This window comes from Rheinheimera lutimaris (genome assembly GCF_013283795.1).
Lineage (GTDB): Bacteria > Pseudomonadota > Gammaproteobacteria > Enterobacterales > Alteromonadaceae > Alishewanella > Alishewanella lutimaris.
The window spans coordinates 1-57671 of record NZ_JABSOD010000013.1; the positions used below are offsets into that span (position 1 = coordinate 1).

Sequence of the window (57671 nt, forward strand, 5' to 3'; positions counted from 1 at the left end):
TATAGGGCGTTTTGAAATACCTGCAAGCGGTTATTTAGTAAAAATGAGGTTTTACGTGTCGTTTGCTTACTAAATGCGCTTTTTGCATGTTTTAGCTGCAAATTGACTGCAAACAAGCTGTTGTTTATGGTTGCGGTTTATTACTTAACCGCTAAGATAAGGCTGCTTTATCTTATTAAAGCATTCCGATAAATAGAACTAAGTGCTTAGGATATGATTATGTTACCCACTTTACGTGCTTCTTTGCCGTATACACTGGCATTAGCGGTGTTGGCTTATCTTGGCTTTGCCTTTCTTCCTGTGCAGGGGTTTGCTCAGGAAATTTTCGTGGTGATTGGTATTATGTTGGCCGGTATATTGGTGCCGGTGCTGGTTGATGTGAAAGGCCGTGCTGCTGTGACTTCTTCTGCAGTACCTTTGGCAGCAAGTGACTATAAAGGTGATACGACTACCTTATATGTAGGTAACTTGCCTTATCGTGCAAACGAAGATGCCGTGAAAGAGTTATTTCAACGTTTTGGTGTTGTTATTAATGTACGTCTGATGAAAGATCGTCAAACAGGTCGCCGCCGTGGCTTTGGTTTTGTTGAGGTGGCCGCTAAAGACGGCAATAAAATGATCCAGAAGTTAAACGACTTTAATTTTCAGGAGCGGACATTAAAAGTACGGGAAGCTAAAGAGCGTCAGGATAGCGACGACGCAGAGGAGTAACACACCTGCACTGTATATAAGGGAAGCTCCGGCTTCCCTTTTTTATTGCTAACTGTAAACCCGGCAATATTCGAGGTTGGCTCAAACTGTTCTCTGCCTTAAAATGATCGTTTTGGTTAAGCAGAGTAACAGATGAGCGTAGGTCAGGTTTTCCCCGAACAGTATTCGCAGCAACTTGAAGCCAAGGTTGCAACTGTGCAGCAACAGCTGTCAGATTTTAATGCACCACCAGCAGAAGTGTTTTGCTCGGAGCCTGCTCACTATCGTCTGCGCGCCGAGTTTCGCATCTGGCACGACGGGAATGACATTTATCACGCGATGTTTGATCCACAAACACGTGATAAAGTACGAATTGACCACTTCCCGGTAGCCTGTCGTACGATCGCAGACTTTATGCCAGTGTTGCTTAAGCAGATTCAATTTAATCATGAGCTACGCTATAAACTGTACCAGGTCGATTACCTGGCCACCTTGTCCGGCGAACTGCTGGTATCTCTTATTTATAAACGCCCGCTTACTAACAGCTGGCTGGAGCAGGCCAAACAGTTAACCGATAATCTGGCGGGGCACTATAAGGTGAAGCTTATCGGTCGCTCACGCAAGCAAAAGCTGATGGTGAGCACGGATTATGTCACCGAACAATTTGAGCTGGATGGCAGTACATTGCAATATCAGCAAATAGAAGGCAGCTTTACCCAGCCTAATGGTGAAGTAAACCGCCATATGTTGGGCTGGGCGAAGCAGATTGCACAGCAACTGTCCGGGGATTTATTGGAACTGTACTGTGGTAACGGTAATTTCTCGGTGGCACTGTCTCCTTGCTTTAATAAAGTGGTCGCAACGGAAATATCCCGCACGTCAATCAAATCAGCACAATATAACATTGCACTGAACAAGGTCGACAACCTGCAGGTATTGCAGATGTCTGCCGAAGATGTCACGGCGGCTTTGCAGCAAGGCAGCACACTTAAGCAACTGGATTTGGCCGGTATGCAGCTGAATACCGTGTTAGTTGATCCACCCCGCGCCGGATTGGACAGTGGCACAGAGCAATTAGTCAGCCGCTTTAATGATATTATTTATATATCCTGCAATCCGGAGACACTGGCAGAAAACCTAAAGGTGTTAAGCAAAACACATGATGTGCTGCAACTGGCGGTATTTGACCAATTTCCTTACACTCATCATATTGAAAGCGGCGTTTGGCTGAGAAAACGCGCAACCCCGTAACCGCCACCTGGCACCCGGCACCATCAGACTTTAGCTTTGCGGCCATAACCGGCCGCACCATGGGCTAACCAACGTAGTTGTGTAATGGTACGGCTGGTTAAATAACTATATTGCTCCGGTGGCGCATCAAGCGCATCAGCACCGGTATGAAATACCAGTATTACCATCGCTTCAGCCTGAGCGCGGGCCAATTCATCCGGGCAAATGGTTTCTTTGCGCAGATACTCGGCAAGCTCGGCAACAAAATGCTGGATCTCCCTTGCCACAGCACTTCTGAAAGCCGCCGACGTGCCCGAGCGCTCACGCAACAGTAAGCGAAACACATTACTGTTACCGGTAACAAATTCCATAAAGGTTTCAATTGAGGTGCGGATCACGCTGCCGTTTTTCTCAATACGCTGCCGCGCCTGACGCATCAGTTGGCGTAGCATTAAGCCGGCCTCATCCACTAACGTCAGGCCTAACTCGTCCATATCAGCAAAGTGGCGATAAAACGAGGTGGGCGCAATACCGGCTTCACGGGCTACTTCACGCAAGCTTAAACTGGCAAAGCTTTTATCTGCGCTTAACTGAGAGAAAGCGGCATTGATAATCGCGCGACGGGTACGCTCCTTTTGCTCGGCTCTTGACACAAATTCCCCCTTTATTCGGCAAAAATCGTTATGTTATACCTTGACCCCGGGGTTATCACCAGTAGAATGAGCGAACAGTTGTAAGCTAAGCGGCCCTTTATGAAACAAGCACCGATTATCTGGACCAACGTCCTGCTATTCTCTATCACAACTCTGGTGGCCGCTATCGGCGTACCATGGTATGCGTTAACCGTAGGTTTTGGTTGGTCAGAAATATTGGCCACTATTATATGCTTAGGTTACTGCGGTATGTCTATCACAGCAGGTTACCACCGGTTGTGGGCACATAAAACCTATGACGCACATCCATTTTTGCAATGGGCTTACGCTATCGGTGGCGCCTTTGCCCTGCAAAACAGCGCGTTGCATTGGTCTGCGGATCATCGCGCACATCACCGCCATGTCGATAACAATGATAAAGACCCGTACTCTGCCGGACGGGGCTTTTGGTACAGCCATATGGGCTGGATGCTGCGTGACTACCCTGGCGTTGAAAAACCTGGTTATAACAATTGCCGCGATCTGCAAAAGAACAATATTGTAATGTGGCAGCATCGCAACTATTTGTTGCTTACCATTGCTACCAACTTTGGTATCCCGCTACTGTTAGGTATTATCAGCGGCAATATTATCGGTATGTTACTGTCTGCCGGTGTACTGCGCCTGGTGCTGAGCCATCATTTCACTTTCTTTATTAACTCACTGGCCCATATTTGGGGCAAGCAACCTTACACTGACCAGAATTCAGCGCGCGACAACGGTGTACTGGCTTTTCTGACCTACGGTGAGGGCTACCATAATTTTCATCATATCTTTGAATCTGATTATCGTAACGGTATTAAATGGTATCAGTTTGATCCCACTAAATGGTTTATTAAAACAGCGTCCTGGTTGGGTTTAACCCGCAACCTGCGTGTAGTACCGGAAGAGCGTATTGCTCAGGCAAAGGCAAAAATGCAGTTGCAACGCGCTATTGCCAGCGTTAAGCAACGGCCTAATGCCGAGCAGTTATTGCAGCTGTTAGAGCATGAATACGAGTTGTTGCTGGCAAGAATGCAAGATTACTATCAGCTGAAAAAGCAGTTGCTGTTGCAACGCAAGCACCAGCTGGTTGCCCAATATCAGGCAGTAGACTTTAAACAGCGCTATGGCGAGTTTAAGCAGCATCTGCAGCTGCAGCAACAACACTGGCAAAGGCTGGTAACAGCATTCAGCTGACAAAAAAGAGACTTCGGTCTCTTTTTTTGTGTCTGATACCTGATATGCTCAAACTTACATTTAGTAAATCAGTGAGATAAAGCCGTGAGTGCAAAAAAAGCTACTACAAAAAAAGCCAGCTTTGATTTTGACGCCATTGTTATAGGCACCGGCCCCGGCGGTGAAGGTGCCGCCATGTATCTGGCTAAAAGCGGGCTGAAGGTTGCCGCGATAGAGCGCTATCAATCTGTTGGTGGTGGCTGTACTCATTGGGGCACCATACCGTCAAAAGCATTGCGGCACTCTGTCAGCCGGCTGATTGAATTTAAAGAGAACCCGTTATTTCAATTAGACGATCAGCATACCAAACTAACATTCTCGCAAATTCTGAAACATGCTGCCGGCGTGATCCGCAAACAAGTGCAGTTGAGAACCGGTTTCTACGACCGTAATCAGGTAAAGATATATCAGGGTGAAGCCCGCTTTATCGACAACCACCATTTAAATATCAACAGTGATGACGGCAGTAGTTTTGAGCTCAGTGCCAAAACTATCGTCATTGCTACCGGTTCAAGACCTTACCGGCCGGCCGAAGTCGATTTTAACCACAGCCGTATCTATGACTCAGACACCATTTTGTCTCTGGCGCATGATCCCAAGCATATTATCATTTATGGCGCCGGCGTTATTGGTTGTGAATATGCCTCTATTTTCCGCGGCTTGGGTGTACGGGTTGACTTGGTCAATACCCGTGACCGCCTGCTGTCTTTTATGGATGCCGAAATTTCTGATTCGTTAAGTTATCACTTTTGGAATTCCGGTATGACTATCCGCCACGGCGAAGAGTTTGACCGCATCGAAGGTAAAGAAGACGGCGTCGTGTTGCATCTTAAATCCGGCAAAAAAATGAAAGCCGATTGCTTTTTATTTGCTAATGGCCGCACCGGTAATACCGACATGCTTAACCTTGCCGGTATCGGTTTAGATGCTGACAGCCGCGGTCTGGTAAAGGTAAACAAACAATACCAAACCAGTATCGACAATATATATGCTGTGGGCGACGTTATTGGCTACCCCAGTTTAGCCAGCGCTGCATACGACCAGGGCAGATTGGCAGGCGAAGCCATTATTAAAGGCAACCTCGACGGACATTTGATTGCCGACATTCCGGCGGGGATCTATACCATCCCGGAAATGAGCTCGGTCGGCAAAACCGAACAAGAACTCACAGCAGCAAAGATCCCCTATGAGGTAGGCAGAGCCCAGTTTAAACATTTGGCCCGCGCACAAATTGCTAATACCAGTGTTGGCAGCTTAAAGTTACTGTTTCACCGCGATACACTGGAATTATTGGGCATTCATTGTTTCGGTGAGCGTGCGGCGGAAATTGTACATATCGGTCAGGCCATTATGATGCAGAAGAATGGCGGCAATACACTGGAATATTTTGTGCATACTACCTTTAACTATCCTACGATGGCCGAAGCGTACCGCGTGGCGGCCCTAAATGGCCTAAACCGGCTATTCTAGTGGTAAGCCTTTGATATTAATCAATATACTTACATTACGTTTATACTGATATTTAATTTTGTTTTGCCTGATAAATCGTTGTAAACTCAAATGCATAATAACTAAATAAACAGTGTGGTGGGGTTTTATGATACAGCTTCGGTATGGTTTGGGGTTGCTGTTTTTTGCGCTGTCATGGCAAGCGCTGGCTGACTTTCCAACGGCTAAAGCCTTATTTGATAAGCAGGAATATGCGCTGGCCAAACCCCAGTTGGAAACCCTGGCAGAGCTCGGTCATCTGGAAGCACAGTTTTTATTATCCCGCATGTACGCTGAAGGCTTGGGTGTTGACCCGGATATGAACCTTGCTTATGCATGGACATTAATTAGCCGTGAGCGTGAGCATCCGCTGGCAGAAAAGCAATATCGCATGCTGCGCACTAAACTGGAGTCAAGACGGGAAGGTAAAGAAGTCTACACTGCATTAAGCAATCAATTTGGCAAAGATGCTCTTGCTGCTAACCTCTACCCCAGCGCCAACCGCTACGTTAGTAACGATATAAGAGCCAAACCACTAAATACGCCGGAGCCTGAATATCCGGCGTACTTTGAACGTTCCGGTGTATCTGCCTGGGCGGTAGTACATTACGACATAACCGAAGATGGTAGTGTAGAAAATGCCAACATAATCGCGTCTTTTCCCATCGACGGTATTAATGAATTTGTTTTAAAAGCAGTTAACAGCTGGCGATTTGAACCGCCGAAAAATCTTTATGGCGAGCCTACGCGTTTGGAAATGCAGTCACGCACTTTCCAGATTAAGTCGTCTGCAGGTACTCAAACCAGAAAGTTTCAGCGCGATAACCAGGAATACCTTGATGCAATCCTTGCTGCTGCTGAAGCTGAATCGGCTAAGTATCAGTACCTCTATGCAGTATTGGCAGAAAATAATATTGTTAAAGACCCTGCACCGTTGAACTGGTATTTGCAAGCTGCGATAAACAGCTACCAACCGGCGCAGTACCGTCTGGCACAGTGTTTGGTTACCGGTAATGGTTGTGATCGCGACCCGAGCAAAGCAATAAATTGGCTGGGTATATCTGCCGATGGCGGCGATCCCAAAGCCGCGTACTTACTGGCGCAGGAATTGTTGGATAGTAATAATGTTAATTATGACCCGCATAAAGCCGCAGCTTATTTGGAAGTAGCCGCATTAAAAGAATATATGCCGGCTATTACGGAATACGCCGCCTTATTGGCATTATCTGACGACCCGACACTGCATGACCCGCAAAAGGCTATCCGGCTGGCAGAGCAAGGCCGCACTATAGACGCTAATAATCCCAATCTGTTATCCACGCTCGGCGTGGCTTTTATTGAACTAGGCCAACAAGGCCGTGGAGAATCGATGTTACGCCAGGCGCTGGAGCAAGCTAAAGCCCGCAACTGGGCCATTACCAACTTTGAAGACTTACTGGCGGATTATCAGACTGCCGCCGCAGGCTCAAACTAACAAAAACCCCGGCAACCTTGCCGGGGTTTTTAGTATTTATTCGCTGATATCCGTACTCATATGATAAGTGCGGCTAAAAGCATGTACCGCATCAATAAACACACTGACGCGCTCAGGATCAACATCCGGCGTAATACCATGGCCTAAATTAAACACATGGCCGCTGCCTTGGCCAAAGCCATCCAAAATCATCTGAACTTCCTGGCGAATACGCTCCGGCGAGCCAAGCAAAACAGACGGGTCCATATTCCCCTGCAACGCCACTTTATGGCCAACACGGGCTTTGGCGTCAGCGATATTGATGGTCCAATCTAAGCCCAGCGCATCACAACCGGTATTGGCAATCGTTTCCAGCCACATACCACCGTTTTTGGTAAACAGGGTTACCGGCACTTTACGGCCGTCAGCCTCGCGGGTTAAGCCGTTAACTATCTGCTGCATATAGCCTAACGAAAACTCCTGATAATCGCGCGGTGTTAATACACCACCCCAGGTATCAAAAATCATCACAGACTGAGCACCAGCGGCGATTTGCGCATTCAAATATAACACTACGCTTTGCGCCAGTTTATCCAGCAGCAGGTGCAGTGCTTCCGGTTCGCTAAACATCATTTTTTTGATGATACCGAATGTCTTGCTGCCACCGCCTTCAACCATATAGGTTGCTAAGGTCCATGGGCTGCCGGAAAAGCCAATTAACGGCACGCTGCCATTCAGCTCGCGGCGAATAGTACGCACCGCATCCATGACATAACGCAGTTCTTGCTCAGGATCAGGGATCGGTAAATTGGCAATATCAACAAAGTCGCGCAGAGGTCGCTGAAATTTCGGCCCTTCGCCTTCGCCGAAATACAAACCTAACCCCATTGCATCCGGAATGGTCAGAATATCACTGAACAGAATCGCCGCGTCTAACGCATAACGACGCAGTGGCTGTAAAGTCACCTCGCATGCCAGCTCCGGGTTTTTGCACAGTGACATAAAGTCACCTGCCTGAGCACGGGTAGCACGGTATTCCGGCAAGTAACGGCCGGCTTGGCGCATCATCCATACCGGAGTTCTGTCTACCGGCTGTTTTAGCAAAGCTCTGAGGTAACGATCATTCTGTAATTGCATATTGTATCCGCCATTCACTCGATTGGCGCCATTTTAGCATTGTGTGGCGGCAGCGACTATGTTTTAACGGTAAATGCTGTGTTCAGGTTTTTTCCGGCCAATGCTTGCCATCAACCCGGGTATCTGCTATAACATTGCTGCGCTAGTGAAGAATAACCAGTAAGAAGCCCGTATAAACGGGACCACGCGAAAAATTTAGTTAAGCCACTTTATGTGGCTTTTTTATTTTCTGCCATCCATGGCGAAAGCCCTTACAGGCCGATGCTGGGCATTGTTATAAATCTTTCCGGAAAACTTTTTATTTGCCTGCGATTTGCTGCAACTGATGAATAATTTGTCCTGATAACGTCTCAAGCGGCGGCACCTCCGGCAGCGCATCCAGAGAAAACCAATGCGCTTCTTCTATCTCTTGCGGCTGACAAACAATATCGCCGCCGGCGTAGTCAGCAATAAAGCCGGTCATCAATGAATGCGGGAAAGGCCACGGCTGGCTGCCAACATAACGTAGATTGCAAATATCCACACCCACTTCTTCTTTTACCTCGCGCACCGCGGCTTGCTCCAGCGTTTCTGCCGATTCAACAAAACCGGCCAGAATCGAAAAGAACCCCGGCCGGTGCCGGTTAGATCGCGCCAATAACACTTTATCGTCTTTAATAATGCCTACCAGTACACAAGGCGCAATACGCGGATAACAGCGGTGTCCGCATTTACTGCATAACATTGCCAGCTCCCAGTGCACCAGATGCATAGCGCTGCCACACTGGCCACAAAAACGGTGCGTTTGTAAAAACAGCGCAACCTGCACTGCGCGGGCAGCCAGCTGAAATATCTCTTCGCCCTCAGCCAGCAGCTCACGCGGCGATACCCACTGTGTTTCGTCGGCTATATGGTCATGGTTTATCAGCAAATACGCATCGTGGCCGGCCAGCTTACCCAACCAACAAATCTGTTCCGGCTCTGCCGATAAAGCCAGGTCGTCAAAAGCACCGTTTGGTAAGCTGCGCTCAGCATTGAGCCAAATCCGTCCGCGGTTTACTACCAGCCAGGTGCCGTGCTGATTTGCCTTTAGCGCCATACTATGTTTGATCATACCCCTACCCGTGCTGTACTCTGTATTTCACGCTATCATAATGCCGTTCACTGGGCTGACCAATAAAAAAACGGTTGATCTTTGCAGCAAAATTCATTTAATTAGAGATTACTGCAGCACAGCCGCTGCACCTAAGGAGAAGGCAATGTACACCCGTGTGCAGACCGCGCAAAAAAAATGGGGTGGCTCACTTACCGCCATCGACAACTGGCTGGAAGAACGGCAGCAGCTCATCGTCAGTTATTGTAAACTGGCAGCATTGCCACCTTTTGACACCAAACGCACGACATTGCCTGCTCAGGCGGCGGTGCAGGAGTTTTGTCAGCTGATGGTAGATTATCTGTCGGCCGGACACTTTGAGGTATACGAACGCATAGTGTCGGAATGCGCAGTTAATGGCACCGACAGCCGCAAGCTGGCTGACAGCCTGTATCCGAAAATTGCCGTGTCTACCGACCTGGCACTAAACTTTAACGATTTATATGCTGATCATTTAAGTACGCGCCACAGTGCCGCTTTTGACCGTGAGCTATCTGCTCTGGGTCAGGCCCTGGAAGAACGCTTTGAATACGAAGATGAGTTAATTAACACCCTGTACGAGAAACACACCGACACCAGCGTATCAGCTTGATATAAAACCAAAAAAAGCGGCTATGGCCGCTTTTTTTGGTTTAACCGCAAATTATTCAGTTGCCGTTACAATTTCCAGCAGCTCTACTTCAAATACCAGCACGCTGTTTGGCTTAATGACGCCCATATCACGTTCACCGTAAGCCAGCTCTGCCGGAATAGTGAACTTGTATTTAGAGCCCACATTCATCAGCTGCACACCTTCAGTCCAGCCCGGAATTACGCGGTTTAACGGGAACTGTGCCGGCTCGCCACGGTCATGTGAGCTGTCGAACTTGGTGCCGTCTACCAGGGTACCGGTGTAATGCACTTTTACCGTGTCAGTTGCAGCCGGTTTAGCACCTTCTGCTGCTTGCAACACTTCATATTGCAAACCGGATTCAGTTACCGCAACGCCTTCCTTCTTAGCATTTTCTTCTAAGTAGGTTTTACCAGCTGCAACAGCCTGTGCCGCTTCAGCGTCAGCGATAGCTGTTTGTTTCTCGCGGAATTGTTCTTCCAGTGCAGCCATCATTGTTTGTACTTCTTCTTCACTCAGTGCGGTTTTCTTCGCAATAGAATCCTGCACACCGCGTAAAATCAAAGCACTGTCCAGTGACAAGCCCATGTTGTTATATTCAACCAGGGTGCTGTCCAGATAGCTGCCTACCGACACACCTAAACTGTAAGACTGTTTTGCCGCATCAGTATCCAGTACTACCGGCTGTTGTGCGGTTTCTTTCTGGCAAGCTGCCAGAGTAATAACGGCCACTGCAACCAGTGACATTTTGGTAACTAAGCGCATTCTGTTCTCCAAGATTTACGCAGCCAGGCTGCAAAAGTATGTTTTAATAGTGTCCAATGAACTGACCTATACTAACGGTTTGTGCGGATGAGGTTAACACCCGACATGAAATATCCCGGTTTTTTTCTACTGTTATTGCTTACCGGCTGTGAAAAATTAACATCAACAGCCCCAGTGCAGCAGTTTCCACACGTAGCACAAGGCAGTTACGCTGCCGCCCTGTCCGCTGATGGCCGCTATGCCGCAGTTTCGTCTATTCAGGATGGTGTCGCCTTATGGGATTTACAAGCCAACGCACTGAAGTACCAATGGAAACATCAGGACGAGGTAGAAAACCTGGTGTTCAGCCTGGCGATCAGCAATAACAACAGCCACGTATTAACCGCCGACCAAAACACTTACGCACTGTGGCAGATAAGTAACGGTGAGAACGCAGGTTTCTGGCAGCTGGATGCCGCTACCGTGCGTGATGTCGCCGTGTCGGATAACGGTGCACATTTGCTGATTGGTAAAAGTAATGGTGGCGTACAGCATATTACCCTGTCTTCCGGCCGGCGCCTGGAGTTTCTGGGCCATACCGAACGCGTAAACAGTGTCGCGATGTCTCCAAACGGCCGTTACGCCTTAACCGGCGGCAATGACTATAAAGCGCATTTGTGGGATACCCAAAGCGCGCAAATTCTGTATAGCTTCAGCCATCCGAGCCGGGTAACTAAGGTTGCGCTGGACCCGCAAGGCCGTTATGCCTTTACTGCTGACAGCCAGGACTCAGCCCAAATTTGGGATATCCAAACAGGCCAATTAGTCAGCAAGCTGCAATTTATTGCGCGCCAGCAGGTGTTCAGTGCTGTTAGTTTCAGTGCCGACGGCAAGTATCTGGCTACCGGTGCCCCAACCCGTAAACTGGCGTTATGGGATGTACAAACCGGCCGCGAGTTACAACAATGGCAAGTAGGCGTAAAAGCCGACAGCCGCCCGCCCAGTGCAGTAGTGCACGCGGTAGCATTTTTAAATGATCAACAGTTGATAAGCGAAAGCTCCAGTGGCATAGCCGAAGTATGGGAGATAACACATGACACCAAGTGAGCAGGAATTACAGCTGCATATTGTCGAACTGGAAAGCAAATTGGCGTTTCAGGAAGACACGGTAAACAGCTTAAGCAATGAATTGCTTGAGCACCAGAAGCGCATAGACCGCTTGTCGCAGCAGGTAATGTTGTTGGCAGAAAAACTACGGAACTTGCCGGATGATCAGGGCATATTACGGCCGGAGGAAGAACCACCACCGCCGCATTACTAAGTACTGCGTTATTAGTCTATCTGAGAGAATAGGGTTGCTCTAAGCCAACCGTTGCAGGCCAGGATGGCCGAATCGAGCCCCCAGGGATGGGTTTACGGCGTGTTGGTGTGGGCAACCCTGTTCTCGCAAAGTTTAACCTTGCTTGTGTTATTCCGGCTTAAACACACCAATAACCTGCTCGGCGGCGCGGCTGGCTTTGGCTATCTGCGCCTCGGGCTGCACCATCTGGTGGCCGCACTCTACGCATTCGACTTTTTCGACATTATTTTCCAGAAACAACATCATGGTATCTACTGCCTTGCATTTCGGGCAGCTGGCCCCGGCAATAAAACGTTTCTTTTTACGTGTTGTCATATCGCACCTCATCAGGTTACCACGGCGATTTTATCCGCCAAGCCTTGGTTTGTTGGCGTTATACGGGTAAATTAGCAACCCAATTCAGTACACAGGATAAAACATGATCCAGCTTCAACAGGTCGAATTGCGCCGCGGTATTCAGTGTTTGTTTCAGGGCGCCGATCTTACCGTATTTCCGGGGCAAAAGGTGGGAATTGTCGGTGCCAACGGCTGTGGTAAATCCAGCTTATTTGCTCTGTTGCAAAATAAACTGCACGCCGACGCCGGCTCCGTCAATATACCCTCAGGTTGGCATATCTCCACTGTAGCCCAGGAAACCCCGGCACTTGATTGCAGCGCCATGGATTATGTATTACAGGGTGATGAAAAGCTGTTTCCACTGTTGCTGAAAGTGCGTACCGGTTGCAGCGAATCTGATCTGGCGGCAATCCATCTGCAAATTGAAGCTTTAGATGGCTATCGCGCGGAAGCCAAAGCCGGTATTTTGCTTGATGGCCTCGGCTTTAGCGGCAACGCGCAGCAGCAAGCCGTGAAATCTTTCTCCGGTGGTTGGCGCATGCGGTTAAACCTGGCCCGCGCCCTAATGCAACGCGCTGAGCTGTTGTTGCTGGATGAACCCACCAACCACCTCGACTTAGACGCCGTGCTGTGGCTGGAAAAATACCTGGCCAATTATCAGGGCACCTTGCTGCTGATCAGCCACGACCGCGATTTTCTCGATGCGGTTACCGACAATATCGTGCATATCGAACGGCAAACGCTAACGTTATACAAAGGCAACTACAGTCAGTTTGAGCGCCAGCGCGCCGAGCAGTTATCACAGCATCAGGCTAATTTCGACAAGCAGCAACGCCAGGTGGCGCATCTGCAGAAGTTTATTGACCGTTTTAAAGCGCAGGCCACTAAAGCCCGTCAGGCACAAAGCCGGATAAAAGCGCTGGAGCGGATGACAATATTGGCACCGGCGCATGTTGATTCGCCGTTCAGCTTTAGTTTCCGCGAACCCAAAGCCCTGCCTAACCCGCTGCTGAAAATGGATAATGTCCAGGCCGGTTATGCCGACAAGGTTATTTTAAGCCAGATTAAATTCCAGCTGTTACCGGGCAGCCGCATTGGTTTGCTCGGCCGCAACGGCGCCGGTAAGTCTACCTTAATTAAGCTGTTGTCCGGCAGCATGACACCGCAAAGCGGTGATGTATGGTATGCCAATGGCGTAAGTTTGGGCTACTTTGCCCAGCATCAGCTGGAAACGCTGCGGCCGCAAGATTCGCCGCTACAACATCTGGTGCGGTTAGACCCGCTGGTGCCGGAGCAAAAACTACGCGACTTTTTAGGCGGCTTTGGCTTTCACGGCGACAAAGCATTGGAAGCCTGCGCCCCGTTTTCCGGCGGCGAAAAAGCCCGTTTGGTGTTAGCGTTAATCGTGTATCAGCGTCCTAACCTGTTGCTACTGGATGAACCGACCAACCACCTCGACTTAGATATGCGCGAAGCCATTGTAATGGCGCTGCAGGAGTTTGAGGGCGCTATCGTGATTGTATCGCACGATCGCCACTTACTCAGCAGCTGTACCGACGAATTCTATTTAGTGGCCAATGGCCGCGTAGCACCCTTTGATGGTGATTTGGCCGACTATTACCAATGGCTGCAGCAAGATGCACGGCAAACAGCCAATGCCGCTCAGGCCGACACACCGGCCAGCAGCAATGTAGTGCGTAAAGATCAAAAACGGCTGGAAGCCGAGCTACGTAATTTGCTCAGGCCTTTAAAGCAAAAAGTAGAAAAGCTTGAACAACAGCAAGAAAAGCTGACCAAAGAACTGGCGGCAGTAGAAGATAAAATGGCCGACCCGGATATATACGATGCCAAACGTAAGGCCGAGCTGACCGAATTGCTGGCGAAACAAGCCAGCGCCAGCAGTAGCCTGGCCAGTATTGAAGAAGACTGGTTTATGGCACAGGACGAACTGGAGCAAAAAACCGCGCAGTTTTGGCAGAACAATGCTTAACAATCAGAGCAAAATGGCTGAGCAGATAAGCGCGGAACAGCTGTGGCAATTTAGCCTCCAGCTATATCCGCAGGTTAAATCGCTGTGCTTGCAGTGGCAGGATCAGCTTGGCGCCAACGTTAACCTGCTGCTGTTGCTGTGTTATTTAGAGCAACAACAGCTTAGTTTAAGCGCTTCTGAGCTGCAGCAATTGGCAGCGAAATTGGACAACTTCAGCGCTCAATTTACCAGGCCACTGCGCACGCTGCGACAAAACAGCGCTGCAGCCCCGCTACTGCCGGCACAACAGCAGACGTTAAAACAGGCGTTGCTGCAAGCCGAGCTGGAACTGGAAAAGCTGGAACAACAGCTGCTGCTGCAACACTGCCCACCATTAACCGCCGGTAGCACGTCTTTGTTGAAGCTGTATTTAGCCCAACTCAACGCTGATATCGACGCGCTGGCAATGCAAATACTTGATCTGCGTCAAGCCTGCAAAAGGTTAAATCAGCACAGCAGCTAATCTTTGATCTGTATCAGTTAAGCCGGTTATTGCGTTACCTACACTTGCTGTAACAACACAGCAAGAGGGCTAAGTTATGAACCTGTGGCAGGAGTTTTTAAACGATCCGGTAATTTTTATCTCATTTACCGGTTTGGCGATTGTGATTGGCCTGTGTATTTTTTACGCCGTGTACTTTGTTTACAAAGTGGAGCACGAGCAACCCGACGGCAAATAAGCACAGCCTAGTCTATTTCAAGGTATTGCAGTTTGTCCGGTACGCCGTTCCAGGCATCGGCGTCGGTTGGCGCCGGTTTTACTTCACGGATATTCGGCCATACTGCTGACAGTTCGGCATTCAGCTGAATAAAGCCCTGCTGTTCTGCCGGCACCTTATCTTGCTGCACTATAGCGTTGGCGGGGCATTCCGGCTCGCATAAGCCGCAATCAATACAAATTACCGGATCTATTGCCAAAAAGTTCGGGCCTTCAAAAAAGGCGTCCACCGGACATACGGCTACGCAGTCGGTGTATTTGCACTTTATACAGTTATCCAGCACCACAAAGGCCATCTGTGTCGGCTCCTATTGTTTCAGGCTGGCGATCATACTGCAGCGCTGTGAAAAAACAAGACTACGGACAAAGCCGCGCAGTTAACGTAAAATAGCCTTATCTTGTGAGCTGCCGGCCTGTTTGCTGCGCAGCAATGACACCGATTGGAAACCCTATGCTGCGCCTGACCGAAATAAAACTGCCGTTAAACCATGACGAACATGCCATTAACGCTGCCATTCTTACCAAGTTAAACATAAAACCCGAACAACTGCTTAGCGTTAATGTGTTTAAACGCGGCTTTGATGCGCGCAAAAAATCCGATATTCAGCTTATTTACACCCTGGATATCGAGGTAGATAACGAAGCCGCGTTATTGAAAACGTTTGCTAAAGATCAGCATGTTAAACCTTCGCCGGATACCAGCTATAAGTTTGTTGCCAAAGCGCCTGAGCAGTTGGCCGAACGGCCAATTGTTATCGGCCTGGGCCCCTGTGGTTTATTTGCCGGCTTAGTGCTGGCGCAAATGGGCTTTAAGCCCATCATTTTAGAGCGCGGCAAAGAAGTACGTGAGCGCACCAAAGACACCTTTGGCTTTTGGCGCGGCAAAGAGCTGAACCCCGAGTCAAACGTGCAATATGGTGAAGGCGGCGCCGGTACCTTTTCTGATGGCAAGCTGTACAGCCAGGTAAAAGATCCGAAACACTATGGCCGCAAAGTGATGAGTGAATTTGTTGCCGCCGGCGCGCCGGACGAAATTATGTATGTTAGTAAGCCACATATCGGCACCTTTAAGCTGGTGGCGATGGTGGAAAAAATGCGCGCCACTATTATTGAACTTGGCGGTGAAATTCGCTTTAGCAGCCGTGTCGACGACTTACATATTGAAGACGGCCAGATAACCGGCCTAACGCTGGCAACAGGCGAGCGCTTAAACAGCCGCCATGTGGTGCTGGCAGTGGGCCACAGCGCGCGCGATACTTTTCAAATGCTGTATGACAAAGGCGTATATGTCGAAGCCAAACCATTTTCAATTGGTTTTCGGATTGAACACGAACAATCGATGATCGATGAGTGTCGCTTTGGCCCCAACGCCGGCAACCCGATTTTAGGCGCCGCCGATTACAAACTGGTGCATCACTGTGCCAACGACCGCACCGTATACAGCTTTTGTATGTGCCCTGGCGGCACAGTAGTGGCTGCAGCGTCAGAGCAAGGCCGTGTGGTAACCAACGGCATGAGCCAGTATTCACGCCACGAGCGTAATGCCAACAGCGCCATAGTGGTGGGTATAGACCCACAGCGCGACTACCCGGGTCACCCGCTGGCCGGTATTGAGTTACAGCGCAATCTGGAAGCCCTGGCTTTTAAAGTGGGGGGGGAAAACTACCATGCGCCGGCGCAATTGATTGGCGATTTCTTGACAGGCAAAACATCGGCCGAATTGGGCGATGTTAAACCTTCTTATACCCCGGGTATCACCCTCACTGATCTGACGCAGGTATTGCCCGACTTTGCCATTGCTGCCATTCGCGAAGCCATACCGGCGTTCGATCGGCAAATTAAAGGCTTTGCTAAAGCCGATGGTTTGTTAACCGGGGTTGAAACCCGCACCTCATCGCCCATTTGCATTAAGCGCGGTGCCGATTACCAAAGTATTAATATCAAAGGCCTGTATCCGGCCGGGGAAGGCGCCGGTTACGCCGGCGGTATTTTATCCGCCGGTATAGACGGCATTAAAGTCGCAGAAGCCGTTGCCCTGGCAATGCCCGGAGTGCAAAGTCTGGTCGCAGACGCCGGCTAATTTGGCGAAATATAGTCGCTGGATACATCAGCGAAACACAGCATCAGCCGTCGCTATGGCGACGGCATTGCTTTAAATCAGTCATCACGGGTCAGCACTTCCAGTAATTCGATCTCAAAAATAAGGTTGCTGTTCGGTGGGACCATCGTGCCAATCCGGCGTTCGCCATACGCCAACGCAGCAGGTACCCACAGCTTACGTTTGCCACCGGTTTTCATGCCTTTCAGGCCCAAAATCCAGCCCTGGATCACGCGGTTATTGCTCAGCACTATCTGAAATGGCTCACCCCGTTTGTAAGATGAATCAAACTCAGTACCATCTTCCAGCCAGCCGCGATAATGCGCGGTAATAAGCGCCCCGCGCTCAGCGGCTTTGCCAGTGCCTTCGATAAGGTCTTCAATTTTTACTTCGGCTTGCATGGGTATATCTTCGTTAATCGTAAAAAGTGAATTATAGCGGGAGGCAATGCTTTTAAAACCGGAATTGCTTGCCAGCCGTTAACTAACTGACTAACTTAAAAACTGTTTTACAATTCTGGACGTCAGAACAACTATCATGGAGGGTGCGGGTGCTTGATGTAATTGAGATCCAGCAAAAAGCCAGTCAAGGCAGAACTGAACCTTATCTGTGCCGTTTGTCTGACAACAAACGCTATTATGTAAAAGGGCCTCAGGCAGGCGCTAAGGGTTTAATAAATGAAGCTGTGTGTGCTTATCTTGGCAGTGCCTTACAACTGGATGTGCCTGCACACTGTTGTGCCTATTTACCACAAGGACTATTACGTTTCGACGATGCAGCCAGCCGTGTGTTAGGTGATGGCGATAGCATGGTATTTGCGTCGGAGCTCGTACCTGATCTGTTGGAGGTAACACCCACCAGTGTGCTGACTATGCCGGAGCAATACGCCCGTGATCTGTTTCTGTTTGATTACTGGATTCGAAATGAAGATCGCACCATGACCGAAAACGGCGGCAACCCGAACTTATTTTATCGGGCAGCTTCAAAACAATACGTGGTGCTGGACCATAATCTGGCATTTGACAGCGGTTATGATTTTAATGCAAATGCCAATGTACACTTAGCCTACAATGCTTGGTTTGGCGCACAGCATGATGCACTCTGGCGTCCGCATTACAGCGCGAAACTAGCCATTGCGTTGCAAGGGCTGCCCCAGTATGCTGCCACTTTACCGCCAGCATGGCTGGAGGCAGCGCCGGGTTATCTGGCAGAAATAAACGACACTCTATCTTTGTTTAACAGCGACGAATTTTGGGAGGTACTGATATGAAAACACTGTATCAGTATGCAATTGTACGGTTTTTGCCTCATGTTGAGACGGGTGAGTTTGCTAACGTCGGCATAGTGCTGTGCGCCCCGGAATTAGGCCTGTTTGATTTTCGTTTGGCGCCTACCCGCTTTGCCCGCGTAACCGACTTTTTTGAAGATCTTGAAGGCAAGCTATACAAAGCCACATTGCAAACGGTAGAACAAGAATTGCATCGGCTGCAAACTTATGTCGCTCGGCTGACACCAAAAGAGTTAGCACAGCAGATGCAGGAAGTGGTGCGGCCAAGAGAAACCCTGATACGCTACTCTGAACTACGTTCTTTATATCTGGAGCAAAAACCAGCAGTCGTGCTTGAACAGTTATTTGAGCGCTTAGTGCACCGCTCTTTTATCACTGAAGAATATCAGGAAAGCCTCATGGTTAAGGTAATTCGGCAGCAGTTAAAAGATGAAAAGCTGACCCATTTTAAGCAGGATAAAGTTCACGATAACTATATTGAAGTAACGTTGCCGCTGGTGGCGAAAACCAACGATGTTTTTGTGATTAGGCCATTAGCTTTCCGCCACCAAACCGCTATTCGCGTGTTTGACCATGCTGAACAATGGCTTGGCCGGTTCCGGCGTTTGGTAAATCACGACGTACTGCAAAAAGACCATATCTTGCTGCCATTGCAAGGTCCAACAGGTAACGACTGCAAATTGCTCGGCGCATTTAAAGAAGTAGAGCGCGAAATGGCAGCCTTTGGCGTGCAAACCTTAGATCACAAAGATAAGGCCGGCATCAGCCGTTTTGCCAAACAGGCTTTAGTAGCCGATAGTTTTAAACTTCAATAATCCCCATCCAGTTCGCGGGCCCCGAAATTCGGGGCCTTGCTACATCTTACTTACCCCTGTACCAAAAAGTGCTTTGCTTTTACTCAGACATAGCTTAGGTTAAAGCTGCTGGTGCATCAGTCCCGCATCTACTTGCAAGATACTTATTTACATAGGAATGCAGCTCTTTCAATTAAGAAAATGGAGTATAGATGATGGATGTATCAAGGTCTGCGTTTAGCATTTTCTCGCTCAGTGTCTTAATTTTCCTGATCACTCTAATATTTTATCCCATTACTGCAGAAGCCAAAAACTGCAAGAAAGGCAAACCCTGCGGAAACTCATGCATTGCCATGAACAAAGTATGCAGAATTAACACTTATTCACCGCCAAATACGTTAACCCCCGCGCCAGCTAATGACAGTAGTGTAGGTAAGTATAATCCGTCAGTTGTCAGGTCTACTCACCACCCTGCGACAACAGGTACCTATTTTGTTATTCCGGTAAAACTCAATATCAGAAATGAGCCGTCAACTGAAGGAATTGTATTGGGACAGGCAAAGAGGGGTGAAATGGTAAGTGTGTTCATGGTCAGCAAACGTTGGGGTAAAATTAATCATCGTGTTGCAAATGGCTGGGTGCTTATGGACTATTTATCTCTTCAACGTCCTAACATATCAAATGAATAAGCTACATCAACAACTACTCAAAACTATCGCAGAGAATCCAGATCAAAGCGTATCGGATGTAATTACCAGTGCTTTACCATCGCTAACCCGCACTATTAAATCATCTCTATTGCGTAATGCACCAGAAATGCTATCCGGAAGGCAGTTGTTAGAGACCAATTTTATTGAGAAAAATCAACTGCGCTGGGGAAAGGCTTTCGAGCTTTTAGAAGTTCATGTTGTTATTTGTACTGAGTTGGCGCAAAACCTGAGTTTCGACGATGAAGAAGCTCAAGACATAGTTTTTTCTATTTTGCTTAGACTGCACGCGACTGCAATACACATAGCGGAGGATATAATTTGTTTGGTCAAGAATGGGTTTGCCGATGCAGCTGATGCAAGATGGCGGGCTTTGCATGAAGTGAATGTGACAGCTCTTTTCATCTCTAAGCATGGTGCTGAATGTGCTGAACGCTTCAACCAACATGCAATTGTAGATGCCTATAGGCAACTGATCGAATGTAACAAGTATCACCATAGACTTCAGATTTCAAAACCTTCAAAAGAGGAAATTGATCACATAACATTTTTGTTCAAAAACGTTGAAACAAAGTATGGCAAGCGTTTCACTGGGCAATACGGTTGGGCTGATTACCTTTTTCCCAACCATCAAGGAAAGAATGTCGGTTTTGCTGCGATTGAAAAAGATGTTGGTTTAGATCACATGCGGCCTTACTACAAGCGGGCCAGTATGAACATACATACAAACTTCAATGGGATGGTAAGTAAACTTGGGCTCTTAGGTCACTCGACTGATGCACTGTTGATTGGAAGGAGCGATTTGGGCATGGCCGATCCAATTCATGCCACAGCGATAAGCCTTTGCCAGATCAGCAGTCGACTCATGTCGTTACAAACAACACTAGATCATGTCGTAATTGTTAATATACTCAATGAATTACAGGAACTGATTGGAGAAACTCTAAAAGAATGTATTTCCTGAACTTAGCGTTCTCAATAGTTGAATTACGCCATATACGTTTATGTCTTACAAAACAGCTTGCTGCCGGGCGGGTGGAGTTGCTTAAACTCGACGAAGATAGCGACGAATATATGGAAAAGGCGAATGACTTAATGGTGCTGGATAGCATTATTGCCAAGATTGACCGCGAGCAAGCCTGAGCGGGGAGTTAGTTTACGATTGACCAAAACAACAAGGGCGTAATCTTTTGAATTACGCCCTTTGCGGTTGTATGAGCCTTTGCCCTTTTTCGCCTTCACCACCCTGGTTTGAAACAGCTTGCTGGTGACTAACGCCTTTATCGCATTATCGCGGATTTCGCCGCGGCCATGCTCGAACGCTGCTGGTTTACTCATCTTGCTACTCCTGTTGAAAAAACGCGCAAAGTGTAACTGCGTGCTTAGTCCTTAGCAAGAGTGATAAGTTCAACCACGCCTATCCTGTAGTTAAAAACGTCTGGTAGCTGCGGTTATTGCTGACTTGCTGGTACTGATAGCCCAACTTATCCAGGTACGCAGCAATATCGTCATGGCTGGCGGCTTCAAAACCGGCCAGCACATCACCGGTGGCGGCGCCGTGGTTCCGGTAATGAAACAGCGTGATATTGCAGTGCTCGCCCAGCGTATTTAAGAAATTCATCAAGGCGCCGGGGTATTCCGGAAAGTTAAACTGATATACCTGCTCCTGTAACTGCCGCGGTGGCATACCGCCGACCATATGCCGCACGTGCAGTTTGGCCAGCTCGTCGTCGGATAAATCCTGATAGTCATAGCCGGCGTTGCTGAGCAGCTCTTTTACCGTGTTAAGCTCTTGCTGGCCGTGGCGCAGTTTAATGCCAACAAAGATATGTGCTTTGTGGTCACTGGCGTAGCGGTAGTTAAATTCTGTAATCGCACGCCCGCCCAGTGTTTGGCAAAAGCGGCGAAAGCTGCCTTTTTCTTCCGGTATCGTTACCGCAAACACCGCTTCTTTTTTCTCGCCCAGCTCGCAGCGCTCAGAGACATAACGCAGCGTATCAAAGTTTAAATTAGCGCCGCTTAACACAGCAGCAAACTGCTGCGGCTTGCTTAGCGTGCTGTTTTTCAGCTGCTGGCTGTACTTTTTTAACCCCGCCAGCGCTAACGCACCGGCCGGTTCTGCTACGGCGCGTAAGTCATCAAAGATATCTTTTATCGCCGCGCATATTTCATCGCTGCTTACGGTAACTACTTCATCGCAAAAGCGTTTTGCCAGGTTAAAATTTTCAGTGCCGATGCGTTTTACCGCGACGCCATCGGCAAATAAACCGACCCGCTCCAAGGTTACCGGCTCGCCGGCCGCCAGCGCGGCTTTTAAACAGGCAGCGTCTTCCGGCTCTACGCCGATAACTTTAACATTCGGCTGTATGGCTTTGATATACACCGCCATACCGGCCACTAAGCCACCACCACCGACCGGAATAAACACCGCATTAAGCTGGTTATGCTGGCTAAGCAATTCTTTGGCCACCGTGCCCTGGCCGGCGATAACGTCGCAATCATCAAAGGGTGGGATATACAGCGCGCCTTCGGTGCTGGCCAGGTTAATGGCATAGCTGTTGGCTTCGTCAAACGCAGTGCCGTGCAGCACCACGTTGCCACCCAGCGCTCTTACTGCGGCGACTTTGATTTCCGGTGTGGTGATCGGCATCACGATAGTGGCTTTAATGCCCAGTTTACTGGCCGATAACGCTACGCCCTGAGCATGGTTGCCGGCCGAGGCGCACACCACACTGGCATCAGGGCTGTGCTGTTTTACTTTATGCAGCTTATGAAAAGCGCCGCGCAGTTTAAACGAGTACACCGGTTGTTTATCTTCGCGCTTTAGCAGCACATTGTGGCCCAGCCGCTGGCTGAGTTTGGTCATGGCATCCAGCGGGGTTTCTACCGCGGCCTGATATACCGGCGACAGCAAAATCTCACGCAGATACTGCTGCATCAAATCGGTATCTGTTTGCTCTGCTTGTACTGTTGCCAGGTTACTCATTGTTGCTCCGGTTGTATTAATTTACTGCATACTCTCAAGCAAAGACCAGAAACTGCTAAACAAGGCGTCTCCGGCAGGGATGCCGGAGAGGAGCCTACAGGGACGTATTCACGGCGTCCTTGTGTGCAGTTTGTGGTCGAAGCCTGCAAATCAGGTTTAAACTCAGCGCCAAGGAAATACTTTCTTCGCCGCCTTCAAGGAGCACATCCCTGTGCCCTCTCAGCCTACGCGGCATCCCTGCCGCTGCTACGAAAGTACACCTTGTCCCTTCGTCGCAAGTCATGCTGCTTGTGCCATCCGTATCGCTTAAGTCGCTAGCGAAGACCATAAACTGCTAAACAAGGCGTCTCCAGCAAGGATGCTGGAGAGGAGCCTACATGGACGTATTTACGGCGTCCTTGTGTGCAGTTTGTGGTCGAAGCCCACTTAATACGTTCCGATATTTACTCTTCTAACTTAGACAAATCCCGTACAGCCCCTTTATCCGCACTGCTGGCCAGCAGGGCGTAGGCTTTTAATGCAGAACTGACAACACGTTGGCGGTTCTCTGGCTTCCAGCCCTGTTTGCCTTTGGCATCCATCGCTGCACGGCGCTGCGCCAGCTCGTCATCGCTGATAGCAATGCCAATTTTGCGCTTGGGAATATCAATCTCAATTTTGTCGCCTTCCTGCACCAGGGCAATAGCACCACCGCTGGCGGCTTCTGGTGACACATGGCCGATAGACAAACCCGAGGTACCACCGGAAAAACGGCCATCTGTGATCAAGGCACAGGCTTTACCTAAGCCCATCGATTTTAAGTAACTGGTCGGGTACAGCATTTCCTGCATACCCGGGCCGCCTTTGGGGCCCTCATAGCGGATAATTACCGCATCGCCGGCCACTACTTTGCCTTTTAAGATGGCATCTACCGCATCATCCTGGCTTTCAAAAATACGGGCGCGACCGGTAAATACTAAGTTTTCCGGCTCTACCCCGGCAGTTTTCACAATACAACCCTGCGGCGCCAAATTGCCAAACAACACCGCTAAGCCGCCATCTTGTGAATAGGCATGTGCTTTACTGCGAATACAGCCGTCTACGCGATCATCATCCAGGCTTGGGTAACGACAATTTTGCGAAAAGGCCTGCGTAGTGCGGATACCGGCGGGGCCGGCCAGGTACATTTGTTTTGCGTCTTCATTGCCGGTAGTTTTGATATCCCATTGCTCCAACACCGCGGCTAAACTGCTGCCTGCCACATGCGGTACATTGGGGTTTAACAAACCGGCACGGTTTAGCTCGGCCAGAATGCCGATAACGCCACCGGCGCGGTGTACATCTTCCATATGATACTTTTGTGTAGACGGCGCCACCTTGCACAAATGCGGCACTATGCGCGATAAGCGGTCGATATCGGCCATACCAAAATCAACTTCTGCTTCAATTGCCGCAGCCAGTAAATGCAATACCGTATTGGTCGAGCCGCCCATGGCGATATCCAGCATCATGGCGTTTTCAAAGGCGGTTTTATTGGCGATATTGCGCGGCAGGGCGCTGGCATCATCGTGTTTATACCAGCGGTTACACAGCTCCATTATCCTGAAACCGGCCTGGACAAACAGCTGTTTACGATCCGCGTGAGTCGCCAGCAGCGAACCATTACCCGGCTGGCCCAAACCTAAAGCTTCAACCAAACAGTTCATTGAGTTGGCGGTAAACATGCCCGAGCAGCTACCACAGGTCGGGCAGGCACTACGCTCAATTTGCTCACTGTCGCTGTCGCTTACTTTAGGGTCAGCCGCCGACACCATGGCATCGACTAAATCCAGCTTGATGATCTGATCCGACAGCTTGGTTTTACCCGCTTCCATCGGTCCGCCAGAGACAAAAATAGCCGGTACGTTTAAACGCATCGCCGCCATTAACATGCCCGGGGTAATTTTGTCGCAGTTAGAAATACACACCATGGCATCAGCGCAATGGGCATTAACCATATATTCTACCGAGTCGGCGATAAGCTCGCGCGATGGCAGGCTGTACAACATGCCGCCATGGCCCATAGCAATACCATCGTCCACCGCTATGGTGTTGAATTCTTTGGCAATACCGCCGGCATCTTCAATGCTTTTTGCTACCAGCTTGCCTAAATCACGCAGGTGTACATGACCTGGCACAAATTCGCAAAACGAGTTTACTACCGCAATAATCGGCTTACCAAAATCGGTGTCTTTTACGCCGGTGGCACGCCACAGGGCGCGGGCGCCCGCCATATTGCGGCCTTCGGTAACGGTGGCGGATCTTAACTTTGGCATTGCGGTACTCCGTGTATTCGGTAAATAAAAAAGTATAGGTTTAATTCAGCTTTATGCGCTTAGTACAGCCAGTTCGGCTGATACCAGTTCCAGTTGCTGCACGTCATACAGTTTATGCAACTGGCTGGTTAATAAATGAATGGGCTTATCACCACTAACAGTCAGCGTAATATTAAGGCTTTTGGCGTCGCTGCGCGGGGTCAGCTGTAAGCCGGCTAATTCATAGCCGCGATAGCGGGTAACCTGCAACAGGCGCTCAACAACGGCCGGGGTATTCGTCGCGGTGATATTCAGTACATGGTTCATGCTTTGGTCTCCGTGATCATCTCTTCATTGGCAGCACCCGGCGGCACTAACGGCCAGACGTTGTCTTTGTCATCAATACAAACATGCAGTAAATAAGGCCCGGGCCAGGTAAACATGGCTTCCAGCGCACTTTCTACTTCATCTTTGCGGGTTATACAGTGGCCCGGTATGGCAAAGGCGGCGGCCAGTGCAACAAAGTCCGGGTTGTCGGATAAATCGGTTTCGCTGTAGCGCTCGTTAAAAAAAAGCTGCTGCCACTGCTTTACCATGCCTAAGCGCTGGTTATCGACAATGACAATTTTCACCGGCAGCCGAAAGCGCTTAATGGTGGCCAGCTCCTGTACGTTCATCATAAAAGAGCCATCGCCGCTAACGGTGATTACCGTATCCTGCGGCCGGGCTAACTTAGCGCCTATCGCGGCCGGCAAACCAAAGCCCATGGTGCCCAAGCCGCCGCTGGATAAATGATTACGCGGGCTGCTAAAGCGCATATGTTGGGCTACCCACATCTGGTGCTGCCCCACATCGCAGCACACTACGCTGTTATCCGGCATGCGCTCGCTTAATTGTTTTAACATCAGCGGCGCATAAATGCGCTCGCCCGGGTGATCATAGCGCCAGCCATGTTGCTGTTTTAACTGCGCACAATGGCTAAGCCACTCAGTACAATCGGCGCCGGCCGATATTGCCGGTAATATTTGCTGCATATCGCCCAGTAGCGCAACATGGGCAAAGCGCACCTTGTTAATTTCGGCCGGGTCGATATCGACATGGATCACCTTAGCGTGTGGCGCGAATTTTTGCAGATTGCCGGTAACGCGGTCATCAAAGCGGGCGCCTAAACAAATTAATAAATCGCACTGCTGCACCGCTAAATTCGCAGCCTGGGTGCCGTGCATGCCCAGCATACCCAAATAGTGCGCGTTATCTTTGGCTACTGAGCCCATGCCTTTTAAGGTGGTAACCGACGGCATAGGGTTAGCGGCTAAAAACTGTTGCAGCTGTACCATGGCACCGGCCATATGCACGCCACCCCCGATATAAGCCATCGGCTTTTTTGCAGCCGCTATTAACGCGCGTGCCTTGCCGGCATTGGCCAGCGAGGTATAAATTGGTGCAGCTTTAGCGGCTGCTTCCGGCTCGCTGTGAAAAGCAATTTCGGCCAACTGCACATCCTTAGGGATATCCACCAGTACCGGGCCCGGCCGGCCACTTCTAGCAATAGCAAAAGCCTGGTGCAGGGTTGCGGCCAGCTCTTCGACACTGCGCACCATAAAGCTGTGCTTGGTTACTGCCAGGCTTAAACCTAATACATCTATTTCCTGAAACGCATCACTGCCCATCACGGCTTGTGATACCTGGCCGGTGATAGCCACTACCGGCACTGAGTCCAGCATGGCATCGGCCAATGAGGTGATTAAATTAGTCGCACCCGGGCCAGAGGTGGCCATGCACACGCCAACCTTGCCGGAGGCACGGGCATAGCCAATGGCCGAGAAGGCACCACCCTGCTCATGCCGGCACAGGTAGTGCTTCACGTCGCTTTGATACAGCGCATCGTAAATCGGCATAATAGCGCCACCGGGATAGCCGAAAATGGTATCGACCCCGTGTTGCTGCAGCACCTGTAGTACCAATTCTGCGCCTTTCATGTTTTGTCCTCTTGCCCTGATTAACTTTTCTAACGCCCTGAAACGACAAAACCCCCGGTCCTTGCGGAGCGGGGGTTTTGTTGGAATTCGCTTTTTACGCTACTTTTTTTCCAAAACACCGCCCCCGCGGAGATTAATAATCACCACGACCACGAGGACAATAATGTTCAGAACAGCAGCTAAACGCATAATATGATTCTTACTTATTTACTTGGTTAAAAACTATTTTAGTTATATAGCCTGCAAAGCAGACTGAATTGCTATTAGAAATAGCCGTCTATCAGTCTGAAGTCAACAGATTTTTCTGATTTGCTAAAAAATAGTCAGTTGGGAAGCGGCGGCACTGGTGTGAGAATCGGCTTACACTAAACCAACCGTTGCAGGCTTGGATGCTGACAAATTCGCCGGGAGCGAATTTGAACAGCGAAGCTGGTCCACCGGATAAACTTCATGGATGAAGTTTATAATCGAGCCTACAGGGACGTATTTACGGCGTGTTGGTGTGTGTAAACCGGTTCGATAGTTTGCACCTGAAGTGATAGGCAACGTACACTTAAGTTATTCATCAACNACCGGATAAACTTCATGGATGAAGTTTATAATCGAGCCTACAGGGACGTATTTACGGCGTGTTGGTGTGTGTAAACCGGTTCGATAGTTTGCACCTGAAGTGATAGGCAACGTACACTTAAGTTATTCATCAACCAGCGTGGTAGCAGCGTGGATCAGTTAGAGCTGTTTGAACTGCCTAATCCCTGTATCGGTGTTTGCCAAAGCAACAGCCGCGGCTACTGCATTGGTTGCCTGCGTTCGCGTGATGAGCGCTTTAACTGGCATGCTAAACCGGTAGAAGAGCGCGCACATATCTTAAAACTGCTAAGCCAGCGCCGCGCCAGATTAAACGCTAAAGCGAAAAAGGATAACGACTCACCAACCAGTGGTGAGTCGCTGGAGTTGTTTTAAGCCGCTTAAAACGTATCTAAGCTTTTTTAACCAAGCCAATTAAAAACAGCAGCACTACCGCACCGACGGTGGCAGTAATCAGCGAGCCAATCAAGCCATAGGATGCCAGACCAACAGCGCTAAATAAAAAGCCGCCGATAAAGGCACCGACAATGCCCACTACCATATTACCCAGCAAGCCAAAACCACGGCCTTTCATAATGGTACCGGCCAGCCAGCCGGCGATGGCGCCAATAATTAAAAACAGAATAAAGTTCATCGCAATTCCCCATATGTATTTGTCGTGTAACCTGAAATAGCAGGTTAGCTAAAGCCTGGCACTAACAAATTAAATTGCCAGTTAAGGCGTTGATATGCCGGGGTAAGGCTGCTGATATTGCATTAATACCTGTGGCAAGCGACTAAAAGTCGTGAAAGTTGCCTTTAACGCCACCTTGTCAGCAATAAAGTGCGGCAACTTGCCACCAGGATCGGCCTGCCCCTGATATTGGATCCGCAATACGCCACTTTCCTGCGGTGTCAAAGTCCACAACCCTTGCACGCTTTGCATCCGCACGTAGCCTTTTACCAGCGGATAATGCTGCCCTGCATCGCTCACCTGCATAGTCAGTACGCCGCTACCGGCATCTTGTTGCCAAACCGATTGCGTCACCATATCCCGCTTCGATACCGGCCAGATAGCGGTAAAATAAGTATGCACGATATGAGTGTTGGCATCCGGCTGGCCCAGCAGCTGCGCTTTTTCGGTATTTTCTGCCCATTTACTGATGTTGGCGGTGTCTTCAAGCAGATGCAGGAACGCTGCTGTTGTTGCATTAACCTCAGTTTGCGCTCTGACTTCCAGCAGTTTCTCTGTATTGTGACGATACTCAACGCTGGTTGTGCCAACGGTTTTATACTGTTGCCATTCGGCTGCATCAGCCGTTACTGCAACAGAAAAACACACCAGCCAACTCAGCAAAAAACGCATCGCTTTATCCTTTTAGCAATAACAGTTGTTCAGCACTCAATTCACGGTATTCGCCTTCAGCTAAATCGTCCGGCAATTGCAAGCCACCAATTTTCTCGCGGTGCAGCCGCTCAACCTTATTACCAATGGCGGCAAACATGCGTTTTACCTGGTGGTAACGGCCTTCATGGATAGTAAGCAGGGCTTCGTTGTCGCTAATGATTTCCAGCTCAGCCGGCAAGGTGGCGTTTTTTTCATTGCGCAGCATTACGCCCTCAGCAAATTGCGCGATGGCAGACTGTGGAATGGGATCGGCGGTCCAGACACGGTAGGTTTTGGCCACGTGATGCTTGGGGCTGCTGATACGGTGCGACCATTGGCCGTCATCGGTTATCAGCACTAAGCCGGTGGTATCTAAATCGAGCCGGCCAACGGTGTGCAGCCGTTCAATTAACGGCTCGTCCATTAAGGTAAATACCGTTGGGTGATCCGGGTCTTCAGTCGAACAGATATAGCCATCCGGCTTGTGCAGCATAAAATAGCGCAGGCCAATTAATTGCAGTTGTTCGCCGTCCAAACAGACCACATCGCTATCTTTTACCTGCAGCGCAGCCTGTTTTACCAGCTCGCCGTTAAGGGTTACCAATTTTTGCCGGATCACTTTGCCGGCCTGACTGCGGGTTAAGCCGGTGCAGTCACATATAAATTTATCTAAACGCATAAGTCATAAATCACTGGAAGGTATGGCGTTTAGTGTAACGAATTTTCTGCTGTTAGTCGTTAACTGCCGATACGATAAAGTTGGGGTTACGCAGGTTTTCGCGCTGGTATACCTTGTCGGCTATACCGTCGAAGCTGACACTGGCACCGGCTTCCAGCGCGATAATATGCCCGGCACCGGTGTCCCACTGCATAGTCGGGCCAAAACGAGGATACGCATCGGCGCTACCTTCGGCGACTAAGCAAAACTTTAATGAGCTGCCTACCGGCACCATTTCATGCTGCGGGAACTGAGCCAAGTAACCGGCCAGATCCGGGCTGGGGTGGCTGCGGCTGCCTACTACGCGAACGGTGTCGCCGACTTGGGCAACCTGAATGGCGCACGACTGGCTGTCGATTTTAACAAAGGCGCCCTCGCCTTTAGCGGCGTAGTAGGTTTTTGCTAAGACCGGCGCATGGATAACGCCCAGCACCGGCTCACCGTTATCAATCAGCGCGATATTAACGGTAAACTCACCGTTGCGTTTAATAAACTCTTTGGTGCCATCCAGCGGGTCTACCAGCCAGTAACGGCGCCAGTTTTGGCGGATGTCCCAGCTGATATCCGCGGCTTCTTCTGACAAAATCGGCAGCTCTGGCGTTAGTGCGGTTAACGCCTTAACAATTAACTGGTGCGCAGCTAAATCGGCTGCTGTCAGCGGTGAGTCATCGGCTTTGCCGGTAATATTAAACGCCGCGTTGTCTTGCTGATATACCGCCAGGATCGCCTGACCGGCTTGTTCTGCGATATCGATAATGGCCGGCAAATAATTCATGCGGATGTCCTTTTATTTGATGTTACACCGGCATCCCCGGCGCAGAAAGCTAACAGCTAAACGGGGCCTCTCCGGCAGGGATGCCGGAGAGGAGCCTATAGGGACATATTTACGGCGTCCCCGAGTGCTGTTAGCTGTCGAAGCTTCCAGCTCAGACGTAAACTCAGCGACAAGGCAATACTTTCTTCGCCGCCCTCAAGGAGCACATCCCTGTGCCCTCTCAGCCTGCGCGGCATCCCTGCCGCTGCTGCGAAAGCACACCTTGTCGCTACGTCCCGGCATCAGCTTATAATCTGTCTTTCCTTCAGTAATGCCAGCAACTGTTGCACGCTATCTTGCAGCGACGTCACGGAGGTGTCCAGCACCAAATCTGCGTGCTGTGGCGCTTCGTATGGATCAGAAATACCGGTAAAGTGGCTGATCTGGCCGGCGCGGGCTTTTTTATACAGGCCTTTCACATCGCGCTGCTCACACACTTCCAGTGGCGTGGCGATATGCACTTCAATAAATTTTCCCGGCGGAATAAAGCTTTTAACCAGCTCGCGCTGATTGCGGTACGGCGAAATAAAGGCGCTTAGTACCAGCAAACCGGCGTCTACCATTAAGCCTGCTACAGCGCCAACGCGGCGCAGGTTTTCGGTTCTGTCCTCTGCACTAAAGCCTAAATCGGCACATAAACCGTGGCGCACATTGTCACCATCCAGCAAATAGGTATGTTTGCCCTGCGCTGCCAACGCCTGCTCCAGCGCATTGGCCACGCTGGACTTGCCGGAGCCGGATAAACCGGTAAACCAGATCACCGCACTTTGATGACCGAATAAGGCCTGGCGCTGCGCCGCGTTTACATCATGCTGTTGCCATTTAATATCGTTATGGGTCATTGCTTGTCATCACTTAAAACGGATAAATCAACGGTAAAAATACCAGTACTACCAACGAATATACTACGGCCATCGGTACGCCGAGGCGAACATAATCACGCAACTGGTAATTGCCGGCCGAATACACCATCAGGTTAGTTTGATAACCAAACGGCGAGATAAAACTAGCCGAAGCACCAAAGGCCACCGCCATAAAAAACGGTACCGGATCAACACCAAGGTTTTGCGCTATGGTATAGGCAATAGGAAAGGTCAGGGCTGCGGCCGCATTATTGGTCACCAATTCAGTAAACAGCCAGGTAGCGACAAACACCGCGACCAGCGCGCCATAAGCACCGCTGCCATCAACCAGCACTAACAAAGCCGCAGCTATCTGGCCGGCCACCCCGGTTTGGATCATCAACTGGGCTAAACCGATAGCTGAGCCGACAATCAGCCACAGCTCCAGCGGAAAGCGGTTCTTAATTTCATTTACACTGACTGCGCCGCCGGCAACATAGGCCAGCAGCAGTACCGGCAGGCTTTTAATCAGCGGCAGGATGTCAGAAATAGAAAGCGCCAGCGCCGCGACAAAACCCAGTAATACCCAATGGCTGCGGGCTTTTGACAGCGGTGTGGCAATAGCTAAACCATTAACGTAAACAAACTCCTGGCTTAACTGATGCTGGCCGGGGAAGTGCTTACCTACCGATAAAATTAATACATCGCCGGCGTGCAGCACCAAATCGCCCAGGCCGCCCTGCAAACGTTCGTGGCCGCGGCGGACGGCAATAACCACCGCATCGTATTCATGGCGAAAGCGCAGCTGCTTTAAGCTTTTACCGACTAAACGCGAGCTGTAGCTGATAACCGCTTCGAGTAATTCACCTTGCTGCTGGTGTTGCTGCAACAGCTCTAAGCCGGGAAATTGTTGTAAGCGTGATACCGCGTCTAAATCACCGACAAAACGCAGTTCATCACCGGCGGCAATCACGGTTTCCGGCGTTACCGGACAAATATGCTCAGCGCCGCGCTGAATTTCAGCTAAAAACAGTGCCTGCAATTCACGCAACTGGTTTTGCTCTACCGTTTTACCAATTAACTGGCTGTCATCACGCACGTGAGCCGTTAAATAGTAAGGCGTGGCTTTGCTGTCATCATCGCGCTTGTCCGGCAACCAGCGGGCGCCGATAATCAGCACCACTATACCGGCACTGAGCACCAGCAGGCCCAATAGCGTAAAGTCAAAAAAGCCCAGCAAGGGCTCGCCACTTTGCTCAACAAAGCCATTCACAATAAGGTTGGTAGAGGTGCCGATTAAGGTCAGCATGCCGCCTAAAATGGCGCTGTACGACAATGGCAGCAGCAATTTAGACGCAGCAAAATGGTTATGATGCCTAAGCGACGACATCAACGTTGATACCACCGCGGTGTTATTGATAAAGGCCGACATCAGCGCACTGGATAAACTTAACCGGGCAATAACGCTGCTTAAACGCTTGCCGGCAAAACCGCGGCTTAGCCAACTGACTAACTGTGATTTTTCAATGCCGATGGATACCAGCAGCAGCAATAACAACGTAACCAGCGACGGATTGGCGAAGTTTTGCAGTGCACTTTCCAGCGGCAGCCAGCCGATAAGGTAGCTAAGCAATATGGCGCCACCAAACCACAGCGCCGGCGAGCGTTTGCTGAAAATCAGCCCCGCTACCAGCGCCAGTAGCAGGGCGATGACACCATACTGCTGATACGGCATTACTGCGCAGCCTTAACCATTTCGCTGTTAAACAGCTCGGCGTTAAACAGCTCGCGTACATCACGGGCGCCCCAATGCGGGAAGTGCTTGCGAATAAGTGCATTTAACTCCAGTTCGAAGGCACTGAAATCGCCGCTGGCGGCTTTCTCTTCTGCCAGCACATTCTGAATTAACCCAGCCGCAACAGTGGCATTGGTTAAGCGATCAATCAGAATAAAATTACCGGTGCCGGGCTGGGTACTGAAGGTATCCAGCGGCAAAGTCTCAGTCAGCTCCAGCTCTACCAGCGCGATATCGTTCATTGCTACCTGCTCTGCCGCCTCCTGCGCCAGCGTATTCACATTAACTTTATGGTTTAAACGGTTAATGCTGACACTGCTTTTGCGCGTCGCCAGTTTTAAATCGTACAAGCGGCCGGTCTCAAGCGGCTGATCGTTAAACCACACCACATACGCCAGCGCCCGGTTGCTCAGGCTTACCGTATCATCCGACGGCACTAACCAATCACCACGGCTGATATCAATTTCGTCGTTCAGCGTCAGCGTGACGGCTTCACCGGCGCCGGCCGATGGCCGCTCACCGGCAAAGCTGACAATTTGCTTAATGGTACTTTTTTTACCGGACGGCCAGGCGGTAACGGCCTGGCCGACCGCTAAACGGCCGCTAACCAGGGTGCCGGCAAAGCCACGAAAATCCAGATCCGGCCGGTTGACATATTGCACCGGAAAACGGCTGGCGGCGCCGCCACGTTGCGGTATTGGCAGGGTTTCCAGCCGCGGCAGCAAGGCAGTGCCGGTATACCATGGCATATTGGCCGACAAGGTTAAAATGTTCTCGCCCTTTAACGCACTCAGCGGTATCACATCTACCGTTGGCACCTGCAATTGCGCCATCAGTGCCTGTACGTCCTGCACTATAGCGTTATAAATGTGCTCGCTATAGTCGACAATATCCATCTTATTTACGGCAACAATTAAGTGCTTAATACCCAGCAAAGCACAGATAAAGCTGTGACGGCGGGTTTGGGTTTGCACGCCATAGCGGGCGTCAATCAACAGTATTGCCACATCTGAGGTAGAAGCGCCGGTGGCCATATTGCGGGTATATTGCTCATGGCCCGGTGTATCGGCCAGAATAAACTTACGTTCGGTGGTGGAGAAATAACGGTAAGCCACATCAATGGTAATACCTTGCTCACGCTCGGCCTGTAGGCCATCAACCAGCATCGCCAGCTCTAACTCACCTTCGCTGTTACGGCCTTTATGGTCGCGTTTCAACGCATCCAGCTGATCATCATACAGTTGTTGGCTATCGTGCAGCAGGCGGCCGATTAAGGTGCTTTTGCCATCATCAACGCTGCCGCAGGTTAATACCCGCAGCAGGCCTTTATCCTGATGCTGCTGTAAATAGCCACGAATACCCAGGTTGTTTAGCTGCTCGTTTAACGAGGTAACCGGCGTTAAATTTACTACAGACATCAGAAATACCCCTCGCGTTTTTTCAATTCCATACCGGATTGATCCTGGTCAATCACGCGGCCCTGCCGTTCTGACGTGCGGGCGCGCAGCATCTCTTCCACTATGCCTTCGAGCGTGTCAGCGCTGGATTCAATGGCGCCGGTCAGCGGATAACAACCCAGAGTGCGAAACCGCACTGACTTTAACTGTGGCGTTTCACCCGGCTCTAATGGCATACGCTCGTCGTCTACCATAATCAGCGTGCCATTGCGCTCTACTACCGGCCGTGGCTTGGCCAGATACAGCGGTACTATGTCGATGTTTTCCTGCAGGATATATAACCAGATATCCAGCTCAGTCCAGTTCGACAGCGGAAATACGCGGATACTTTCGCCTTCATTAATGGCACCGTTGTAGATATTCCACAGCTCCGGCCGCTGATTTTTCGGATCCCAGCGGTGGTGTTTATCACGAAACGAATACACCCGCTCTTTAGCGCGCGATTTTTCTTCATCGCGGCGTGCGCCGCCAAAGGCCGCATCAAAGCCGTACTTATTCAGTGCCTGTTTTAAACCCTGTGTTTTCATCACGTCGGTGTGTTTGGCACTGCCATGCACAAAGGGGTTAATATTCATCGCCAGGCCTTCCGGGTTTTTATGCACCAGCAGCTCAAAGTTGTACTCTTTCGCAAGACGGTCACGAAATTCGATCATTTCGCGAAATTTCCAGTTGGTATCAACATGCAACAGTGGAAACGGGATCTTACCCGGTGCAAAGGCTTTGCGGGCCAAATGCAGCAGTACCGATGAGTCTTTGCCGATTGAATACAGCATCACCGGCTTTTTAAATTCGGCCGCGACTTCGCGAAAGATATGGATACTCTCGGCTTCCAGTTGCTGTAAGTGCGACAAGGCACCTGCTAACTCAGACATTGCTTTTTCCTCAAGCCATTCGGGTCAGAGTCTGGCCAAATACCGCCGCTTGCGGCTTTTGACCAAACCAATGTAAATCTTGTTGTAGTGCCACCACTTCACCTATCACCAGCAACGCCGGCGAGCTAACCTGGTGTTGTGCCACCAAATCGGCCAGCTGTTGCAGCGTGCCGCTGACAATGCGTTGCTCTGGCCGGGTACCGTTTTCGATAATGGCAACTGGTGTGTCACCACTGCGCCCGGCTGCCAGCAACTGCTGCTGAATATGGCCGGCTTTTATCAGGCCCATGTAAATAACCAGCGTTTGCCTGGCTTTGCTCATGCTGTGCCAGTCCGGCTCGCTGCCATCGGGCCGGCAATGGCCAGTCACAAACTGCACACTTTGCGCATGGTCGCGATGCGTTAGCGGTATACCGGCGTACGCAGCACAACCGGCTGCGGCTGTCACCCCAGGCACCACCTGAAAGGCGATGTTATACGGCAACAGAGCCTGAATTTCTTCGCCACCGCGGCCGAAAATAAACGGGTCACCGCCTTTTAACCGGCAGACTTTCTTGCCTGCCAGGGCTAAATCGATCAGTAACTGGTTGGTATCCTGCTGCGGCACCGAGTGGTCGCCGGCTTTTTTACCGACGCAAATGCGTTCAGCATCACGGCGCACCAACTCCATGATTTGTGGCGAGACCAGATAGTCGTACACTACTACATCGGCTTGTTGCATTAATTGCAAGGCTTTTAGTGTAAGCAACTCCGGGTCACCCGGGCCTGCGCCCACCACATAGACTTCACCGGCTTGTTGCTGCGGCTGATCCAGCAATTGCAGCAAACGCTGCTCTGCCTGCGGCAGTTGATTCGCCTGCACATCGCGCACTACGTCTGAATCAAATACTTTTTCCCAAAACTGGCGCCGGGCAGCAAAACCACTGATTTTCGCCTTTACCTTGCTGCGAAAGCGGCCGACCAATTCGGCTAAGGGCCCCAAATGCTGCGGCAATAAGGTTTCGAGCTTTTCGCGCAAACGTCGTGCCAGCACCGGCGCGGTGCCAAAGCTGGAGATAGCAATTAAAATCGGGCTGCGATCGATTATTGACGGAAAAATAAAACCACATTTGGGTTGGTCGTCTACCGTGTTTACCAGCATATTGCGTGCTGTGGCCGCCTCATAAACTGCCGCGTTCACGTCATCGTTATCGGTGGCGGCAATGACCAGTAATTTACCATCAAGCAAATCGGGGGAAAAATAGCCGTTGATCAGCTCAGCCTGACCTTGCTGCTGCCATTGCACAAACTCAGCGGCAAACTCCGGCGCCACTACCGTTAATTTTGCGCCGGCGCTTAATAAGGTACCGGCTTTGCGCAGCGCCACCGAACCGCCGCCTACAATCAGCACCGGTTTATCGGTTAACTTTACAAATAAGGGTAAATACTGCACACCAGCTCCTGCGCTTTAACCATGCTCACTTAAAGTGAGTATACAGCGTGCAGAATAGCCGTCCGTATGGCTTTTATAAAATAGTTAATTACGCTCAGATATAACTAAAAGGAATTAATGCAGAGATCGTAATAAGTGGAATTGTAATAAACGAATAAGCTTCAGACATAAAAAAACGGCAACCGAAGTTGCCGTTAAAGCTACAGAGAGAGTGAAGCTAAACTGTTACGCCATTCACTTACTGGCGGATCATATAGTCAAAGGCGCCCAATGCGGCATTAGCACCCGAGCCCATGGCAATAATAATTTGCTTGTAGGGTGCTGTAGTGGCATCACCGGCAGCAAATACGCCAGGTATTGAGGTTTGGCCACGCTCATCAACGATAATTTCACCGCGGGGCGATAATTCCACTGCGCCGCGTAGCCATTCGGTATTCGGCACCAAGCCTATCTGCACAAAGATACCGGCCAGTTCAACATGATGTTTATCACCGGTTTTACGGTCAGTATAATTAATACCATTTACACGGCTGCCATCACCGGTCACTTCGGTCGACTGCGCTTCGGTGATAATAGTGATATTGCCCATAGAATTGGCTTTTTTCACCAGTACCGCATCGGCGCGCAGCTCGGCAGCAAATTCCAGCACGGTAACGTGCTCAACAATACCGGCCAAATCGATAGCCGCTTCGATGCCGGAATTACCGCCACCAATTACTGCCACCTTTTTACCTTTAAACAGCGGGCCGTCGCAGTGCGGGCAGTACGCCACACCCTTGCCGCGGTATTCCTGCTCGCCGGGTACGTTCATTTCTCTCCAGCGTGCGCCAGGGCTTAAAATCACGGTTTTACTGTTAAGTACGGCGCCGTTTTGCAGCTCCAGCTGTACTTTGCCGTCTTTACGCAGCGCCACAGCACGCTGGTTATTCATAATATCGACGTTATATTCACGCACATGCGCTTCTAAGCTGTTTACCAGTTTCGGCCCCTCGGTGTATTGCACCGAAATAAAGTTTTCAATGCCGACAGTATCCGCTACCTGGCCACCAAAGCGCTCGGCTACGATACCGGTGTTTAAACCTTTACGCGCAGCATAAATAGAGGCTGCGGCACCGGCCGGGCCACCACCGACTACCAGCACATCAAAGTCAGCTTTGTTTTTCAGCGCCTCGGCCTGGCGTTTTTCAGCATTTACATCCAGTTTCTGGATGATTTTTTCCAGCGTAATGGCGCCCTGGGAGAACAGCTCGCCGTTTAAGTAAACTGATGGTACGGCCATAATATTTTTATCGGCCACTTCCTGCTGGAACATAGCACCGTCGATCATAACGTTGGTAATGCCAGGGTTAATGGCCGACATGATATTCAGCGCCTGTACTACTTCCGGACAGGTTTGGCAGCTTAACGACACATAGGTTTCAAAGGCGAAGCTACCTTGTAACTGGCGGATTTGCTCTATGGTGTCAGCTTCAACCTTGATTGGGTGGCCACCACTGTGCAACAGCGCCAGTACCAGTGAGGTAAATTCGTGGCCCAGCGGCACACCGGCAAAGGTAATATGGGTGTCATTAGCCACTGACCGCACCAGCATCGCTGGTTTGCGGCTCAGGGCGTTGTCATCGCGGCGCAATGACACTAAATCAGACAGTTCGGCAATGTCGCTTGCCAGGGCGTTTACTTCAGCAGCTTTGGCGCTATCGTCTAAAGATACCACCAGTTCAACCTGCGTTTTCAGGTTCTGCAGATAGGTTTTTAATTGTTGCTTCAGGTTAGTATCTAACATAATGGCTCCGGTTATACTCTTCGTCTTTCAAAATGCGCGGGTGTTGGCTGCGTTCATGAACTGGAACGCCAGCTCGGCCCAATCACTTAGTTCAGCTAAGCTCAAGGGGATTCACGGCCTTGCCGCCTACGCGCATCTTGAAATCCATTGGTTATAGATAATTCAGATAGTGCGAAAAAAAGTCAGCCGCTAAGGTCGGGCTGGTGTAATACCAGCCCGTGCAAACAAGTGTGTTGGCAGTGGGGAAGCTGGAAACAGCTTCTTAAAAGAGGAGCTGTTTGCCGCTTCCGGCACTGCAGTTGCCTGCAGTTTGTAGCAAAGTTAGATTTTACCAACCAGGTCCAGTGAAGGAGCCAGAGTGGCTTCGCCCGGAGTCCACTTAGCCGGACATACTTCGCCGTCGTGGTTAGCTACATACTGTGCAGCCTGTACTTTGCGGAACAGTTCTGCTGCAGAGCGGCCGATACCCAGGTCATGAATTTCAGCTACTTTGATTTCGCCTTCAGGGTTAATCACGAAAGTACCGCGCAGTGCCAAACCATCTTCTTCAATCATTACGCCGAAGTTACGTGTGATGGTACCTGTTGGGTCGCCAATCATCGGGTAGTTGATTTTCTTGATGGTTTCAGACGCATCGTGCCAGGCTTTGTGCGTGAAGTGAGTGTCAGTAGATACTGAGTATACTTCAACACCAATTTCCTGGAACTTAGCATAGAAATCAGCCAGGTCACCTAATTCAGTTGGACATACAAATGTGAAGTCCGCCGGGTAGAAACATACAACAGCCCATTTACCCAGAATATCCTGCTCAGTTACCGGTACAAATTTACCCTGATGGAAAGCAGTAGCTTTAAACGGCTTAATTTTAGTATTGATAATAGAAGACATAGTCTTGCTCCTTTAGGTTAGTTCATAGGTTATGTTTCAACTGCAGCCAGTGTAACGCGCCGCAATCAATTATCAAAACGAATAAAACAAATTACTCTAATCGTTTTAATTGATTTAAATAATATCTATTTACCCGCCTGTCTGCGCTATCGGTAACCGTAGAGCAGATGGGGGCAAGCTGGCAGTTTCTCAACCTACGGACATTATAATACTCTGCAGGCCTTCCTTTACATGATAATGCGACTGTTGTTGCCACTAGTGTTTTCGGTATACTGCGGTGCATAATTTAGTATTGTACTGAAACAGATGAAGATACTCGGCTACGGCATTTATCAGGATCACGCGCTCGGCGGCGACATTCTGCTCGCTAAAGGGCTACGCAGCAACGGCTGTACCGTCGACACTTACGATTTTAAACAACAGGTAAAGCAGCACGGTCAGGTTGCGGCGGATAATGCCTTGCTTAGCATAGCCGGCAATTACGATCTATTGTTAATCGGTAAAGGCGAAAGGTTAAACCCAAAGCTGGCTGAGAGGCTTGCCGCGCAACGGCCTTTGGCGCTGTGGTATGGTGATATTCGTAACGAAGTGCCGGGCTACTTGACGGCTATATTGCCCTTTGTCGATTATTTTTTTATGACCTCGGGCGGCGAAACGTTAAAGCAGTATCATCGTCTTGGTGTTAAGAACGTATCAGCCTATCTGTTTAACCCGTTTGACCCTGACCTTATTAGCTCTGATGCTGTGACAGAAAAATCTCTCGACGTGCTTTTTACCGGCACCGGATACCGGTTCGCGGGGGACGAGCGTAAGGCCAGCCTGGATTATTTAAAACAACGCTCAGATGTTACTTTTTTTGGTGGCGCAGAAAAATTTACCGCGGCAAAGTTCTCTTTGTGGCAAAAATTAAAGAAAGAACTTTCGCGCTTGAATAAGCGCCGCAAAGTGCGCGGTGAAGACTATTTCGATGTTATTCAAAGAGCCAAAATAGGTATTGGCGTTAATGCCGTGCACCATATAAATAAATACACCAGCGACCGTCTTACGCACTACACCGGCTTTGGCACCTTTTTCCTCGCTCATGAGTTTGATGGTTTACGGGAGCTTTTCACCGCAGACGAAGTGGTGTCGTTTAACACAATTGAACAACTGGACTCATTAATAACGCACTACCTGCACAACCCTGCCGAGCGCGAAGCTATTGCAAAAAATGCACAGCAAAAAGTACTACAGCATTACAACTGCCAAAATATTACCGGCATGATGTTAGATATTATGAACCGCGGCAGCAGTGACCGTTTCCCCTGGATAGATATAGTTAGCTAAACACCAATACTGCATATTTGAAGCCGGTGATGGCTAAATGCCATCACCGTCCATATGCAGGCCGCACTCGCGGCCAAAACCGTTAAAACGGGTGTCTTCTTCGCTCATACCCAGCTCCAGTTTACGGGTAGAATGAGTATCGCCAACTGAAACATAGCCTTGCTCCCATAACGGGTGATAGCTTAAGCCGTGTTCTTTTAAGTAATAAAACACGTCTTTATTGCTCCAGTCGATAATCGGCTGAATTTTTACCACGCCACGGCTGATCTCAACAATGGCCTTATCGGCGCGGCTGCTGCTTTGGCTGCGACGCAGGCCGGTAAACCAGCTGCCTACATTCAGTTCCTGCAAGGCGCGCTGCATCGGCTCAACTTTATTTAGCTGGTTATACTGCTTAATGCCTTCAGCACTTTGCCACAGTTGGCCAAAACGGGCTTCCTGCCAGGCCGGGCTTAACTGTGCGCGGTATACCTGCAAATTCAGCTGTAATTGCGTGGTTAACTGATCAATAAACTGATAGGTTTCCGGGAACAAATAGCCGGTGTCGGTTAACACCACAGGAATATCCGCTTGTTGCTGCGTAACCAAATGCAGCATCACCGCCGCCTGAATACCAAAGCTGGAGCTTAGCATCGGACTTTGCGGCAGGTTATCCAGCGCCCAACGCACCCGCTCTGCTGCGCTTAGCGGCGTAAGCAGGTGGTTGATTTCAGCCAGCCAGGCGTGCTGCGTTGCAGCATCCTGCTGCAAAATAGCGCGGTAATCAGTCTGTTGCGACTTAGCTATGGAAGTCATCTTTTGGCACCACTACCGGTGCTATCACACCGGCCCTAATCACAAAATCACCAAAGCCTTCACTGCTGTTACTACGCTCTGTAGCCCAGCGGCCAATTAAGCCGTCCAGCGTGGCCAGAATATCGGCTTCAGCAACGTTATCCAGCAGCAGGCGCGGAACACGGGTGCCTTCGCGGTTACCGCCCAAATACAGGTTATATTTACCCGGGCCACGGCCTACCAGGCCCACTTCAGCCAGCATGGCACGGCCACAGCCATTCGGGCAGCCGGTAACGCGCAGCACGATATGTTCGTCGGCAATGTTATGTTTGCCCAGTAAGGCTTCGACCTTAGTTACTAATTCCGGCAAATAGCGCTCGGCTTCGGCCATCGCCAACGGGCAGGTGGGAAACGATACACAGGCCATCGAATTTTTACGCTGTTCGCTGTGGCCATCATCAATTAAGCCATGCGCACGGGCAATGGCATCAATTTCGGCCTTTTGCGCCGCTGGTACGCCGGCAATAATCAGGTTTTGGTTGGCGGTCATGCGCAAATCGCCCTGATGAATAGCGGCAATTTTCGCCAAACCGGTTTTCAACGGTTTGCCGGGGAAGTCCAGCACCCGGCCATTTTCAATAAACAGCGTTAAGTGCTGCTTGCCGTCGATACCCTCTACCCAGCCGATACGATCGCCGCGGCTGGTAAAGCTGTAGGGTACCACTGGCGCAAAAGCCACACCGGTGCGAGCTTCTACTTCAGCGCGAAACGCGTCCAGGCCAATGCGGTCGATAGTGTATTTGGTTTTGGCATTTTTGCGGTTTGAGCGGTTGCCGTAATCTCGCTGCACCGTTACCACATGCTCAGCCACTTTTAACGTGTGCTCCAGCGCGACATAGCCCAAATCGTCCGCCATGCGCGGGTAAGTGGCGTCATCGCCAAAGGTCATGGCTAAACCGCCGCCTACCAGTACGTTAAAACCGACCAACTGGCCGTTTTCAGCTACAGCAACAAAGGTTAAATCGTTGGCGTGGACATCAATATCGTTGTGCGGCGGAATAACTACCGCGGTTTTAAATTTACGCGGCAGATAGTTGTCGCCGAGGATCGGTTCGACTTCGGTGGTTTCAACTTTTTCTTCATCCAGCCAGATCTCAGCATAGGCGCGGGTTTTCGGCAGTAAATGCTCGCTGATTTTCGCCGCCCATTGATACGCCTGCTGGTGCAGCTCTGACTCTACCGGGTTAGAAGTGCACAGCACATTGCGGTTAACGTCGCCTGCGGTGGCGATAGAATCAATGCCAATGCTGTTTAAAAACTGGTGCATCGGCTTAATATGCGGTTTTAACACACCGTGAAACTGAAAGGTTTGTCGCGTGGTTAAGCGGATACTGCCGTACATAGTGTTGTCGGCAGCAAATTTATCAATGGCTAACCACTGCTGCGGCGTAATAATACCGCCCGGCATCCGGGCTCGCAGCATCACATTGTGCAGCGGCTCAAGTTTTTGCGCCGTACGTTCAGCGCGAATATCGCGGTCGTCCTGCTGATACATGCCGTGAAAGCGGATCAGCATAAAGTTATCACCGTTAAAACCGCCGGTGATCTCATCTTTCAGATCGCGCTCAATAGTACCGCGCAAATGCTCGCTTTCAGCCTTTAAACGCTCGTTATCAGATAGTGCACCCGGTGCCACTAAATCTGGATTAATTGGATACTGGCTCATTAATACACGTCCTTCTGATAACGTTTTGCCACACGTAATTCGTCTAAGTAAGCTTGCGCTTGTTCCGCGGTTTTGCCGCCATATTGTTGCACTATATCCAGTAAAGCCTGTTGCACATCTTTGGCCATACGGTTGGCGTCACCACAAATATACAAGTGGGCGCCTTGCTCCAGCCATTGCCATACTTCGCTGCCATATTGGCGTAGCTTGTCCTGTACATACACTTTAGCTGCCTGATCGCGGCTAAAGGCGACATCAAGCTTAGTTAACAGGCCGCGCTTAAGGTAATTTTGCAACTCCAGCTGGTATAAAAAGTCTTGGGTAAAATGCGGATTACCGAAAAACAGCCAGTTTTTCCCCGCGGCGCCGTTGGCATCGCGCTGTTGTAAAAAGGCGCGAAACGGCGCTATACCGGTGCCCGGGCCAATCATAATCACCGGCGTGTCATCGTTAGCCGGTAAACGGAAATTGTTATTCTGCTCAACAAATACCTTTACCTTATCGCCCTCATTTAGACGCTCGGCTAAAAAGCCGGAGGCACCGCCCAAATGCGGCTGGCCGTAAGCATCGTAACGCACCACGCCAACGGTTAGATGCACTTCGTCTTCTACCTCGGCCTGGGCGGAGGCAATAGAGTATAACCGTGGTTGCTGCTTACGCAGGGCATCCACTAACTGCTGTGCACTGAGTAACCCCGGGTAATCACGCACAATATCAATAATCTGCCGCTCATTAATGTAAGCACGCAGCGCGGCTTTATCGGCTGCCAGCGCGATTAAGGCCGCATTGTTGGTAGCGGCCGCGTATTTCTCGACAAAGGCCGGATACGACTGTGTCAGTTCCAGTTGCTCTGTCAGCGCCAGCTCTACAGTAAGGCTGTCGTTGCCAAGTGTCACCGGGGTATCGCGGGCTATCGCCGTTAATAACAACAGCTCGCGCACCAGTGCCGGATCGTTAAGGAAATACACGCCCAGCGCATCGCCCGGCTGGTAAGTTAAACCGCTGGCGGCTAATGAAATTTCAATATGGCGCACATCTTTAGTGGAATCGCGGCCGGTAATTTTCTGGTTGGTGTACAGCTCGGCGGCGAACGGCTTTTGCTTGCTGTACTGGCTTACCGCACCTGCCGTAGCATCACTACCCGGCGAATCCACGCGGGGCCAGGCAATAACCTGGGCCGAAGGACCGGCAGCAGCGGTTAATTCCGGCTCCAGCTTGCCAACCAGTTCATTGTTCCAGCTGTCGGCTTGTGCCTGATAATCGACATCTAAATCGAGGCGCGACAACACGGAAGTCGCGCCCAGCTCCGTTAAACGCTGATCAAAGTCTTGCGCAGTTTTACAGAAAAACTCATAGCTGGTGTCACCCAGGCCCAACACCGCATATTTTAACCCCGGCAACTTAGGCGCTTTTTTGCTGAATAAAAAGCTATGCAGGCCAATGGCGTTTTCCGGCGGTTCGCCCTCACCATAGGTCGAGGTAACAATAACCAGATACTGCTCATTCTTCAGCTGAGTGGTTTTATATTCGGCCATATCAACAACATTGGCTACGATGCCTTTAGCCTTTGCTTGTTTGGCTAAAGCTTCGGCAACATGGCGTGCATTGCCGGTTTGCGAGCCGAATAAAATGGTCAGGCTGGCGCTGGCAGCAGCCTGTGCAGTTGTTGGCTGCCCGGGCAGTTGTCCGGAGAGTTGCCCGGCAAGCTGGGCACTGGCCGCCAGATAACCGCTAACCCAGGCCTGCTGAATAGGGTTTAGCTGGCTGACTAAACCCTGCAACTGGCTTACCTGCTGCTCGGATAACGGACTGGCCTGCGCCACTAACGAAGATAAAAGCATAAAACACCCTGCACACGATAATTGCAGCCATTTTAGCCGTCTATATGTATACCGGTAAAAGAATGGATCTCTCTTCTTTATTCCAATAAGTAATTAAAAACCGACAACCGAGCCAGACCATAGCATTGATAAACAGACCAAAAAGTAGCGAAAACCACTAAAAACGGGAAAATCTTTTGTTCCAGCATTTAAACTTATTTATAAATAACATCGACTTAAATATTGGCATTAACTTTGTAACAGCTATAGCGTAATCAACAGCGGCTCAAGGCCAGAAGGATAACCAAAATGAAAAACTTACTTATCGCCGGCGGTTTTATCTTAACCAGCATCAGCACTGCCGTTATGGCGCATGACGACACCAGCTGTAATGTCAATTTTGATAAAGATTTGTCTATCAACAGCCAACTGGTCAGCATGAAAGATGCCGGCACTGAACTTTGGCGTATTAACAATAACGGCCAGTTGTGGCTGGATGGCAAAGCCATAACCACCGACAGCAATACCCAGGCGTTGCTGCGCGAGTATCAGGCCGGTATCCGCACACAAACATTAGAAACCGTTGCGCTGGTAGAAGATGCGCTGGTGTTGGCAGCAGATGCCGTTAATTCGGTTATCACCGAACTGACCGGTGATTCACTGCAAGATCATCCTTCTCTGCAAACCGCGCTGGATAAAATTAAAGCCAGCACCGACAGCATAGTGGTGCGCAGCGGCGATAGCATTGACATTTACGGCAGCCGTTTTGACAGCTTAGATGACGCCTTTGGGCCCGGGTTTGAACAAGCCATTGAAGAAGCCGTTACCAGCTCTATCGGCAGCATTATGATGCTGGTAGGTAAAGCTATGACCAGCGGTGAGGGCAATTTCGAGCAGCGTATGCAAGCTTTCGGCGAGCGCATGGAACGCTTCGGTGAAGATTTAGAAGCGCGGATGGAAACTAAGTCTGCCGCACTGGAGCAACGCGGCGAAGCAATGTGTAGCCATCTGCAGCAACTGGACACGCTTGAAAACCAAATTCAGCAAGCGGTACCGCAAATGCAGCAATATGATCTGATTGATGTAAACAGCAGCAATAAAACGGCGTTTTACCTATACAACTAACGCCGGCATTTATCTGCTAAAAAGATTTCGTGTACCATCCCAACCACGACTTTGGCGCGCTGCTCTCATCCTGACAGCGCGTCTTTTTTGTTTTTATTGGGTTAACTGCGGTTACTGCTGGCCCGGCTTAGCCGGTCATTTACGGCACGCCACTCATCTGTATCAGGCGGCAGCTCGCACCAAATAGCGCTTACCGGTAATTTATCAGCGGCAAACAAGCTTTGATAAAGCACCCTGGCAAACGCGGTTGCCGGGGTTGGCATTTTTAATTTTGTCACCTTAGCGCTGTCGACGGCGTCACTGTAGTGTAACAGCGCTATAGGTTGCTGCTGCTGTGGCAAATGCAATAACAATTCCTCATGGCTAAAACACAGCAGCGGCTTTTCCGGCTGATAGTGCGCACTAACATTGCCTGGTACCGCGACATTATGCTGCCGTGGCTGGGCTACCGGCCTACCCAGTACAGCTTCTATCTGCGCCGCACTGATGGGGCCAGCACGCACTATGGTAGGTATGGTTTGGGTTAAATCTATAATGGTCGACTCGACACCGAACCAGCAGTCACCACCATCCAGTACTGCGCTGATCTTCCCTTGCATCCCAACCATTACATGCTCTGCAGAGGTTGGGCTGAGTTTTTTATATAAGTTGGCGGAGGGTGCGGCCACAGCCAGCTGCTGTTGTTGCAGTATATTAAGCAGCACCGGATGTGCCGGCATACGCAGTCCCACAGTATTTAAGCCGCCAGTAACGGTAGGGCTAACATGCGCGGCTTTGTGCAGTAATAACGTCAGTGGCCCTGGCCAGAATGCCTCTGCCAGCGCATACGCGGCAGTACTGACTTTAACTGCCCAATCGTTGACCGCCGTTTTGGCATGCAAATGTACAATTAACGGGTGATTTGCCGGGCGGCCTTTGGCAGAAAAAATGGCACTGACAGCATCAGGGTTGGTGGCATCCGCCGCCAGGCCATAAACCGTTTCTGTTGGCACAGCCACCAGTTGGCCTTGTTTTAGCAAGTCGCCACACAGCGCCACATCATTAGCATTATCTGCCTGTAACAATACCGTTTTCATGGGTTACACTCCTGGCAATATTGTGGGTCGGCATAGTGCTGCGCTACGCGCTGTGCTACACGGTGCTGACAACGTTGACAGCACGCCTGTTTTTCTAAGGTTGATCCGGTGGCGCTACCACAGGCTTGACAAGGTAAGCCCGGCACAGTTTTATCCGGCCAGAAGCCCGGGGTATCGCACGCCGGACAAAGACTATTTAAGCGCAGTAGCAAATCTTCGGCGGCACTAATAATGTGGCGTTGCCGCTCGGGACTTAAATGCGCGCGTAAATCATAACGAAGACTAACGGCACCGTTTGCCAACAGGGGCAGTGCAGTTTGCTTAGCCTCTGTACTGCTCAGGCCTTTAACAATAACGCTGCCTTGTTGCAGTAACAAAAACTGCCCCGCGCTCACCTTTTCCAGTGCTTGCTGTAATTGCGCTGGCGTGCTGATGTGCCACTGCTGCGCCAGCGATGGCCCGTAAAAGCGGCCGGTCACTGCCCAGCCTGCCGCCACATTAACGCAGCACAGCAGTTCAAGGTTAAAAGTGCCCAAACCGTATGGCCCGGGCGAAAAGCTGCCTTCGCTGCCAATACCGATGTCAGCACCGGACAGCTCAGCAGCTATCGCCGCTTTACGCAAGGCGCATTCATAGGGTGACATAAACCTTGCCCGCTCACCGGAAAAGCTGCCCAGCGCATCGGTATCAAAGCTGCTTAGTTCACTAAGCTGCCAACCAAGGCGATGCAGTACCGGAGCTATCAGCCGGGCTTTATCATGCTGAGTTAGTATCGCCGCCTGCAACTTCATAAGGTTACCGGCTGCCAGCTCTGTTGTTGCCACTGGTGTACACTGCCATCGTCGGCCAGCTGATACAAATACAGCCAGTGATTATTCACCAGCGCAGCGACATCGGCTGAGCGGTTAATTACGCCGGTAATGGCCTCACGCGGTGCGGCAATAACCACACTTAACCGCACCGGCTGATGCACTAATTTTTTACCGTCGTGCACCGACTGCCAGGCCAGCCCGGTACGTAAATCGCCGCCATTGCCTTCAAATACGCCGATATGGCCCGCCACCACATTGTGCAGCAGTTTATTGCCGCTACCGTATTTGTCCGGTGCCACTACAGAGGCGTAGTACTGCAGGTTAATCCAGTTAGTTACTACCATTGGCGCGGTCATAATAGTATGCAACAAGCTGAAATCAGTATCCTTAGCGGCATCATAGTCGTGCAAGAATGCCCGGCCGTTTAAATCCAGTGCTTTGGTCAGTTGGCGCGGCGCCACAATAAAGGCGGCATTATTCGCCAGGCCCCATTCCGGCCGCAGTTGTGCCCAGTCGGTACTGCGCAGCTTAAAAAAGCGCGCTAGTGCGCTATCGGTTTGGGCGGTCTGGCCAAATTGTACGGCCCGCTGCTGGCGTGCCTGAGTGCCCGCGGCGGTTAACCAGCTTAGCCAACCGGCTTGCTCCGGCGCTTGATAAACCTGCAGCTCATCTGTGGTAGTATGATGCATGCCGGCATAAAACCGCGTATCCGGCGTTATAGTGATGCCATGATTTGCACTCAGTTGCTGCCTGACGGCGTCATCGTTCAGCATTTGCGCCAACACCTTTACATTTACCTCACCGGTTTGGCCGCCACAGGCGCCACAATCCAGTGCCGCAGCATGCGGGTTATTACAGCTGTTGCTGCCATGACCAAACAACAGCACCACCGGCGCCAAATGCGTGGTTAAGCCCATTGCGGTCAGTATCGCCGAGGCTAACGCGGCTTGTTCAGCGTCAGTCAGCGCTTGCTTATCGTGAAGCAGCTGCCAGCGGCTATCATCCAGCAGTTTATTTAGTGCATGTGGCGCCGCCGGGCGGAAAAACGCCCGCTTAAGCAGGCTTAGCAGTTTTGTCGGGCCGGCCGCTTCTACCATGCCTAAACCGGACGACGCCAGATCGAAGCTTTGCTTCCAGCCAAGATCAGGTTGGCGCGATAACGGCGCGCTGTCTGGCTTTATTTGCGTCACGGTGAGTGCCGGCGCCAGCAAGCCGGGGAGCTGCGGCCTCTGCACTGCACTGTCGGCAGCTTTGTAGGCGATAGGTAAACCAAAGAAGCCGGCAAAACCCAGTGTTTGAATATTGCTGTGTTGCTGCTCCAGTGCGCGGCGCATCGGCTCTGAGCGCACATCAATACAAAACGCGGCTTGCAGCAGAGGACGGGCCGGCGACGTAGCACTGAGCTTACGCTGTTGTTGTTGCAGTTGGTTTAACAGCGGCTGCCGGACACTTAACTCCAATGCGCGTTGCCATGCCTGGCGCACACTCTGCAAAGCCTGAGTATGCAGCAACATCGCCTTATACTGCCTGGCTTGCAGTTGCAATGCCGGTAATAACGCACTGTGTTTCGCATTTTGCTGCTGACTGTGTTGCCACAACACCCAATCCCAACCCAGCAGCATATATAACAGCTGACATACCGCATCATTAGCGCTGTTGCCTTGCAACTGTTGTTGCCAATCCAGCCAGGCCTGCCAGCCGGCCCAGCCGGACAAACTTTGCAGTAACGCTTCAAAATAGGCCAGCCGGCTTTGTTCATCGGCGCACCAGCTATCCAGCCAGGGCTGCATTTGCGCCAGTAGTTGGCCGGGTTCATCCGGCAGCGCAACAAACAGCGGCGTTAATTTAGTTCCGGTCAGCACCTGTAACCCTTTGTCCTGCCGTACCACACTAAGCCAGCTATGATAAGCATGATCCTTGCTGTCGGCATCGACACTGAAACGCTCCGGATACTGGTGATACAACGCCAGAAACTGACTAAGTTGCTGCACAATAAGCTGCTGCCACGGCAATTTATGCGACTGGGTTTCGCCTGACAAGTGCCCGGTTAAGCGCTGCCAGTGGCCAGCTGTAACCGGCTTAGACAAGGCCGCAACAGCCTCATCGACGCTGATGGCAAGTTGTGCTTCGTCTAATGCCTGCCGCAAATGCAGCGGCGTGATCTGGTGTGGGTATTGTGCCTGGTACCACTGCGCACTCATCAGGCAGTCAGTGCCGGCTAATAACTGTTGCTCTGCGCATACGGCAGCAAAAGAAAGCCGGCGCTTTGGCCACCAGGGATTCACGGCGATAAGCTGATCCAATGGCCATTGCGGTGCGATCTGGCTGGCGGCGCGGTTAATCAGTGCCATCATATTGTCGTCAGACATCGGTATACTGCTGGTTACTGCGCTCATTTTAACTCCTGCAAGGCTGCCAATTTCTGCTCTTCAGCCAGCTGTCTGCTGCTGTAAGGCCATATTTTTAACGTAATGCGGGTCGCCCATTCATCCAGATAACCGCCGGCATTCAACCAGATAAAGACCTTATTCATGGTTTTATGGTGGCTTTGATAGCGCAACAGCAGCGCGACGATAAATAAACCGGCAAAGGCAACACTGCTTAGCAGATCGGCGGCCAGTGAGATGCTATGCGGCGTCGGCATAACCGGCTGCAACAGGGTTTTCAGGCTGAAATACAGCGCCAGCAAGCCAATGGCGTAACCCAGCGCCAGCAACAGCCGTGGTATGCGCCGCTTATCGGCTGTCATTAACGCAGGAGCCAACAGCACTGTTATCGCCAGTAGCAGCAGTACCGCACTGCTTAAACTGGAAAACGCTAACAGCTGCTGTGTCAGCCCCAGCAAGCCGGCCGCCAGTAACAGCGACAGCAGCCAATGCCGGGCACGCGGCTGGGTTTGCCCGGCCAGTTGCGCAGCCAGGTAGTGATTCACTGCATTGCCGCTGTGCAAAAAGGCGTAAGCTTTGTAGCAGGAGTGTGCCAACAGGTGCAGCAGCGCCAGGGTGTACAAACCAAGGGCAATTTCTACCAGCATCAGGCCCATTTGCGCTACGGTAGACCAGGCCAGCCGCACTTTAATACTGATGCGGGTACCCATAATCAAGGCAGCTAATACCGTGCTAACCAAGGCCGCAACCAGCAGCAGGGCGCTGGCGATAGTGCTGTAGTCCAGCAGTGGTGCAAACAACAGCAATAAAATGCCGCCTAAGTTAATAATGCCGGCGTGTAGTAAGGCTGATACCGGGGTGGGCGCTTCCACCACCTGGATCAGCCAGCCATGCAGCGGCAACTGGGCACACTTAAGCAGGGCCACCAGCACCAGCAGTACCGCAGCACTGTGCAGCATCGGGTTGGCCGCGTCTGCTGAACTCAGCAGCAGGTTTATCTGGCTGATACTGGCAGTATCAAATTGCAGATACAGCAGCGCAAAAGCCAGCGCCAGCAGCGTTTCACTCAAACGGGCGCTGAGGGCTTTTTTATGCGCCGCCAACTGCGCCCTTGGCCGCTCAGGGTAAAACAGCAATAATTGCTGCAGTGCCAGGCTAATACCGACCCAACCCAGCCAAAACAACAGCAAATGGTTACTCAGCAGCGTAAACAGCACCGCCGCCAGCGTGGCGGCCAGGGCGCGCATAAAACGCGGCTTATCAACTTCGCCGGCTAACGCAGTCGCGCTATAGCGCCAGATCACCAACGCTAATAACGCCACCAGCACCAGCAACACCAGCTTAAAAGAGTTAATAGAGAACAACATTTGCATATGCGCACCCAGAGCGAGAATAAACTGGCGCTATTGTGCGCAGCGCACTAGTATAAGTAAAATACATAATAAATGACTAAACGTTCACTTTGACAGAACCATTAACAGGGCTATTTAACAAAGCGATGAACCGGCTGAACTACCACCATCTGTATTATTTCTGGCAGGTCGCTAAAGGCGGCAACCTTACCGAGACCGCACAGCGGCTGCATATTTCGCAGTCAGCTTTGTCGGCGCAAATTAAGCAATTAGAACACAGCATGCAGGTGCAGTTGTTTTCACGCCAGGGCCGCAAACTGGTGCTGACCGACAGTGGTTATCAGACATTAAAATATGCTGAAGATATTTTCAGCCGCGGTGCCGAGTTGGAGCAACTGCTGCTAAAAGGCATGCAGCCGCAAAGCAGCCCGATACGCATTGGTACTCTGGCCACCATGTCGCGTAATTTTATTGAAAGCTTTATTACGCCGTTATTGGCAACAGCTGACAGCCGTTACAGCCTGGTGTCGATGAACCAGACTGCGTTACTTAATGCCCTGGCGCAGCACCAGCTGGATCTGGTACTGAGTAACATTGCGGTACAAGGCAACGACAGCCAACTGTGGCAATGCCGCCTGCTGGCCCGCCAGCCGGTAGCCGTCATTGGCCCACCGGGTAAGGCGCCTAGCGATAATTTAGCCGCTTATCAACAGCAGCGCTGGGTATTGCCGCCGGTGCAAAGTCCAATCCGTACTGCTTTTGATGCCTTGGCCGCGCAATATCAGTTGCGGCCGGACGTAGTGGCTGAAGCCGACGATATGGCGATGCTACGCTTGTTGGCGCGTGACAGCGGTGCACTAAGCGTGATGCCTGAGGTTGTGGTAAAAGACGAGCTAAAAAGTGGCCGGTTGCAAAAGTACCTGGCATTGCCGCAGGTGTATGAAAATTTCTACATCATCACCACCCAACGCGAACTACTGCATCCGCAGCTTACTGTGCTATTGCAGGCGTTTACGCAAACAACATAAACAGGCGCACTGCTCCGACTGGTCAGCGGCAGAAGTTCAGGTTAGCCTGTAGCAACCAATCTGAGGAGTAATGCATGACCATACAACGTATTTTACCCGCCAGCCGCTATTCTGAAGCGGTAATTGTTAACGGCTTAATTTTTTGTGCCGGTATGGTACCGGACACCCGCAGCACCGATACAACCTTACAAACCGAAGATGTACTGGCGCAAGTTGATGCACTATTGGCGCAGTGCGGCAGTGATAAAACCAAGCTGGTTGACACCACCATTTATCTGGCTGATATGGCCGATTATGCCGCGATGAACTTAGCCTGGGATAACTGGGTAGCACCCGGCCATGCCCCGGCCCGCGTCACGGTAGAAGCTAAGCTGGCCGACCCGCAGTGGAAAGTTGAAATTAAGATTATCGCTGCACAGTAATCATACCGCAGGCCTGCTCTGATGCAGGCTAAATGGTTAAATTGGCGATTTTTTCGTGCTATTTGCTATCTCACGATAAAGCGATAACCACAACAGATTGAATTTAAACAACTATTTAATGGCATCAATTCTGCTATACGTTATTACACAGCGAATTAAACACCAACTTATGCTGCAAAGCGTATAACGATGGCAGGAACAACATGCTAATACCCGGATTCAAGCAAACGTTACAACACACCGGTTTATATGCCGGTTTTGAACTACGCCGCTTGTGGCTGACCCGCCGCGGCGTGATGACGTTAACCGCCACCGCCGTGATTTGGTTTTTTCTGTTGCGCTACGCCATCGCACCGGCAAGCAATCTGGTAGCCTCTGATGGTTTTCAGCAGTTGTTTCGCGATATGTTCGGCAGCGCCGGTTTAAGCCAGCTGTTTGCCTGGCCGGCAGCAGAACTGGCCATTTACTGGGTGCTGAGTTTACTGCTGTTGCCAACCTTTTGCCTGTTTTTTACTGCTAATCAGCTGTGCAGCGATCTTGAGCGCGGCACTTTGCGTTATCTTGCCCTGCGCAGCAGCCGGCTGAGCATAGTGCTGGGCCGTTTCGCCGGCCAAATGTTGGTGCAGGGTTGTCTGATTTTGCTGTCATTGGCTGCCACCTTGTCGCTGGCGGCCTGGCGTGAAGGCGGTTTAACACTGCCGATGCTGCACGCGGCCGCAGTTATCAGCGTTAACCTGCTGTTGGTGTTGGCCCCCTTTACTGCGCTGATGAGCGGCTTTTCTGCTCTGGTACGCTCTTCGCGGTTGGCGGTCAGCCTGGCTATTGTTAGCCTGGGTTTGCTGTTTGCGCTGCTAAGCTGGTTTATTTTCTACTTTCCCGACTTCCTGTTTTTACTCGGTTATCTGCCGGGCACCCAGGTATTGCAGTTGCTGCCGTTACACGGTTGGCAAACACTGCAGCATGCGTTGTTACCACTGCTGCAAACCCTGATACTGCTGAGTGTTGCTGTTCTGTTATTAAAAAGGAAGGCCTTATGAGTACGATTATCCAATGCCGCGATCTGTGCAAACGCTTTGGCAGTAAAACCGTGCTAAAACAGCTGAGCTTTGAGCTGGCGTCAGGCGATGTGGCGGCATTGATCGGCCCGAACGGCGCCGGCAAAACCACCCTGTTCAGTATTCTGTGCGGTTATGCTTTGCCAGACAGCGGCAGTGTCAGCCTGTTTGGCCATAAACCGGGTAGCAGCGCCTTGTTCGGTAAAGTTGCCGCGCTGCCGCAAGATGCGCAGTTTGACCCTGCGTTTAGTATTGCTGAGCAACTGGACTTTTACGGCCGTTTGCAGGGCCTGAGCCCAAAAGCGGCACAACAGGAAACGCGACGCGTACTGGCGTTAGTTGATTTAGCTGACCAGGCGCAACAAAAAGCGGCGGCACTAAGCCACGGTATGCGTAAAAGAGCCGCTATTGCCCAGGCGTTTATCGGCGCACCGCAGCTTATTCTGCTGGATGAACCTACCGCCGGGTTGGACCCGGTTAATGCCTTGCAAATCCGGCAGCTTATTAACCGCTTAAGTGACGGGGTAAGTTTTATGATCAGCTCGCATAATATTTTTGAACTGGAGCAGCTGTGTAACAAAGTACTGTATTTAGAGCAGGGACAGCTGAAACAACAGACCACAGCAGCGGACGATAACGCGGCGCAGTACCTGACCTTAGTGCTGGAGCAGGATAACAGCGCAGAGGTAACTGCGGCACTTAGCCAGCTGCCCGGCTTGATCAGCCTGGGCGCCGAACAGAAAAAACAGCTGGTGTTATGTTACAACCCACAGCTAAACAACGACTTTGACCTGGCAGTATTACAATGTCTTGCTGCTAACGGCTGGCGTTACCGTAACCTTGTAAAAGGCCAAACGCTGGAGCAAAAGCTGTTTAGCGCCAATTAACGCCGGCGATTAAAAGCCACACTGCTGCTGCAGCGCTTGTATATCTTCAGCTGTCAGCCGGCGCTGCGCAGCATTTAACTGGTGGTGCATCACCGATGTCTCACCGCTTGTATGGCCCACTCCCAGCGCATGGCCAAATTCATGCGCCATGGTTAGCTGTAAATCGGCGAGGGTTTTATAGGCATAAATGGTCATGCTGCGCTGGCGGCCTTTAATTTCCATAACGCCCACTTCAGCTGTTGTCGCAACGCTGGCTTGTAACGGCAACAACGCATTACGATCAGCTACGGTTTCATTTAAATAACGTTGTTCGCGCTGCAGTCGCTGTTGCTCGGTATTCAGAGCCGTGGCCTGTTGTTGTAGCTGCTGCTGTTGCGCATTAAGTTGCTGTTGCTCTTGCTGTAAGGCGCTGCGATTAGCCGCATTCACCTGCTGCGCCTTACGTTCAAAGGCAGCTACTGCCGCCGCAAAGCGGCGGTTTTGCTGTTCAAACTGCTGCTGTTGCTGTTTCAGCCGTTCACTTTGCTGTATCAGGCTGGCGCCGCGCTGATCTATATTGCTGTCGTAGCGGGCGATATTACGCTGCAGTAAAGCTTGTTGCAGTAATTGCTGCTGTCGCTCGTCATAGGCAAAGTTAATCGGTAAACCATCCAGGCTGTCATAACGAAACAGCTCGCGGCCAAGCGCAGTATTCCATTGTGCCGCCGCCGCATGCGCTGCTTGTTCGGCCTGTTCAAGGGTTAAATCAAACGCCGGGTCCAGCCGGCCAATACGCCAGGTCACCGGCGCCTGACATAAATACTGCTGCAGCGATTTATCGGCATAGTTTTGCAACAGCTGCGGCAGTGCCGTGTCCTGGCGCGACATAGCGGCAAATAACTGATAGCAGGCATATAACAAAGCGCTGTAAAACAACGCACGCAGAACAAACTTCATTGCAGCTCCCGGCCGGTGGCGAAAAACCCTGTTACAAAGCAAGTACGTATTCGATTGACCGCTTTGTATGCCTTACGTTAATGTGCAGCATAACAATTGTTACGGAGCAAATTAAGTGGATATTGCGACCATCTGGATAATCATTGGCATAGTGCTGATTTTATCTGAGCTGCTGGCTACCAGTATTGTGGCGGTGTTTCTCGGCATCGCCGCCATTATTGTCGGGTTATTGCTGCACTTTGGTGTAATTGAAAGTTACAGCATGCAGTATTTGCTGTTTGGCGCACTGTCACTGGTATTACTGTTCAGCGCCCGCGGTCGTTTTAAGCGCTGGTTTGTCGGGTATACCGCCGACAGCAACGAACAACCTTCTGGCTTTGCCGAAGATATTGGCTGTCGCGTTACGGTACACAGCGATTTTGTTCAGGGCGCCGGCCGCGTAGTGCTAAACGGTGTACAGTGGGATGCCGAGTCAAATGATGACTTAAAAGCCGGTGATGTCGCCTGGGTGGTGGCCAATCACGGTATTAAACTGGTGGTATCTGCCACCAAACCAAACTGATTTTTTATAACGCTTACCATCTGTTTAAGGAGTAAATCTGGTGGAAACCATCGATATCAACACTATTTTAATGGCCGGCTTTGCCATCGCCGTTGTTATTACCATTGTAAAAACCGCGCGCGTGGTACCGCAGAAAAGTAATTTCGTCATAGAGCGTTTAGGTAAATACTCACGCACGCTGGATTCCGGCTTTCATATCCTGATCCCGTTTATCGATAAAGTGGCCTATACCCACAGTTTAAAAGAAGAAGTGATCGACGTAGAGCGGCAAACCTGTGTTACCCGCGACAATATCCAGGTAGGCATTAACGGCGTGCTGTATTTGCAGGTGGTAGACCCGCACAAAGCCAGTTATGGTATTAACGATTACCGCTATGCGGCATCGCAGCTGGCACAAACCACTATGCGTTCGGTTATCGGCCAAACCGACCTGGATAAAACCTTTGAAGAGCGCGCCAAAATTAACGAAGAAGTGGTAAAAGCGCTGGACGAAGCGGCCTCGCCGTGGGGCATTAAGGTGCTGCGCTATGAGATCTCTGATATTGAACTGCCGTTAAGCATTAAAGATGCGTTAGAGCAACAAATGCGCGCCGAGCGTGAACGCCGCGCCGCTATTGCCAAGTCTGAAGGTGAGCGCCAAGCGATGATTAACGTGTCAGAGGGCCAGAAGCAGGAGGTCATTAACCTGTCTGAAGGTGACAAGATGCGCCAGATTAACGAGGCCGAAGGCCGCGCCCGCGAAATCGAGCTTATCGCCGTTGCCACCGCCGAAGGTATCCGCCAAATTGCTGAAGCCATTAACATGCCGGGCGGTTCAGAAGCCGTAAGCCTGCGCGTAGCCGAGCAATACGTTAAAGAATTCGGTA

The 57671-nt window shown here is 50.7% G+C and carries 56 protein-coding genes (1 of these 56 running past the window's edge); 25 read left to right on the forward strand and 31 right to left on the reverse strand.

Translation table 11 applies throughout. The features are described from left to right. Positions 1-219 precede the first annotated feature (219 nt). Both HRH59_RS12955 and trmA read left to right on the forward strand, forming a co-directional pair. Complete coding sequence (locus tag HRH59_RS12955) at positions 220-711, forward strand: RNA-binding protein (protein ID WP_173501698.1); 492 nt, start codon at positions 220-222, stop codon at positions 709-711. A gap of 132 nt (positions 712-843) precedes the next feature. Beyond that, positions 844-1941, forward strand: coding sequence for a tRNA (uridine(54)-C5)-methyltransferase TrmA (gene trmA / locus HRH59_RS12960; RefSeq protein WP_173501699.1), 1098 nt, complete (start codon positions 844-846; stop codon positions 1939-1941). A gap of 23 nt (positions 1942-1964) precedes the next feature. On the opposite strand, the gene fabR is transcribed toward trmA, so the two are convergent. Then, on the reverse strand, positions 1965-2573 hold the full coding sequence (fabR, locus tag HRH59_RS12965; protein WP_173501700.1) for an HTH-type transcriptional repressor FabR: 609 nt from the start codon (positions 2571-2573) through the stop codon (positions 1965-1967). Positions 2574-2672: 99 nt separating this feature from the next. Here fabR and HRH59_RS12970 point away from each other — a divergent pair, with 99 nt between their 5' ends. The 3 genes from HRH59_RS12970 (at position 2673) to HRH59_RS12980 (ending at position 6792) form a co-directional block, all read left to right on the forward strand. Beyond that, positions 2673-3791, forward strand: a complete 1119-nt coding sequence (locus HRH59_RS12970; protein WP_173501701.1) for an acyl-CoA desaturase — start codon at positions 2673-2675, stop codon at positions 3789-3791. A gap of 84 nt (positions 3792-3875) precedes the next feature. After that, positions 3876-5300, forward strand: a complete 1425-nt coding sequence (sthA, locus tag HRH59_RS12975) for a Si-specific NAD(P)(+) transhydrogenase (protein WP_173501702.1) — start codon at positions 3876-3878, stop codon at positions 5298-5300. A 127-nt stretch (positions 5301-5427) separates the two neighbouring features. Next, positions 5428-6792, forward strand: a complete 1365-nt coding sequence (locus HRH59_RS12980; RefSeq protein WP_173501703.1) for a TonB family protein — start codon at positions 5428-5430, stop codon at positions 6790-6792. Between the two features lie 36 nt (positions 6793-6828). Here HRH59_RS12980 and hemE read toward each other — a convergent pair whose 3' ends face one another. Together hemE and nudC are read right to left on the reverse strand one after the other, a co-directional pair. After that, the gene (gene hemE / locus HRH59_RS12985) at positions 6829-7908 is read right to left on the reverse strand and encodes a uroporphyrinogen decarboxylase (RefSeq protein WP_173501704.1); all 1080 of its coding nucleotides are present in this window, start codon (positions 7906-7908) and stop codon (positions 6829-6831) included. Between the two features lie 298 nt (positions 7909-8206). After that, the gene (gene nudC, locus HRH59_RS12990) at positions 8207-9001 is read right to left on the reverse strand and encodes an NAD(+) diphosphatase (RefSeq protein WP_173501705.1); all 795 of its coding nucleotides are present in this window, start codon (positions 8999-9001) and stop codon (positions 8207-8209) included. 145 nt (positions 9002-9146) lie between these two features. Between nudC and rsd the strand changes: the two genes are divergently transcribed. Continuing rightward, positions 9147-9632 (forward strand): sigma D regulator, encoded by a 486-nt coding sequence (gene rsd, locus HRH59_RS12995; protein WP_173501706.1) that lies wholly within the window; start codon positions 9147-9149, stop codon positions 9630-9632. A 51-nt stretch (positions 9633-9683) separates the two neighbouring features. Here rsd and fkpA read toward each other — a convergent pair whose 3' ends face one another. Continuing rightward, the gene (gene fkpA, locus HRH59_RS13000; protein ID WP_173501707.1) at positions 9684-10415 is read right to left on the reverse strand and encodes an FKBP-type peptidyl-prolyl cis-trans isomerase; all 732 of its coding nucleotides are present in this window, start codon (positions 10413-10415) and stop codon (positions 9684-9686) included. Between the two features lie 174 nt (positions 10416-10589). Between fkpA and HRH59_RS13005 the strand changes: the two genes are divergently transcribed. Both HRH59_RS13005 and HRH59_RS13010 read left to right on the forward strand, forming a co-directional pair. Next, positions 10590-11501, forward strand: a complete 912-nt coding sequence (locus HRH59_RS13005; protein WP_331460184.1) for a WD40 repeat domain-containing protein — start codon at positions 10590-10592, stop codon at positions 11499-11501. Beyond that, on the forward strand, positions 11488-11715 hold the full coding sequence (locus tag HRH59_RS13010) for a SlyX family protein (RefSeq protein ID WP_173501709.1): 228 nt from the start codon (positions 11488-11490) through the stop codon (positions 11713-11715). Before HRH59_RS13005 ends, HRH59_RS13010 begins: the two co-directional genes overlap by 14 nt. A 147-nt stretch (positions 11716-11862) precedes the next feature. Here the strand turns inward: HRH59_RS13010 and HRH59_RS13015 are convergent, their stop codons facing one another. After that, positions 11863-12069 (reverse strand): YheV family putative zinc ribbon protein, encoded by a 207-nt coding sequence (locus tag HRH59_RS13015; RefSeq protein WP_173501710.1) that lies wholly within the window; start codon positions 12067-12069, stop codon positions 11863-11865. Between the two features lie 103 nt (positions 12070-12172). Here HRH59_RS13015 and HRH59_RS13020 point away from each other — a divergent pair, with 103 nt between their 5' ends. The 3 genes from HRH59_RS13020 (at position 12173) to HRH59_RS13030 (ending at position 14799) form a co-directional block, all read left to right on the forward strand. Next, complete coding sequence (locus HRH59_RS13020; RefSeq protein ID WP_173501711.1) at positions 12173-14080, forward strand: ATP-binding cassette domain-containing protein; 1908 nt, start codon at positions 12173-12175, stop codon at positions 14078-14080. 13 nt (positions 14081-14093) lie between these two features. Beyond that, a complete protein-coding gene (locus HRH59_RS13025; RefSeq protein ID WP_173501712.1) occupies positions 14094-14582 on the forward strand; it encodes a TIGR02444 family protein in 489 nt (162 codons plus the stop codon). 76 nt (positions 14583-14658) lie between these two features. Beyond that, complete coding sequence (locus tag HRH59_RS13030; protein WP_173501713.1) at positions 14659-14799, forward strand: DUF3149 domain-containing protein; 141 nt, start codon at positions 14659-14661, stop codon at positions 14797-14799. Positions 14800-14806: 7 nt separating this feature from the next. Here the strand turns inward: HRH59_RS13030 and fdxA are convergent, their stop codons facing one another. Continuing rightward, positions 14807-15133 carry a ferredoxin FdxA gene (gene fdxA / locus HRH59_RS13035; protein ID WP_173501714.1) on the reverse strand — a complete coding sequence of 109 codons (327 nt, stop codon included), beginning with the start codon at positions 15131-15133 and terminating at the stop codon, positions 14807-14809. Positions 15134-15267: 134 nt separating this feature from the next. Here fdxA and HRH59_RS13040 point away from each other — a divergent pair, with 134 nt between their 5' ends. Further along, positions 15268-16917, forward strand: coding sequence for an NAD(P)/FAD-dependent oxidoreductase (locus tag HRH59_RS13040; protein WP_231702497.1), 1650 nt, complete (start codon positions 15268-15270; stop codon positions 16915-16917). 77 nt (positions 16918-16994) lie between these two features. Here the strand turns inward: HRH59_RS13040 and HRH59_RS13045 are convergent, their stop codons facing one another. After that, entirely contained in the window at positions 16995-17336 is a 342-nt protein-coding gene (locus HRH59_RS13045) for an FKBP-type peptidyl-prolyl cis-trans isomerase (RefSeq protein ID WP_173501715.1), read from the reverse strand. A gap of 149 nt (positions 17337-17485) precedes the next feature. Between HRH59_RS13045 and HRH59_RS13050 the strand changes: the two genes are divergently transcribed. The 4 genes from HRH59_RS13050 (at position 17486) to HRH59_RS13065 (ending at position 20688) form a co-directional block, all read left to right on the forward strand. Next, a complete protein-coding gene (locus HRH59_RS13050; protein WP_173501716.1) occupies positions 17486-18205 on the forward strand; it encodes a HipA family kinase in 720 nt (239 codons plus the stop codon). Further along, positions 18202-19038: a DUF3037 domain-containing protein gene (locus HRH59_RS13055; protein ID WP_173501717.1), complete on the forward strand. Its 837-nt coding sequence runs from the start codon at positions 18202-18204 to the stop codon at positions 19036-19038. Before HRH59_RS13050 ends, HRH59_RS13055 begins: the two co-directional genes overlap by 4 nt. A gap of 191 nt (positions 19039-19229) precedes the next feature. Beyond that, positions 19230-19706, forward strand: a complete 477-nt coding sequence (locus HRH59_RS13060; RefSeq protein WP_173501718.1) for an SH3 domain-containing protein — start codon at positions 19230-19232, stop codon at positions 19704-19706. Beyond that, positions 19699-20688, forward strand: a complete 990-nt coding sequence (locus tag HRH59_RS13065; protein ID WP_173501719.1) for a DUF5677 domain-containing protein — start codon at positions 19699-19701, stop codon at positions 20686-20688. Before HRH59_RS13060 ends, HRH59_RS13065 begins: the two co-directional genes overlap by 8 nt. 128 nt (positions 20689-20816) lie before the next feature. On the opposite strand, the gene HRH59_RS13070 is transcribed toward HRH59_RS13065, so the two are convergent. The 5 genes from HRH59_RS13070 to ilvG all read right to left on the reverse strand — a co-directional run bounded on the left by HRH59_RS13070 (position 20817) and on the right by ilvG (position 26962). Then, complete coding sequence (locus HRH59_RS13070; RefSeq protein ID WP_231702498.1) at positions 20817-21062, reverse strand: ribosome alternative rescue factor ArfA; 246 nt, start codon at positions 21060-21062, stop codon at positions 20817-20819. Between the two features lie 79 nt (positions 21063-21141). After that, positions 21142-22710 carry a threonine ammonia-lyase, biosynthetic gene (ilvA, locus tag HRH59_RS13075; RefSeq protein ID WP_173501720.1) on the reverse strand — a complete coding sequence of 523 codons (1569 nt, stop codon included), beginning with the start codon at positions 22708-22710 and terminating at the stop codon, positions 21142-21144. A 443-nt stretch (positions 22711-23153) separates the two neighbouring features. Beyond that, complete coding sequence (gene ilvD / locus HRH59_RS13080) at positions 23154-25004, reverse strand: dihydroxy-acid dehydratase (RefSeq protein WP_173501721.1); 1851 nt, start codon at positions 25002-25004, stop codon at positions 23154-23156. A gap of 51 nt (positions 25005-25055) precedes the next feature. Further along, positions 25056-25310, reverse strand: a complete 255-nt coding sequence (ilvM, locus tag HRH59_RS13085; protein WP_173501722.1) for an acetolactate synthase 2 small subunit — start codon at positions 25308-25310, stop codon at positions 25056-25058. Continuing rightward, positions 25307-26962, reverse strand: a complete 1656-nt coding sequence (ilvG, locus tag HRH59_RS13090) for an acetolactate synthase 2 catalytic subunit (protein ID WP_173501723.1) — start codon at positions 26960-26962, stop codon at positions 25307-25309. Before ilvG ends, ilvM begins: the two co-directional genes overlap by 4 nt. 720 nt (positions 26963-27682) lie before the next feature. Between ilvG and HRH59_RS13095 the strand changes: the two genes are divergently transcribed. Further along, positions 27683-27925: a DUF1289 domain-containing protein gene (locus HRH59_RS13095; protein ID WP_173501724.1), complete on the forward strand. Its 243-nt coding sequence runs from the start codon at positions 27683-27685 to the stop codon at positions 27923-27925. Between the two features lie 16 nt (positions 27926-27941). On the opposite strand, the gene HRH59_RS13100 is transcribed toward HRH59_RS13095, so the two are convergent. From HRH59_RS13100 to ahpC, 11 genes are all read right to left on the reverse strand, one after another. Next, entirely contained in the window at positions 27942-28184 is a 243-nt protein-coding gene (locus tag HRH59_RS13100; RefSeq protein WP_173501725.1) for a GlsB/YeaQ/YmgE family stress response membrane protein, read from the reverse strand. 81 nt (positions 28185-28265) lie between these two features. Continuing rightward, complete coding sequence (locus HRH59_RS13105; protein WP_173501726.1) at positions 28266-28895, reverse strand: START domain-containing protein; 630 nt, start codon at positions 28893-28895, stop codon at positions 28266-28268. 4 nt (positions 28896-28899) lie between these two features. Beyond that, positions 28900-29595, reverse strand: a complete 696-nt coding sequence (rsuA, locus tag HRH59_RS13110; RefSeq protein WP_173501727.1) for a 16S rRNA pseudouridine(516) synthase RsuA — start codon at positions 29593-29595, stop codon at positions 28900-28902. 52 nt (positions 29596-29647) lie between these two features. Beyond that, positions 29648-30409, reverse strand: a complete 762-nt coding sequence (gene cysQ, locus HRH59_RS13115; protein WP_173501728.1) for a 3'(2'),5'-bisphosphate nucleotidase CysQ — start codon at positions 30407-30409, stop codon at positions 29648-29650. Positions 30410-30690: 281 nt separating this feature from the next. After that, positions 30691-31290, reverse strand: coding sequence for an adenylyl-sulfate kinase (gene cysC / locus HRH59_RS13120; RefSeq protein WP_173501729.1), 600 nt, complete (start codon positions 31288-31290; stop codon positions 30691-30693). A gap of 13 nt (positions 31291-31303) precedes the next feature. Then, positions 31304-33025, reverse strand: a complete 1722-nt coding sequence (locus HRH59_RS13125; protein WP_173501730.1) for an SLC13 family permease — start codon at positions 33023-33025, stop codon at positions 31304-31306. After that, a complete protein-coding gene (gene cysN, locus HRH59_RS13130) occupies positions 33025-34503 on the reverse strand; it encodes a sulfate adenylyltransferase subunit CysN (RefSeq protein WP_173501731.1) in 1479 nt (492 codons plus the stop codon). The genes HRH59_RS13125 and cysN overlap by 1 nt, the downstream gene beginning before the upstream one ends. Beyond that, a complete protein-coding gene (gene cysD / locus HRH59_RS13135) occupies positions 34503-35414 on the reverse strand; it encodes a sulfate adenylyltransferase subunit CysD (protein WP_173501732.1) in 912 nt (303 codons plus the stop codon). The genes cysN and cysD overlap by 1 nt, the downstream gene beginning before the upstream one ends. 10 nt (positions 35415-35424) lie before the next feature. Further along, positions 35425-36846 (reverse strand): siroheme synthase CysG, encoded by a 1422-nt coding sequence (gene cysG, locus HRH59_RS13140; protein ID WP_173501733.1) that lies wholly within the window; start codon positions 36844-36846, stop codon positions 35425-35427. 238 nt (positions 36847-37084) lie between these two features. After that, positions 37085-38629, reverse strand: coding sequence for an alkyl hydroperoxide reductase subunit F (gene ahpF / locus HRH59_RS13145; RefSeq protein ID WP_173501734.1), 1545 nt, complete (start codon positions 38627-38629; stop codon positions 37085-37087). Positions 38630-38950: 321 nt separating this feature from the next. Then, positions 38951-39517, reverse strand: coding sequence for an alkyl hydroperoxide reductase subunit C (ahpC, locus tag HRH59_RS13150; RefSeq protein ID WP_173501735.1), 567 nt, complete (start codon positions 39515-39517; stop codon positions 38951-38953). Between the two features lie 306 nt (positions 39518-39823). Here ahpC and HRH59_RS13155 point away from each other — a divergent pair, with 306 nt between their 5' ends. After that, a complete protein-coding gene (locus tag HRH59_RS13155) occupies positions 39824-40843 on the forward strand; it encodes a glycosyltransferase family protein (RefSeq protein ID WP_173501736.1) in 1020 nt (339 codons plus the stop codon). A 33-nt stretch (positions 40844-40876) separates the two neighbouring features. On the opposite strand, the gene HRH59_RS13160 is transcribed toward HRH59_RS13155, so the two are convergent. The 3 genes from HRH59_RS13160 to HRH59_RS13170 are packed head-to-tail and all read right to left on the reverse strand — an operon-like array spanning position 40877 to position 45184. After that, positions 40877-41638, reverse strand: coding sequence for a phosphoadenylyl-sulfate reductase (locus HRH59_RS13160; RefSeq protein WP_173501737.1), 762 nt, complete (start codon positions 41636-41638; stop codon positions 40877-40879). Then, the gene (gene cysI / locus HRH59_RS13165; RefSeq protein ID WP_173501738.1) at positions 41622-43343 is read right to left on the reverse strand and encodes an assimilatory sulfite reductase (NADPH) hemoprotein subunit; all 1722 of its coding nucleotides are present in this window, start codon (positions 43341-43343) and stop codon (positions 41622-41624) included. Before cysI ends, HRH59_RS13160 begins: the two co-directional genes overlap by 17 nt. Further along, positions 43343-45184 carry an assimilatory sulfite reductase (NADPH) flavoprotein subunit gene (locus HRH59_RS13170; protein WP_173501739.1) on the reverse strand — a complete coding sequence of 614 codons (1842 nt, stop codon included), beginning with the start codon at positions 45182-45184 and terminating at the stop codon, positions 43343-43345. The genes cysI and HRH59_RS13170 overlap by 1 nt, the downstream gene beginning before the upstream one ends. Positions 45185-45472: 288 nt before the next feature. Between HRH59_RS13170 and HRH59_RS13175 the strand changes: the two genes are divergently transcribed. Further along, complete coding sequence (locus HRH59_RS13175) at positions 45473-46288, forward strand: YggN family protein (protein ID WP_173501740.1); 816 nt, start codon at positions 45473-45475, stop codon at positions 46286-46288. Positions 46289-46389: 101 nt separating this feature from the next. Here HRH59_RS13175 and HRH59_RS13180 read toward each other — a convergent pair whose 3' ends face one another. From HRH59_RS13180 to HRH59_RS13195, 4 genes are read right to left on the reverse strand one after another with little or no spacing between them, the layout of a single operon-like run. After that, entirely contained in the window at positions 46390-47364 is a 975-nt protein-coding gene (locus HRH59_RS13180; protein ID WP_173501741.1) for an L-threonylcarbamoyladenylate synthase, read from the reverse strand. Beyond that, positions 47361-48155, reverse strand: a complete 795-nt coding sequence (locus HRH59_RS13185; RefSeq protein ID WP_173501742.1) for a DUF6671 family protein — start codon at positions 48153-48155, stop codon at positions 47361-47363. The genes HRH59_RS13180 and HRH59_RS13185 overlap by 4 nt, the downstream gene beginning before the upstream one ends. Further along, positions 48152-50572: a DUF2309 domain-containing protein gene (locus HRH59_RS13190; protein ID WP_173501743.1), complete on the reverse strand. Its 2421-nt coding sequence runs from the start codon at positions 50570-50572 to the stop codon at positions 48152-48154. Before HRH59_RS13190 ends, HRH59_RS13185 begins: the two co-directional genes overlap by 4 nt. Beyond that, the gene (locus HRH59_RS13195) at positions 50569-51936 is read right to left on the reverse strand and encodes an NADH-quinone oxidoreductase subunit L (RefSeq protein ID WP_231702499.1); all 1368 of its coding nucleotides are present in this window, start codon (positions 51934-51936) and stop codon (positions 50569-50571) included. The genes HRH59_RS13190 and HRH59_RS13195 overlap by 4 nt, the downstream gene beginning before the upstream one ends. A gap of 89 nt (positions 51937-52025) precedes the next feature. Here HRH59_RS13195 and HRH59_RS13200 point away from each other — a divergent pair, with 89 nt between their 5' ends. From HRH59_RS13200 to HRH59_RS13215, 4 genes are all read left to right on the forward strand, one after another. Next, positions 52026-52943: a LysR family transcriptional regulator gene (locus HRH59_RS13200; RefSeq protein WP_231702500.1), complete on the forward strand. Its 918-nt coding sequence runs from the start codon at positions 52026-52028 to the stop codon at positions 52941-52943. 74 nt (positions 52944-53017) lie between these two features. Further along, positions 53018-53365, forward strand: coding sequence for a RidA family protein (locus HRH59_RS13205; protein ID WP_173501744.1), 348 nt, complete (start codon positions 53018-53020; stop codon positions 53363-53365). A gap of 203 nt (positions 53366-53568) precedes the next feature. Continuing rightward, positions 53569-54402 carry an ABC transporter permease gene (locus tag HRH59_RS13210; RefSeq protein WP_173501745.1) on the forward strand — a complete coding sequence of 278 codons (834 nt, stop codon included), beginning with the start codon at positions 53569-53571 and terminating at the stop codon, positions 54400-54402. Then, positions 54399-55307 carry an ABC transporter ATP-binding protein gene (locus HRH59_RS13215; RefSeq protein ID WP_173501746.1) on the forward strand — a complete coding sequence of 303 codons (909 nt, stop codon included), beginning with the start codon at positions 54399-54401 and terminating at the stop codon, positions 55305-55307. Before HRH59_RS13210 ends, HRH59_RS13215 begins: the two co-directional genes overlap by 4 nt. Before the next feature lie 9 nt (positions 55308-55316). Here the strand turns inward: HRH59_RS13215 and HRH59_RS13220 are convergent, their stop codons facing one another. Then, the gene (locus tag HRH59_RS13220) at positions 55317-56243 is read right to left on the reverse strand and encodes a matrixin family metalloprotease (RefSeq protein WP_231702501.1); all 927 of its coding nucleotides are present in this window, start codon (positions 56241-56243) and stop codon (positions 55317-55319) included. A gap of 115 nt (positions 56244-56358) precedes the next feature. Between HRH59_RS13220 and HRH59_RS13225 the strand changes: the two genes are divergently transcribed. Continuing rightward, a complete protein-coding gene (locus HRH59_RS13225; RefSeq protein ID WP_173501747.1) occupies positions 56359-56805 on the forward strand; it encodes an NfeD family protein in 447 nt (148 codons plus the stop codon). A gap of 40 nt (positions 56806-56845) precedes the next feature. Continuing rightward, positions 56846-57671 carry the 5' portion of an SPFH domain-containing protein gene (locus tag HRH59_RS13230; protein ID WP_173501748.1) on the forward strand. 110 nt of this gene lie beyond the right edge of the window, so the window shows 826 of its 936 coding nt (coding positions 1-826); its start codon is at positions 56846-56848; the stop codon falls past the right edge of the window.

Excerpts from the sequence above, each read along its gene's own strand:
- HRH59_RS13070 (WP_231702498.1), bottom strand. The coding sequence starts at position 21,062 with ATGAGTAAACCAGCAGCGTTCGAGCATGGCCGCGGCGAAATCCGCGAT.
- HRH59_RS13155 (WP_173501736.1), top strand. The coding sequence starts at position 39,824 with ATGAAGATACTCGGCTACGGCATTTATCAGGATCACGCGCTCGGCGGC.
- HRH59_RS13205 (WP_173501744.1), top strand. The coding sequence starts at position 53,018 with ATGACCATACAACGTATTTTACCCGCCAGCCGCTATTCTGAAGCGGTA.
- HRH59_RS13010 (WP_173501709.1), top strand. The coding sequence starts at position 11,488 with ATGACACCAAGTGAGCAGGAATTACAGCTGCATATTGTCGAACTGGAA.
- HRH59_RS13185 (WP_173501742.1), bottom strand. The coding sequence starts at position 48,155 with ATGAAGTTGCAGGCGGCGATACTAACTCAGCATGATAAAGCCCGGCTG.
- cysI (WP_173501738.1), bottom strand. The coding sequence starts at position 43,343 with ATGAGCCAGTATCCAATTAATCCAGATTTAGTGGCACCGGGTGCACTA.
- HRH59_RS13160 (WP_173501737.1), bottom strand. The coding sequence starts at position 41,638 with ATGACTTCCATAGCTAAGTCGCAACAGACTGATTACCGCGCTATTTTG.
- HRH59_RS13065 (WP_173501719.1), top strand. The coding sequence starts at position 19,699 with ATGAATAAGCTACATCAACAACTACTCAAAACTATCGCAGAGAATCCA.
- cysN (WP_173501731.1), bottom strand. The coding sequence starts at position 34,503 with ATGTCTGTAGTAAATTTAACGCCGGTTACCTCGTTAAACGAGCAGCTA.
- HRH59_RS13215 (WP_173501746.1), top strand. The coding sequence starts at position 54,399 with ATGAGTACGATTATCCAATGCCGCGATCTGTGCAAACGCTTTGGCAGT.
- HRH59_RS13195 (WP_231702499.1), bottom strand. The coding sequence starts at position 51,936 with ATGCAAATGTTGTTCTCTATTAACTCTTTTAAGCTGGTGTTGCTGGTG.
- HRH59_RS13105 (WP_173501726.1), bottom strand. The coding sequence starts at position 28,895 with ATGCGTTTTTTGCTGAGTTGGCTGGTGTGTTTTTCTGTTGCAGTAACG.
- HRH59_RS13060 (WP_173501718.1), top strand. The coding sequence starts at position 19,230 with ATGATGGATGTATCAAGGTCTGCGTTTAGCATTTTCTCGCTCAGTGTC.
- ahpC (WP_173501735.1), bottom strand. The coding sequence starts at position 39,517 with ATGTCTTCTATTATCAATACTAAAATTAAGCCGTTTAAAGCTACTGCT.
- rsuA (WP_173501727.1), bottom strand. The coding sequence starts at position 29,595 with ATGCGTTTAGATAAATTTATATGTGACTGCACCGGCTTAACCCGCAGT.
- HRH59_RS12955 (WP_173501698.1), top strand. The coding sequence starts at position 220 with ATGTTACCCACTTTACGTGCTTCTTTGCCGTATACACTGGCATTAGCG.
- HRH59_RS12970 (WP_173501701.1), top strand. The coding sequence starts at position 2,673 with ATGAAACAAGCACCGATTATCTGGACCAACGTCCTGCTATTCTCTATC.
- HRH59_RS13020 (WP_173501711.1), top strand. The coding sequence starts at position 12,173 with ATGATCCAGCTTCAACAGGTCGAATTGCGCCGCGGTATTCAGTGTTTG.
- rsd (WP_173501706.1), top strand. The coding sequence starts at position 9,147 with ATGTACACCCGTGTGCAGACCGCGCAAAAAAAATGGGGTGGCTCACTT.
- ilvG (WP_173501723.1), bottom strand. The coding sequence starts at position 26,962 with ATGAAAGGCGCAGAATTGGTACTACAGGTGCTGCAGCAACACGGGGTC.
- HRH59_RS13175 (WP_173501740.1), top strand. The coding sequence starts at position 45,473 with ATGAAAAACTTACTTATCGCCGGCGGTTTTATCTTAACCAGCATCAGC.
- HRH59_RS13125 (WP_173501730.1), bottom strand. The coding sequence starts at position 33,025 with ATGCCGTATCAGCAGTATGGTGTCATCGCCCTGCTACTGGCGCTGGTA.
- trmA (WP_173501699.1), top strand. The coding sequence starts at position 844 with ATGAGCGTAGGTCAGGTTTTCCCCGAACAGTATTCGCAGCAACTTGAA.
- cysQ (WP_173501728.1), bottom strand. The coding sequence starts at position 30,409 with ATGAATTATTTGCCGGCCATTATCGATATCGCAGAACAAGCCGGTCAG.
- HRH59_RS13040 (WP_231702497.1), top strand. The coding sequence starts at position 15,268 with ATGACACCGATTGGAAACCCTATGCTGCGCCTGACCGAAATAAAACTG.
- HRH59_RS13055 (WP_173501717.1), top strand. The coding sequence starts at position 18,202 with ATGAAAACACTGTATCAGTATGCAATTGTACGGTTTTTGCCTCATGTT.
- ilvM (WP_173501722.1), bottom strand. The coding sequence starts at position 25,310 with ATGAACCATGTACTGAATATCACCGCGACGAATACCCCGGCCGTTGTT.
- cysD (WP_173501732.1), bottom strand. The coding sequence starts at position 35,414 with ATGTCTGAGTTAGCAGGTGCCTTGTCGCACTTACAGCAACTGGAAGCC.
- fdxA (WP_173501714.1), bottom strand. The coding sequence starts at position 15,133 with ATGGCCTTTGTGGTGCTGGATAACTGTATAAAGTGCAAATACACCGAC.
- HRH59_RS13045 (WP_173501715.1), bottom strand. The coding sequence starts at position 17,336 with ATGCAAGCCGAAGTAAAAATTGAAGACCTTATCGAAGGCACTGGCAAA.
- cysC (WP_173501729.1), bottom strand. The coding sequence starts at position 31,290 with ATGACCCATAACGATATTAAATGGCAACAGCATGATGTAAACGCGGCG.
- hemE (WP_173501704.1), bottom strand. The coding sequence starts at position 7,908 with ATGCAATTACAGAATGATCGTTACCTCAGAGCTTTGCTAAAACAGCCG.
- ilvA (WP_173501720.1), bottom strand. The coding sequence starts at position 22,710 with ATGAGTAACCTGGCAACAGTACAAGCAGAGCAAACAGATACCGATTTG.
- nudC (WP_173501705.1), bottom strand. The coding sequence starts at position 9,001 with ATGATCAAACATAGTATGGCGCTAAAGGCAAATCAGCACGGCACCTGG.
- HRH59_RS13180 (WP_173501741.1), bottom strand. The coding sequence starts at position 47,364 with ATGAAAACGGTATTGTTACAGGCAGATAATGCTAATGATGTGGCGCTG.
- HRH59_RS13190 (WP_173501743.1), bottom strand. The coding sequence starts at position 50,572 with ATGAGCGCAGTAACCAGCAGTATACCGATGTCTGACGACAATATGATG.
- ilvD (WP_173501721.1), bottom strand. The coding sequence starts at position 25,004 with ATGCCAAAGTTAAGATCCGCCACCGTTACCGAAGGCCGCAATATGGCG.
- ahpF (WP_173501734.1), bottom strand. The coding sequence starts at position 38,629 with ATGTTAGATACTAACCTGAAGCAACAATTAAAAACCTATCTGCAGAAC.
- HRH59_RS13025 (WP_173501712.1), top strand. The coding sequence starts at position 14,094 with ATGGCTGAGCAGATAAGCGCGGAACAGCTGTGGCAATTTAGCCTCCAG.
- HRH59_RS13220 (WP_231702501.1), bottom strand. The coding sequence starts at position 56,243 with ATGAAGTTTGTTCTGCGTGCGTTGTTTTACAGCGCTTTGTTATATGCC.
- HRH59_RS13210 (WP_173501745.1), top strand. The coding sequence starts at position 53,569 with ATGCTAATACCCGGATTCAAGCAAACGTTACAACACACCGGTTTATAT.
- HRH59_RS13015 (WP_173501710.1), bottom strand. The coding sequence starts at position 12,069 with ATGACAACACGTAAAAAGAAACGTTTTATTGCCGGGGCCAGCTGCCCG.
- fkpA (WP_173501707.1), bottom strand. The coding sequence starts at position 10,415 with ATGCGCTTAGTTACCAAAATGTCACTGGTTGCAGTGGCCGTTATTACT.
- HRH59_RS13030 (WP_173501713.1), top strand. The coding sequence starts at position 14,659 with ATGAACCTGTGGCAGGAGTTTTTAAACGATCCGGTAATTTTTATCTCA.
- HRH59_RS12980 (WP_173501703.1), top strand. The coding sequence starts at position 5,428 with ATGATACAGCTTCGGTATGGTTTGGGGTTGCTGTTTTTTGCGCTGTCA.
- HRH59_RS13100 (WP_173501725.1), bottom strand. The coding sequence starts at position 28,184 with ATGAACTTTATTCTGTTTTTAATTATTGGCGCCATCGCCGGCTGGCTG.
- HRH59_RS13170 (WP_173501739.1), bottom strand. The coding sequence starts at position 45,184 with ATGCTTTTATCTTCGTTAGTGGCGCAGGCCAGTCCGTTATCCGAGCAG.